The sequence below is a fragment of the Burkholderia guangdongensis genome, from assembly GCF_013403875.1.
GTDB lineage: Bacteria > Pseudomonadota > Gammaproteobacteria > Burkholderiales > Burkholderiaceae > Burkholderia > Burkholderia guangdongensis.
Genome location: NZ_JACBNX010000012.1, coordinates 1 through 54,402, shown reverse-complemented (window position 1 = coordinate 54,402; position 54,402 = coordinate 1). Strand labels below are relative to the sequence as shown.

Here is a 54,402-nt window from a genome sequence, read left to right as displayed (position 1 = left end):
GTGGATCTGCTTCGTGACAAGCCGCGGCCGGCGCAGCAGCGGGAAGAATTCGAGCACGAGGCGGAGGAACATCCGCGCGCCGTAGCCGGTGCGCTCGAGGCCGCCGATGACGAAACGTCCGATCGAGCTGATCATGCGCGCCCTCCGCCGAGCCCGAAATCCGTCGCGAGCGGCGGACTCGAATAATGAAATTTGAACGGGCCGTCCGGCGCGCCGTCGATGAACTGGCGCACGCTCGGATCGGTCGACGCGCGCAGCTCGTCGGGCGTGCCCTGCGCGAGCACGCCGCCGTTGGCGAGGAAGTACACGTAGTCGGCGATCGCGAACGATTCCGGCACGTCGTGCGTGACGAGGATCGACGTCGCGCCGAGCGCCTGGTTCAGCGTGCGGATCAGGTTCGCGGTGATGCCGAGCGAAATCGGATCGAGGCCCGCGAAAGGCTCGTCGTACATGATCAGCTGCGGATCGAGCGCGATCGCGCGCGCGAGCGCGATGCGCCGCGCCATCCCGCCCGATACCTCGGACGGCATCAGGTCGCGCGCGCCGCGCAGGCCGACCGCGTTCAGCTTCATCAGCACGAGATCGCGGATCAGGTCTTCGGGCAGATCGGTGTGCTCGCGCAGCGCGAACGCGACGTTCTCGAACACCGACATGTCGGTGAACAGCGCGCCGAACTGGAACAGCATCCCCATCTTGCGGCGCAGCGCGTACAGGCCGTCGCGCGTCTGCGCGCCAACGTCGGCGCCGTCGAACAGCACCTGGCCGCGGCGCGCGCGCACGAGCCCGCCGATCAGGCGCAGCACGGTCGTCTTGCCGCAGCCCGAGCCGCCCATGACCGCGATCACCTGGCCGCGACCGAAGCGCAGGTTCAGGTTGGACAGCACGAGACGATCGCCGTAGCCGAAGTCGACGTCGCGAAGTTCCAGCAGGGTGTCGGAGGAAGATGAGCTCACGGAGCTGACAATCCTGTAACGCAGAACGCCGAATTATAGGGCCTGCATCGGAATGATGTCGTGAAGCCGCCCAGGCCGTTCCGTCAGTGATCGTCGGATTATCCGGGAAAAGCTCGCTGCAGCGCGGCAAGCGCGGCCCGGTAGTCGGCCGCGCCGGTCACCGCGCTGACCACCGCGACGCTGCCGACGCCGGTCGCGAGCACCGCCGGCAGCGTGTCGGCGCCGATTCCGCCGATCGCGACGAGCGGCGCCTGCGCGAGCGCGAAACGCGCGTAGCGGGCGATCCGCTCGAGACCCTGTGGCGGCGCGGCGACAGCTTTCGTCGCGGTCGCGAACACCGGGCCGAGCGCCAGATAGCTCGGCCGCACGGCGAGCGCGCGCAGTATCTCGTAGTAGCCGTGGCTCGACAGGCCGAGCCGCAGCCCCGCGCGCGCGATCGCCGCGAGATCGGCGGTCTCGAGATCTTCCTGACCCAGATGGACGCCGTACGCGCCGGCATCTGCGGCGATCTGCCAGTGATCGTTGATGAACACGCGCGCATCCGGATAGCGGCGCCCCGCCGCGACCGCGCGCACGACTTCGGCGCGCAGCCGCTCCGGCGCCGCATCCTTCACGCGCAGCTGCACGGTGCGCACGCCCGCGTCGAGCACGCGCTCGACCCACTCGGCGCTCGGCACGACCGGATACAGCCCGAGACGCGCCGGACACGGCGCGAACGGCGGCTGCGGCGCGGGCGGCAGATCCGCGATCCGGGGAAAGCGCGCGGCATCGCACGGCCACGCGTCGGCGGCACGCGCGTCGTCGCCGTCGCGCCACGCGAGCGCGAGCACGAGCGCATCGAGCGGCGCGAAACCGCAGTCGAGGAACGCGGCGAGCGCGGCGATCCAGTCCTCCGCGAGCGGCTCGGCCGCGTCGAGCGCGTGCCGCGCGCCCGCGCGATGCAGCACCGCGCGGCGCGCGCCGAACTCGATCACCGTGACGTCGGGCGCGGCCGGCCGCGACGCGGCCGACGCGATCGCGCGCGCCGCATGGTCGCCGTTAGACACGACGATCACATCGCCGTCGGACGGCGTGTCCGGCAGCGCGACGCACACGCGCCATGGCGCCGCGCCACGCGGCCACGTGCCGAGCCGCGCGCGAATCCGCCCGGCCGCGTCGGCCAGCTCATCGGCCGGCGGCCAGAACAGATCGGCGAAGTGCGCGCTCACGCGCAGCCCCCGTCCTGGTGCCAGAACGGCATCCCGACGACCGGCGTGCTCGCGTGCGCGGTCTCGCGCGCGTCCATCGGGCCGGCCAGATAGGCGGCGCGGCCCGCTTCGACGCCCAGCGCGAACGCGCGCGCCATGATCTCCGGATGCGTCGCCTGCGACACCGCGGTGTTCAGCAGCACGCCGTCGAAGCCCCACTCGATCACCTGGCACGCGTGCGACGGCACGCCGAGCCCCGCGTCGACGATCAGCGGCACGTCCGGCAGCCGCTCGCGCAGCACGCGCAGCCCGTACGGATTGAGCACGCCCTTGCCGGTGCCGATCGGCGCGCCCCACGGCATCAGCGCCTCGCAGCCGACGTCGAGCAGGCGCCGGCCGATCACGAGATCCTCGGTGCAGTACGGCAGCACCTTGAAGCCGTCCTTGATCAGCTGCGCGGCCGCGTCGATCAGGCCGACCGGGTCGGGCTGCAGCGTGTAGTCGTCGCCGATCAGCTCGAGCTTGATCCAGTCGGTCTCGAACACCTCGCGCGCCATGTGCGCGGTCGTCACGGCCTCGGCGACCGTCTGGCAGCCGGCCGTGTTCGGCAGCAGCGGCACCGCATGGCGCTTCAGCAGATCGAAGAAGCCGGCCTCGGCCGAGCCGCCCGTCATCTGGCGGCGCAGCGCGACCGTCACCATGCCGGGCCGCGCGGCGGCGATCGAGTCGGACAGCGACTGCAGCGACGGATAGCGCGACGTGCCGAGCAGCACACGGCTTGCGAAGGTTTCGCCGTACAGCGTCAGTGCGTCGGCGGGAGGAAGGGACGTCATGTCGGAATGCCTCGAATAACAATGGGCCGGCACGATGGCCGGCATTCAGCCGCCCGCGACCGGATGCACGACGTCGAGCCTGTCGCCCGACGCCAGCGCGCGCGCCGCGTGCTGCGTACGCGCGACGAAATTGCCGTTCAGCGCGACCGCGTACGGCGGGCGCGCGCCGAACGCGGCAAGCGCGTCGGCGACCGTCGCGCCGTCGGGCAGCGTCAGCATCTGTTGGTTGATCTGGATATCCATGAGAGCCTGGTCGGATTCGGGGACGGCGCGCGTCAGGCGGGCTGGCGCGCGTCGTTGCGGTGATGAAGGAGCGTCGGCCAGCGCGCCGCGTCGCGCCATGCGGCGAAGCCGTCCGCGTCGCGCAGCGCGCCGGTGAGCGCCGCCTCGGCGAGCGCGACCGCGCTGCGCGCGACTTCGGGCGCGATCATGAAGCCGTGCCGGTACAGGCCGTTGACCGCGAGCGTCGACGCGCCATCCCAGATCACCGCCGGGCGGTGATCTGGCAGCGTCGGCCGGCAATGGGCGTTCAGCTCGAGGATGCGCGCCTCGCCGAACGCCGGATGCACGGAGAACGCGGCGCTCAGGAGCTCGAGCGCGGAGCGCACGGTGACGGGCGACATGTCCTCGCCTTCGACCTCGGTCGCGCCGATCACGTAGCGGTCGTGCTCCTTCGGCGCGATGTACAGCGGATAGCGCGGATGCAGCAGCCGCACCGGCCGCGTGAGCCCGATGCCCGGCGCATGCACGCGCGCGACCTCCCCGCGGATCCCGCGCAGCGCGGGCAGCGCCGGCTTCGCGCCGAGCCCGCGGCAGTCGATCGTGAAGTGCGCGTCGGGCAGGTTGCGTTCGTCGACCGCGACGTGCCAGTGCGTGTCGACGCGGCGCTCGGCGAGCCCGGCGGCGAGCGCGGCGAGCGCCTGGCGGTTGTCGAGCTGGCCTTCGCGCGGCAGCAGCAGCCCGCGCGCGAAACGGCCCGCGAGCGCCGGCTCGGCGGCGTCGACCTGCGCGCCCGCGAGCGTCACGAAACCGCCTTCGACCAGCTCGCGCGGCGCGTTCGCGCGCACGCGGCGCTCGAACAGCGGCGCTTCCGCGCGATCCGCGTGGTGCCAGACGACGAGCGTGCCGTTGTGCTGGAAGAACACGGGCTCGGGCAGCTCGGCGAGCCACTGCGGCCACAGCGCGAGCGACGCGGCGCCGAGCTCGGTGATCAGCAGCTCCGCGCTCGCGGCCTCGGCAAGCGGCGCGAGCATCGCGGCGGCGATCCACGCGGCGGCGCCGGAGCCGTCGGCGGCGCCCCGCTCGTACAGCGCGACGCGGTGTCCGTCGCCGGCGAGCCGCCACGCGATCAGGCGGCCGACGAGGCCGCCGCCGAGCACCGCGAAATCCGGCCGGCTAACGTGCGCGTTCATCGGCATACCTCCGGCGACGACGCACGGCGATGCGCACGCGGCAACGGTTTCGCGAGCCCGCGCGGGACGAGACAAAAAACTGAAGATTGATCGGCCATCGTATCCTTCCGTAACGCGCGAACGCGCGCACCCAAAAGGACGAAACCGGCAGCAAAGGCCGGCCGGGCGGATCGTGGCGCTGACAATGGGGACGTGAGCCAGCGCGGCCCGGCGGGAAACGGAAACTTCCCGCGCCGGTATTATCCGGATCGGGTGCGAAGGGTCTCTCTCAGCCTCGCCGCACCGCCCGGACTCGTCGTCCACGGCACGCGAAGCACCCCTGTTTCGTCGACGGACATTAGACCATAAAAGCGGAAACGCCGGCAAACGGTCCGGCGTCGGGGATTTCGCGAATCGGCGCGCGCGGGTCTGGCACAATGTCCAATAGCCGGCCGGTGGCGGACGTCGTCGCCGCGCGGCGCCCGGCGTGCGCGCCGGCCACGCCCGGACTCATTTCAAGAAGCTCATGACCCAACCCACCCTCATCGCCCCCTCCGCTCCCGTTACGCCGCCGGACGACGAGCGCCCGGTCTCCGCGTGGCGTCTCATCAAGCCCTATTGGGTATCGTCCGAATGGAAGATCGCGTGGGGGCTGCTCGTCGCGATCGTCGCGATGAACCTGTGCGTCGTCTGGATCAACGTTCAGTTGAACCAGTGGAACGCGCAGTTCTACAACGCGCTGCAGTCGAAGAACGTCCACGACTTCCCGCACCTGCTGATGCAGTTCACGGTGCTCGCGTTCGCGTTCATCATCCTCGCGGTGTACGGACGCTATCTGCGCCAGATGCTCGGCTTCCGCTGGCGGCAGTGGCTCACCGACCGCTTCCTCGGCGAGTGGCTCGGCGACCGCGCGTTCTACCGGATCGAGCGCGACCGCCTCGCCGACAACCCCGACCAGCGGATCACCGACGACCTGCAGTCGTTCGCGACGACGACGCTCGCGCTGTCGCTCGATCTGCTGTCGACCGTCGTCACGCTCGTGTCGTTCATCACGATCCTGTGGTCGCTCGCCGGCGCGCTGACGTTCTCGCTCGGCGGTTCGCCGATCCAGATTCCCGGCTACATGGTCTGGGCCGCGGCGCTGTACGCGGTCGGCGGCTCGCTCGTGATCCAGAAGGTCGGCCATCCGCTCGTGTCGATCAACTATCAGCAGCAGCGCGTCGAGGCGGACTTCCGCTTCGGGCTGATCCGCGTGCGCGAGAACGCCGAGCAGATCGCGTTCTACGACGGCGAGCCGACCGAGAACGGCAACGCGCGCAACCTGTTCCAGCGCATCCGCGACAACTGGTGGCTCGTGATGAAGTACACGAAGCGGCTCACGTTCGTGCTGAGCTTCTACGGGCAGATCGCGATCATCTTCCCGCTCGTCGTCGCGGCGCCGCGCTATTTCGCGGGCGCGTTCTCGTTCGGCGTGCTGATGCAGATTTCGTCCGCGTTCGGCACCGTCAGCGATTCGTTCTCGTGGTTCATCAACAGTTACAGCACCCTCGTCGAGTGGCGCGCAACCGTGAACCGTCTGCGCGAATTCGCGCGCGTGATCCGCGCGTCGCACCTGAAGGAGAGCGTGTCGCCGGCGACCGAGCACGGCGGGATCAACCTCCACTATGTCGACGCGCCGCGGCTCACGACGTCGTCGCTGAAGCTCGCGCTGCCGAACGGTAACGCGCTCGCCGACATCGGCAGCGTGACGATCGAGCCCGGCTCGCGCTGGCTCGTGCGCGGCAAGTCCGGCTCCGGCAAGAGCACGTTCATGCGCGCGCTCGCGGGCCTGTGGCCGTTCGGCGACGGCGCGATCGACGCGCCGGTCGGCGCGCGGATGATGTTCGTCCCGCAAACGAGCTACCTGCCGATCGGCACGCTGAAGGCCGCGCTCACGTATCCGTCGCCGGCCGATGCGTTCACCGACGACGCATGCCGGGACGCGCTGCGCGCGTGCCATCTCGCCAGCTACGCGGCCCGGCTCGCCGAGACCGCTCACTGGACGCGCGTGCTGTCGCCGGGCGAGCAGCAACGTCTCGCCGGCGCGCGCGTGCTGCTGCACGCGCCGGATTTCCTGTTCCTCGACGAGGCGACGAGCGCGCTCGATTCGGATAACGAAGCGCGTCTCTATCACCTGTTCAACGAGCGACTGCCGAAGACCGCGATCGTCAGCATCGCGCACCGGGAATCGCTCGAAGCGTTCCACGGCCACACGCTCGACGTGCGGCGCGTGATCGATAGCGACAAGGTGGCGGCGTGAAACGCCCCCCACGCTCACTGCGTTCGCTGCCCCCCGAGGGGGCGGCTGCCATCCACGGCCGGCTCTGCAGAGCCGGCCGGCTACGCAGGCGCGGAGCAGTGCTCCGCGAATTCCCTGCTACGCCCCTTGGGGCGGCCCGGCGGGAGGCAGCTTGAACTCACGGATCGCGCTGATCACCGGCGACCTCGCGGAACCGGGCGTCGCCGCGCTCGCGCTCTGACGCGCGCGAGCGCCCTTCGGCACCGAGACGGATACCGGAATCCCGCATGCACATTCTCGTCCTCGGCGCCGGCGTGATCGGCGTCACCACCGCGTACCACCTGCGCGAAGCCGGCTGCGACGTGACCGTCGTCGAGCGCGAGGCCGACGTCGCGCAGGCGACGAGCCTCGGCAACGCGGGCGTGATCGCGCCCGGCTACGTAACGCCGTGGGCCGCGCCCGGGATGCCGGGCAAGATCCTCAAGTACCTGTTCAGGCCCGCGTCGCCGCTGATCTTCCGGCCGACGCTCGACGCCGAGCAGTGGCGCTGGATCGCGCGCTGGCTCGGCGAATGCGAGCTCGCGCGGTTTCGCGTGAACAAGCAGCGGATGCAGCGCGTCGCGTACTACAGCCGCGCGTGCCTGCACGCGTTTCGCGACCGGCATCCGTTCGACTACGGCGCGAGCCAGGGCTATCTGCAGCTGCTGCGCAGCGCGTTCGACGTCAGGATGGCGCAGCCGGCGCTCGCGGTGCTGCGCGACGCGGGCATCGCGTATCGCGAGCTCGACGCGGCCGGCTGCGAAGCGGTCGAGCCCGGGCTGCGCTGGGCGCGGCACGCGCCCGTCGGCGGCATCTACCTGCCCGACGACGAAGCCGGCGACTGCGCGCGCTTCACGCGCGAGCTGCGCACGCTGTGCGAAGCGAACGGCGTCGCGTTCCGCTTCGGCGTCGACGTGAAGGGGATCGCGGTCGCCGGCAACAAGGCGGTCGGCGTGCAGGTCGGCCTCACGTCGACGAACGGATCGAAGCGGCGCGAGGCGCTGATCGAAGCGGACGCGATCGTCGTCGCACTCGGCGTCGACAGCGCGGCGCTGCTGCGGCCGTACCGGATCGACGTGCCGCTCTATCCGGTGAAGGGTTACTCGGCGACGCTCGACGTCGTCGACGACGAGAAGGCGCCGCGCGCCGCGCTGATGGACGAATCGCTGAAGACCGCGATCACGCGCTTCGGTCCGACGCTGCGCGTCGCGGGCACCGCGGAGCTCGGCGATCGCCGCGCGACGCTGCGCAAGCAGGCGCTCGACACGTTGATGAAGGTGCTCGACGACTGGTTCCCGCATGCGGCGGACCGCGCGTCGGCGCGGTTCTGGGTCGGGCGCCGGCCGATGACGCCGGATGGCCCGCCGCTCCTCGGCGCGAGCGGCATCGACCGGCTGTGGCTGAACGTCGGGCACGGGTCGACCGGCTGGGCGATGTCGATGGGTTCGGGGAAGGTGCTCGCGGATCTCGTCACCGGGCGCGAGCCGGAGATCGATCTCGACGGGCTCACGCTCGCGCGGTATCGCGGGGGTTAGCGGAAAGTCAGCCGCAGTTAGCGGCGCCCGCCGCCGGGTCGTCGAGCATCGCGACCGGCACCGACACGATCGGCCGATGCTGCGCGCCCTGGTGCGACAGCAGGCTTTCGAACAGCGTGATCATGTCGCAGCGCAGCGCGGGCGGCGCGCGCAGCATCCCGCCATGAGCCGGCTGGCCGACCGCGTCGCGCGGCAGCCGCGCGAGCGTCACGTGCGGGCGGAACGGCCGGCGATCGACCGGCAGGCCGATGTCGACGAGCGTCTGCGTGAGCGCGTCGTTCAGCGCCGCGAGCGCCGGTTCGGCCGCGAGTTCGGCGACGATCAGCCGCGCGCGCGGCATGCTCGGCCACCACGCGAGCCGCTCGACGCGCTGCGGCGGCAGCGCGACCGCCAGCCCGGCGAGCCGCGCGGCGAGCAGATCGCACTTGTCGCGATCGACCGCGCCGAGGAACGCGAGCGTCACGTGCAGTTGCGCGACCTGCGTGCGCCGCGCGCCGTGCGCGACCGGCAGCGCGTGCAGCGCGTCGCGCGACGCGTCGTCGGGCATCAGTGCGACGAATGCGCGGAGCTGGTTGCCGTTCATGTGGGTTCGTTCCGTTGAATCGCGGCGGGCGCGGACTTTTTCAGGTTAGGCGATCCGTCGACGTGAAACGGCCCGGCGGCAGCGGTCGACGTAAAAAAACCGGGGACCTCGCGGACACCCGGCGCTTCCGTCACGAAGTAATAGCTTGCGAAATTCTCAATTTTCCAAATCGAGCCCCCCAATTCAGGATATTCGATTGCGCCCCCTCTTCCGAGGCATATAGCGATTTGCACCCGCGCGCATGAGAATTTCTAATTATTTCGCCACCCGAAACCATCAAACCGATCTTAATCGCACGGGACAATTATGCTTGCGTCACTGCAATTTCAGATGCAAACAACTCCCATTTACACTAGAATCCAACACGCTGGCCTGTTCGAAACGAGCATAAATCATGACATTCCAGCGGCTGCCTATCGGTGCACGCCTTTCACTTTACGCCGCTGACTTATTCAGCCTCTGAATTGAATAAGGCAATGCAAGATTGGCTTGATTCACAACATAATCTTTCGAGAGGTAATACTCAATGCAATGCAACTCGGGGATCTCGATTATCGGTGACAGTCTCAGAGAACTGAGCGCGGCAGAAATCCTGCTGGTCGGTGGTGGTTACAACCCGGACGGCCCTGCTATTCCGGGTGTTCGGAGCCATTGGTGGGCAAGTGTTAGCCGGGGGTTCAACAGTGCACTGGACGGTGCTGGCCGTGGCGCGCTGATCGGAGGCACTTTGGGCGCGGCACTGGGTGGTCCGCCAACAGCCGCGCTGGGCGCTGCCGCTGGTGCTGTATACGGCGCCGGCATGGTTATCCTGGTGCAATAACTGCGGCGTGCCATATCGACTGATGTCCCAGCCGACCAATACCATGAAGCGAGTCGTGAGCGCTGTCGTACACAACTGCATTGGATTCTTCGGTAGTGCAGTATTTTTTGCATGCGGACTGCTGGTATCGTTCGGCCGGCTCGCCGAACAACCGTCAATTCCGAGTCGAATCGGAGGCGGAGTGCTCGCCGCTCTATTCTTATGGGTAGCGCTGTGGTACGGCGCACGCCTAAAGAATTGTTGGCGAAGTCGTTTATAACATGAGCGGAAAGTTTGCCGGCCCACGTCGGCCTGTATTCCGAACCGGCATCTAAACGCCAACGAAAAAAAACCGAAGGCTGGATCTCGATCCAGCCTTCGGGGCTCATTTCACACGAGCGGATATTCACCTCCGCCCGCCGCCGCCCAACCTCAGCGCGGCAGTTCCGAGCTGCCCATCAGATACGCATCGACCGACCGCGCACACTGGCGGCCTTCGCGGATCGCCCAGACGACGAGCGACTGGCCGCGGCGCATGTCGCCCGCCGCGAACACCTTGTCGACCGACGTGTAGTACGCGCGATCGCCTTCGGTCGACGCGCGCACGTTGCCGCGCGCGTCCTTGTCGACGCCGAATGCCTCGAGCACCGGCGCGACCGGCTGCGTGAAGCCCATCGCGAGCAGCACGAGATCCGCCTTGATCTCGAATTCGGAGTTCGGCACTTCCTGCATCTTGCCGTCCTTCCACTCGACGCGCGCGGCGACGAGCTTCTCGATCTTGCCGTTCTTGCCTTCGAAGCGCTTCGTCGCGACCGCCCAGTCACGCTCGCAGCCTTCCTCGTGCGACGACGACGTACGCAGCTTGATCGGCCAGTACGGCCACACGAGCGGCTTGTTCTCCTCTTCCGGCGGCTGCGGCAGCAGCTCGAACTGCGTGACCTGCTTCGCGCCGTGACGGTTCGACGTGCCGACGCAGTCCGAACCGGTGTCGCCGCCGCCGATCACGACGACGTGCTTGCCCTTCGCAAGCAGCTGGTCCGGCAGCTTGTCGCCGGCGTTGACCTTGTTCTGCTGCGGCAGGAAATCCATCGCGAAGTGGATGCCCGCGAGCTCGCGGCCCGGCGCCGGCAGGTCGCGCGGCGTCTCGGAGCCGCCAGCGATCACGACCGCGTCGAACTCGTCCTTCAGCACGTCCGGCGAAATCGTCTCCTTCGCGGTGCTGCCGATCGACTCCGGCAGCGGATCGCGGCCGATGAACACGCTCGTCTTGAACGTCACGCCTTCCGCTTCCATCTGGCGCATCCGGCGATCGATCAGCCACTTCTCGAGCTTGAAGTCGGGGATCCCGTAGCGGAGCAGCCCGCCGACCCGGTCGTTCTTCTCGAACACCGTCACGTCGTGGCCCGCGCGCGCGAGCTGCTGCGCGGCCGCGAGGCCCGCGGGGCCCGAGCCGACGACCGCGACCTTCTTGCCCGTCTTGTGCGCGGCCGGCTTCGGGTGCACCCAGCCTTCGGCCCACGCCTTGTCGATGATCGCGTGCTCGATCGACTTGATGCCGACCGGATCGTCGTTGATCCCAAGCGTGCACGCGGCTTCGCACGGCGCCGGGCAGATGCGGCCCGTGAACTCGGGGAAGTTGTTCGTCGAATGCAGCACCTCGATCGCGCTACGCCAGTCCTGGCGATAAACGAGATCGTTGAAGTCCGGGATCACGTTGTTCACCGGACAACCGTTGTTGCAGAACGGGATGCCGCAATCCATGCAGCGCGCGCCCTGGACCTTCGCGTCGTCGTCGGCCAGCGCCGCGACGAACTCCTTGTAATGCTTCACGCGCGTGAGCGGTGCTTCGTACGCCTCGTGGCGGCGTTCGAACTCCAGAAAACCGGTTGCCTTGCCCATAAGGTTCTCGTCTGAATCTAGTATTCGGGTGGGGAGCCGCGCGCCGGTTCGTCACCGGCGCGCGGCGTTCACGTCATGTCTCGTCGTCGCGTCAGGCTGCGATCGCTTCCTTCGCCGCCTTCTTCGCGCCGATCTCGCCGAGCGCGCGCTTGTATTCGTGCGGGAACACCTTCACGAACTGGCGGCGCGCCGCGTCCCAGTTTTCCAGCAGCGACTTCGCGCGCGGCGAGCCGGTGAACTGGAAGTGACGCTCGATGAGACCCTTGAGCAGCGCTTCGTCCGTCGTGCCCGCGTGCCAGAGCGCGCGGTCGACCGTGCGTTCCTGCTCGGCCTGCTGCAGCACCGGATCGAGCGCGACCATCGACTTGTTGCACTTCGCGGCGAACATGCCTTCCGGGTCGTACACGTACGCGATGCCGCCCGACATGCCGGCCGCGAAGTTGCGACCCGTTTCGCCGAGCACGACGACCGTGCCGCCCGTCATGTATTCGCAGCCGTGGTCGCCGGTGCCCTCGACGACCGCCGTCGCGCCCGAGTTGCGCACGCAGAAGCGCTCGCCCGCGACGCCACGGAAGAACGCCTCGCCTTCGAGCGCGCCGTACATCACCGTGTTGCCGCAGATGATGTTCTCTTCGGACTTGCCTCGGAAGTCGTTGGTCGGACGGATAATGATCCGGCCGCCCGACAGCCCCTTGCCGACGTAGTCGTTGCCGTCGCCGACGAGATCGAGCGTCACGCCCTTCGCGAGGAACGCGCCGAAGCTCTGGCCCGCCGTGCCCTTCAGCTGGATGTGGATCGCGTCGTCCGCGAGGCCGTCGTGACCGTGCTTCTTCGCGATCACACCGGACAGCATCGCGCCGACCGTGCGGTTCACGTTGCGCACCGGCTGGATGAACGACACGTGCTCGCCCTTGTCGATCGCGGCGCGCGCCTTGTCGATCAGCGTATGGTCGAGCGCGCGCTCGAGACCGTGATCCTGCGTCTCGACGTGGCGCGGCGCGACGTCCTCGCAGCCTTCAGGCTGATGGAACACGTTCGTGAAGTCGAGGCCCTTCGCCTTCCAGTGCTCGATGCCACGACGCATGTCGAGCAGATCCGCGCGGCCGACGAGATCGTCGAACTTCGCGATGCCGAGCTGCGCCATGATCTCGCGCACTTCCTCCGCGATGAAGAAGAAGAAGTTCACGACGTGTTCGGGCTGGCCCGAGAACTTCGCGCGCAGCACCGGATCCTGCGTCGCGACGCCGACCGGGCACGTGTTCAGATGGCACTTGCGCATCATGATGCAGCCTTCGACGACGAGCGGCGCCGTCGCGAAGCCGAACTCGTCCGCGCCGAGCAGCGCGCCGATCACGACGTCGCGGCCGGTCTTCATCTGGCCGTCGGCCTGCACGCGGATGCGGCCGCGCAGGCGGTTCAGCACGAGCGTCTGCTGGGTTTCGGCGAGGCCGAGCTCCCAAGGCGTACCCGCATGCTTGACCGACGACAGCGGCGACGCGCCGGTGCCGCCGTCATGGCCGGCGATCACGACGTGATCGGCCTTCGCCTTCGCAACGCCCGCCGCGACCGTGCCGACGCCGACTTCCGACACGAGCTTCACCGAGATGCTCGACACCGGGTTCACGTTCTTCAGGTCGTGGATCAGCTGCGCGAGATCCTCGATCGAGTAGATGTCGTGGTGCGGCGGCGGCGAAATCAGCCCCACGCCCGGCACCGAGTAGCGCAGCTTGCCGATGTAGTCGGACACCTTGTGGCCCGGCAGCTGGCCGCCTTCGCCCGGCTTCGCGCCCTGCGCCATCTTGATCTGGATCTGGTCGGCCGACGCCAGATACTCGGCCGTCACGCCGAAGCGGCCCGACGCGACCTGCTTGATCTTCGAGCGCAGCGAATCGCCGTCCTTCAACGGAATGTCCGCGACGACCTCTTCGCCGATCACCGACTTCAGCGTCTCGCCGGCCTTGATCGGAATGCCGCGCAGCTCGTTGCGATAACGCGCTTCGTCCTCACCGCCTTCGCCGGTGTTCGACTTGCCGCCGATCCGGTTCATCGCGATCGCGAGCGTCGCGTGCGCCTCGGTGCTGATCGAGCCGAGCGACATCGCGCCCGTCGCGAAGCGCTTCACGATATCCTTCGCCGACTCGACGCTCTCGATCGGAATCGCCTTCGTCGGCTCGACCCTGAACTCGAACAGGCCGCGGAACGTCATGTGGCGCTTCGTCTGATCGTTGATCAGGTTCGCGTATTCCTTGTACGTCTGGTACGAGTTGCTGCGCGTCGAATGCTGCAGCTTCGCGATCGTGTCCGGCGTCCACATGTGGTCTTCGCCACGGATCCGGTACGCGTACTCGCCGCCCGCATCGAGCATGTCGGCGAGCACCGGGTTGTCGCCGAACGCGTCATGGTGCAGGCGGATCGCTTCCTCGGCCACCTCGAACAGGCCGATGCCGCCGACCTTCGACGCGGTGCCCTTGAAGTACTTGTCGACGAGCTCGCTCGCGAGGCCGAGCGCTTCGAAGATCTGCGCGCCCGTATACGACATGTACGTCGAGATGCCCATCTTCGACATCACCTTCTGCAGGCCCTTGCCGACCGCCTTCGTGAAGTTGTAGATCGCCTTGTCCGCCGACAGGTCGCCCGGCAGGCCATCGGCCATCTTCGCGAGCGTTTCCATCGCGAGGTACGGATGCACGGCTTCCGCGCCGTAGCCGGCGAGCAGCGCGAAGTGATGCGTCTCGCGCGCGGAGCCCGTCTCGACGACGAGGCCCGTGCTCGTGCGCAGCCCATGCTCGACGAGGTGCGAGTGGATCGCGGACGTCGCGAGCAGCGCCGGAATCGCGACGTGTTCGGCGTCGGTCTTGCGATCCGACACGATCAGGATGTTGTAGCCGGACTTCACCGCGTCGACGACTTCCGCGCACAGCGACGCGAGGCGCGCCTCGATGCCGGCCTTGCCCCACGCGACCGGATAGCAGATGTTCAGCTCGTACGACGCGAACTTGCCGCCCGTGTACTGGTCGATCGCGCGGATCTTCGCGATGTCCTTGAAGTCGAGCACCGGCTGCGACACTTCGAGACGCATCGGCGGGTTGATGTTGTTCGTATCGAGCAGGTTCGGCTTCGGGCCGATGAACGACACGAGCGACATCACCATGTTCTCGCGGATCGGGTCGATCGGCGGGTTCGTGACCTGCGCGAACAGCTGCTTGAAGTAGTGATAGAGCGTCTTGTTCTTGTTCGACATCACCGCGAGCGGCGAGTCGTTGCCCATCGAGCCGACCGCCTCCTCGCCCTGCTGCGCCATCGGCGCCATCAGGAACTTCAGGTCTTCCTGCGTATAGCCGAACGCCTGCTGGCGGTCGAGCAGCGCGGCGCCGTCGGTGCGCCCGGCGGCGACGTCCTCGGCCTTCGGCTCGATCTCGTCGAGCTTGATCCGGACCGCGTCGATCCAGCTCTTGTACGGCTTCGCGTTCGCGAGGTTGTCCTTGAGCTCCTTGTCGTCGATGATGCGGCCGTGCTCCATGTCGATCAGGAACATCTTGCCCGGCTGCAGGCGCCACTTCTTCACGATCTTCGACTCGGGGATCGGCAGCGTGCCCGCTTCCGACGCCATGATCACGAGATCGTCGTCGGTCACGATGTAGCGCGCCGGACGCAGGCCGTTACGGTCGAGCGTCGCGCCGATCTGGCGGCCGTCGGTGAACGCGATCGCGGCGGGGCCGTCCCACGGCTCCATCATCGCGGCGTGGTATTCGTAGAACGCGCGGCGGTTCTCGTCCATCAGCGTATGCTGCTCCCACGCTTCCGGAATCATCATCATCACCGCGTGCACGAGCGGATAGCCCGCCATCACGAGCAGTTCGAGACAGTTGTCGAACGATGCGGTGTCGGACTGGCCCGGATAGATCAGCGGCCAGAGCTTCGGCAGGTCGTCGCCGAGCACGTGCGACGCGATCGCGCCGGTGCGCGCGTTCAGCCAGTTCACGTTGCCCTTCACCGTGTTGATCTCGCCGTTGTGCGCGATCATCCGGTACGGGTGCGCGAGTTCCCACGCGGGGAACGTGTTCGTCGAGAAGCGCTGGTGCACGAGCGCGAGCGCGGACACGGTGCGCGGGTCCTGCAGGTCGCGGTAGTAGACGCCGACCTGGCCGGCGAGCAGCAGGCCCTTGTAGACGATCGTGCGCGCGGACATCGACGGCACGAAGTATTCCTTGCCGTGCTTGAGCTTCAGCGCCTGGATGCGGTGGCTCGCGGTCTTGCGGATCACGTAGAGCTTACGCTCGAGCGCGTCGGTGACCATGATGTCCTTGCCACGGCCGATGAAGATCTGGCGGATCACCGGCTCAGTCGCCTTCACGTTCGGCGAGATCGGCATCGCGTGGTCGACCGGCACGTCGCGCCAGCCGAGCACGACCTGGCCCTCGGCCTTCACGGTGCGCTCGAGTTCCTGCTCGCACGCGATCCGCGACGCGTTTTCCTTCGGCAGGAAGATCATCCCGACGCCGTACTCGCCGGCCGGCGGCAGCGTCACGCCCTGCTTGCTCATATCCTCGCGATAGAACGCGTCCGGAATCTGGATCAGGATACCCGCGCCGTCGCCCATCAGCGGATCGGCGCCGACCGCGCCCCGGTGATCGAGATTCTCGAGGATCTTCAGACCCTGCTCGATGATCTCGTGGCTCTTCTTGCCCTTGATGTGAGCGACGAAGCCGACGCCACAGGCGTCGTGCTCGTTTTGCGGATCGTACAGACCTTGCGCGGCGGGAACCGCTGCGTGCGGCTGGTGGTCGTTCATGGGGACACCGTCTTAAAGGGGCCTCTGGGGCCGTTGAACCAGATTCTTGTTGCCGCCGGTCCCGCTCCGTGCAGGAGGCGGCGCGGCCGACAGTGGGTGGACGAATTTCGCCCGAAACCACCGGAATTCGGAATATACGCGACGAATCAAAGGAATAGCAATAAAAACCTGATGGTAAGACCCCAATTAAACAGATGCGTTGATCCGGTGCAATTTTATTAGGGCTGCATCAACGTGGTGCAAAAAGAAACGGCGCCGTGGCGCCGTTTCTCGATCCACCGACCCGCCGCGCGCTACTGCTGCACGGGCGGATTGGGATTGCTCTCGCGCACCTTGCGGGGCCGGCCGCGCGGCAGCGGCGACACGCGCCGGTTCGCGGTGCGCGCCGCCCATTCGCGATAGGTGTCGCCGCCGAGCACCCAGCCTTTCAGCGTCGCCTGCTGGAGCTGGTCGGCCTGCCGTTCGTCGAGCGGCTGCTCGCAGAGCTCCTTGTACGCGCGCTGACGCTCGAACGGCGTGTTGCCGAGCGCCCAGTACAGCGGGTGATCGGTGATCAGGCTGTCGACGGTCAGGCCGATGTGGTGCCGGTAGCTGGACCAGCGATACGCGTCCGCGGCTGCGACGAGCTGCGCGCGCACCGGGCTCAGCTCGACGACGCGGCTCGCGAGCAGGAAATACCGCTCGCCCTCGATGACGGTTGCGCGATAGCGGCCTTCCCACAGCGTGCCGCGTCTCGAATAACGCCGGTTGAAATGGGCGACGTAGCGCCGGCCGACCGCCTGCATCGCCTTCGGCAGGCTCGCTTCGTCGCTCGGCGTCACGAGCAGTTGCACCTGGCGCGGCAGCAGCACGTACGCGTGCACCGCGAGGTGATGGTCACGCGCCGCGGCCTTCAGACAATCGATGAAAAGCTCGTAGTCCTGGTCGTCGACGAACGCGGGTTGCTGATCCAGGCCGCGCAGAATCACGTGCTGCGGCTGATCGGGTACGTAAAGTCGTGCTAGCCGTGCCATGCTGAATGTCCGTTTGATCGCGTGGGGAAAACCCGAAGGTCCGGTTGCCCGCCGTCGCGCAAAACCCGCGCGGCGTGGCGGATATCGACCATGCGGCGCCTAGGGAGAAAACTCTAGCCTGCGGCCTTGTTCGGTTTTAAACGCAGTCGTCATAATGAGCAGCCTTTTCTGGAGGAGACAAAGGAATGAAACAAAAACTGGCCATTACGGGGGCCGCCGCACTCGCATTCGCGTTCGCGGCGGGCTCGGCACACGCGCAATCCGCGGGCAGCCTTTACTTGAGCACCGGCTGGTTCCACCTGGCGCCGCAGGACAGCAGCGACCCGCTGACCGTCGAAAGCGTCGGCGGAAGCCCGGTGAACCAATCGATTCCGAACACCGGCGCGGGCATCAGCGATGCCGACACCTTTGGCCTCACGGCCGGCTATTTCGTCACCGACCACATCGCTACCGAGTTGGTCTTCGGCATTCCGCCAAAGTTCGACCTGACCGGCAAGGGCCAGTTCGAACCGTTCGGCAAGATCGGCCAGGCCTACCAGTGGAGCCCCGCGCTGCTCGTCAAGTACTACTTCAACGACGCAAACGCGAAGTTCCGGCCCTATCTCGGGATCGGCGCCACCTATATCTGGTTTACCGGCACGAAGATCACGAATTCGGCATTCGAACAAAACGTCCTCCAGGGTCCGACCAGCGCGACGGCCAGCAACCAGTGGGCGCCCGTTTTCAACGGCGGCTTCACCTACAACTTCACCGACCACTGGTTCGGCGGCCTGTCGATCTCGTACATCCCCGTCAGCGCCACCGCGACGCTGACGACGGCCCGCGCGACACCCGTCGGCACCCTCACCCAGGTGTCGAAGGCCAAGATCAACCTGAATCCGATCGTGACTTACCTGAACGTCGGCTACCGTTTCTAAGCGTAGTCGAATATTTGGGGAATGGTTAATCCCGCTGCAATTTGTAGCGGATTTTTCCTCAAGTAACGGGTTCGTGATATGAAACGTCCCGGGCGGGGCGACCAGGGATGTCGTTTGTTGCGCGTTCAGGCCCTCGCGGGAAAGCCGCCGACGCTCAGACGATTGCGTCGAGCGCGTGCGGACCGATCGTGTCGATCCGGTCCGTGCAGACCGCGTCGACGCCCCAGCCAACGAGCGTCCTCGCGCGCTCGGGGTCGTTCACCGTATAGACGAGGATCCGCAATCCCGCCGCCTTGATGCGGCGCACCAGTGCCTCGTCGAGCCGCGCTTGGTTCGCGTGCAGCGACACGCAGCCGAGCGCGCGCGTCTGTTCCGGCCAGTCGGCCGGCACCGCGTCGTAGAGCATCCCGCGCGGCAGGTCCGGCGCGGCGTCACGCGCCGCCCGCAGCGCGTCGAACGAGAACGACGACAGCAGCGGCGGCACCGCCGCGCCGCGCCAGTACGCAGCCGCGTCGAGCGCGACGCGCCGCCCGGTCTCGCGCTCGCGGCCCGGGCACGGCTTGATCTCGACGTTCGCCGCGAGCCCGAGCGCGAGGCAGCGCGCGGCGGCCGCGGCGAGCGTCGGCATCCGCTCGCCCGCGAAGCGCGCGTCGCGCCACGCGCCCGCGTCGAGCGCCGCGATCGTCGCGTAGTTCATTTGCGCGGCCGCCCCATGGCCGTTCGACGTCCGGTCGACCGTGTCGTCGTGCAGCAGGAACGTCACGTCGTCCGCCGACAGCTTCGCGTCGAACTCGACCATCGCATGACCGCGCCGCGCGCCTTCGTCGAGGCCCGCGAGCGTGTTCTCCGGCGCGAGCGTGCCGCCGCCGCGATGCGCGACCACGCGCGGATAGGGCCAGGCATTCATGCGTGCACCTCGCTCGTGAAGGCGGTTCAGCCGGCGCGCCGGCCGGTCTCGGGATCGAGGAAATGACCGCTCATGACACTCAGTTGTCGTCGATGACGAACAGGCGCTGATACTCCTTCAGTGCGAAGCGATCGGTCATGCCGGCGATGTAGTGTGCGACGAGACGCGGCTGCAGCGCCGCGTCGTCGGTCTGGTACGCGGGCGGCAACAGGCGCGCGTCGCCGGTGAACGCGTCGAACAGGCCCGTCACGACGCGCTGCGCCTTGTTCGCCATCCGCATCACCTTGTAATGGCGATACAGGTTCCCGAACAGGAAACGCTTGAGTGCCGCCGCCTGCGCGGCGACGGCTTCGCTGTGCGCGACGAGCGGCGGCGCCGCCCGCACGTCGTCGAGCGACGCGGGCGCGACGCGCGCGAGGTTGCGCGTCGTCTGCTCGATCAGATCGACGATCAGCGTGTTGATGATCCGGCGCACGGTCTCGTGCACGATGCGGCGGCCCTCGAGACGCGGAAACTCGGCGAGCGCGGCTTCGTAATGCCGCTGCCAGAGCTCGACGTCGGCGAGCTGACCGATCGTGATGAGGCCGGATCGCAGGCCGTCGTCGACGTCGTGGTTGTTGTACGCGATCTCGTCGGCGATGTTCGCGAGCTGCGCCTCGAGCGACGGCTGACGCCCGTGCAGGAAGCGCTCGCCGAGTTCGCCGAGCTTGCGCGCGTTCTCGCGCGAGCAGTGCTTCAGAATCCCTTCGCGCGTTTCGAAGCAGAGGTTGAGGCCGTTGAACGCGCCGTAATGCTCTTCGAGCTCGTCGACGACCGCGAGGCTCTGCAGGTTGTGCTCGAAGCCGCCGTGCTCGCGCATGCACGCGTTCAGCGCATCCTGGCCCGCATGGCCGAACGGCGTGTGGCCGAGATCGTGCGCGAGCGAGATCGCTTCGACGAGATCCTCGTTCAGCCGCAGGTTGCGTGCGACCGAGCGCGCGATCTGCGCGACTTCGAGGCTGTGCGTGAGGCGCGTGCGAAACAGGTCGCCTTCGTGGTTCACGAACACCTGCGTCTTGTATTCGAGGCGGCGGAAGGCGGTGGAGTGAACGATGCGGTCGCGATCGCGCTGGAACTCGGTGCGTGCTGCGGGCGGCGGTTCCGGATGGCGGCGGCCGCGCGAGTGCGACGCATGCGCCGCATACGGGGCGAGGAGATGCGCTTCCAGCGCCGCGAGCGTCGGCGGCGCGGCCACCGGCGCGGCATCGGACACGGGTTCACGAACGGATTCGCGCCGGGGCTCGCGTGCCGACTGGCTGGATGTCTCGCTCACCATCTCCTCCACGTCAAGGGTTCAAGGGTGTCGGGCTATCCGACTGCCACCGTGCGCCGCGGTTCCCCGACGCACCGGCGCGTGGCGGCGCCGCAATGCGTCAGCCGACCGTCGCCGCCAGCGTCGCGAACACCGCTTCGTCCGGCGCGGGCGTGATCAGCGTCTCGCCGAAGCGCTTGAGCAGGATGAACTTGATCGCGCCGGCCTCGGCCTTCTTGTCGACGCGCATCAGGTCCATATAGCGCGCGTCGCCGAGCGCGGGCCCGCGCGTCGGCAGATGCGCGGCCGCGATCACCGCGTTCAGGCGCTGCCGCGACGCGTCGTCGAAGAGGCCGAGCCGCACCGACAGATCGCCCGCCATCACCATCCCGCAGCCGACCGCCTCGCCGTGCAGCCATTCGCCATAGCCGAGCCCGGCCTCGATCGCGTGGCCGAACGTATGCCCGAAGTTCAGGATCGCGCGCAAGCCGCCCTCGCGCTCGTCGGCCGCGACGACGCTCGCCTTGATCTCGCACGAACGCTTCACCGCATGCACGAGCGCGTCCGGCTCGCGGCGGTTCAGCGCGCCGACGTTCGCCTCGATCCAGTCGAAGAATCCGGCGTCGGCGATCGCGCCCGTCTTGATCACCTCGGCGATGCCGGCCGCGAGCTCGCGCTCGGGCAGCGTGTTCAGCGCGCCGATATCCGCGATCACGGCCTGCGGCTGATAGAACGCGCCGATCATGTTCTTGCCGAGCGGATGATTGATCCCGGTCTTGCCGCCGACCGACGAATCGACCTGCGACAGCAGCGTCGTCGGCACCTGGATGAACGGCACGCCGCGCATGTAACACGCGGCCGCGAAGCCCGTCATGTCGCCGATCACGCCGCCGCCGAGCGCGACGAGCGTCGTCTTGCGGTCCGCGCGCCCGGTCAGCAAGCCGTCGAAGATCAGGTTCAGCGTTTCCCAGTTCTTGTACGCTTCGCCGTCGGGCAGCACGACCGTCGACACCTGCTTGCCGAGCGGCGCGAGCGCGGCGCGCAGCGCGTCGCCGTAAAGCGGATCGACCGTCGTGTTCGTGACGATCGTGACGGACGAGCCCTTGATGTGGGGAGCGAACAGTTCGGTGCGGCCGATCAGGCCGGCGCCAATGTGAATCGGGTAGGCGCGGTCGCCCAGATCGACGTTGACAGTAATCATGCTTGTAGCGGCTTGGTGGCGATGCCCGCCAGTTCGAGTTGCATCAGCACCGTGTTGACGAGCCCGTTCACGGACGGACGGCCAGTCTCGATGATGAAGTCCGCGCATTCGCGGTAAAGAGGGTCGCGCACCTCGTAGAGCGCTTCGAGACGCGCCTTCGGATCGCTGGTCTGCAACAGCGGACGATTCTTGTCCTTGCGCGTGCGCAACCAAAGATCGTGCGGATTGGCGCGCAGATAAATGACGATGCCGCGCGCTTTCAGACATTCGCGATTTTCCGGACGCAGCACCGCGCCGCCGCCCGTCGCGAGCACGATGTTCTCGCGCTGCGTGAGCTCGGCGATCACCTGCGTCTCGCGATCGCGAAAGCCGGCTTCGCCCTCGAGCTCGAAGATGACGGGAATCCGCGCGCCGGTGCGCGCCTCGATCTCGTGGTCGGAATCGAAGAACGGCCTGTCGAGCCGGCGCGAGATCGCCCGGCCCACGGTGGTCTTACCCGCTCCCATGAGGCCGACGAAAAATACGTTTGCGTGTGGGTCCCGCGCTTGCAACGGCTTCCTCTGCTTCAATCTTGCTGGTGTGTGGCGCAGCTTACTGGCAAAGCGGCTGCCTTGTCGAGCCTGGGCCGGCGGCATCCGGGCCGGTTACGGCTTTGGTGTCACCCGTGCCCGCGCCCGCCGCGCCGCGTTCGCCACCGCCCGCGCCGACGACGGTCGGCGTGATGAACACGACGAGCTCGCTGCGCTGCTCGCGCCGCGCCCGGTGCCGGAAAAGCGCGCCCAAAACCGGTATTTTGCCCAAGACCGGCACGCGCGTCACATCATGCCTGTCCAGTTGCTCGTAGATGCCGCCTATCGCGACCGTGCCACCGTCCTCGACCTCGACGCGGGTCTGCACGTGCTTCGTATGGATCGCCGGGCCGGCCGACGTCTGCTCGCCGATGCTGTCCTTCGCGACGTTCAGATCGAGCACGACCCGGCCGTCCGGCGTGATCTGCGGCTCGACCTCGAGCTTCAGCGTCGCCCGGCGGAACTGCACGCCGCTCACGCCGTTGCCGACCTTCGCCTGATACGGCACCTCGGCGCCCTGCTCGACGATCGCCTTCGCCCGGTCGGCGGTCACGACGCGTGGTCGCGACACGATCTGGCCCCGCCCGTCGGCCTCGAGCGCGCTCAACTCGACGTCGAGCAGGCGGCTCAGCGGCGCGGCGAACAGCGTGAGCCCCGCGGTCGCGGCGTCGAAGCCGCCGAGCGGCCGCGCACCCAGATCGAGCGTGTTGCGCCGGTCCGCCGGGCTGCCGGCAGTTTGCCCGGCGTCGCCGTCGGTGGACGGCCGGAGATCCCGCACGCGCATCGCGAGCCGCACGCCCAGGTTCCGCGAGAAACCCTGCTCGCCCTCGACGATGCGCGCCTCGATCCGAACCTGCCGCGACGGCCGGTCGATCGCGTCGATCAGCTCGGCGATCTGCGCGATGCGCGGCGCGAGATCGGTCACGAACAGCAGGTTCGTCCGCGCATCGGCCGCCGCCGCGCCGCGCTTCGACAGCACGCGTTGCCCTGCGGCACCTGTCAGTAGCCGCTGCACGTCTTGCGCCCGTGGGTAGTGCAGCGCGAACGTATGGCTCGCGAGCGGTTCGAGGTCGGCGGCCCGCGCATGCGCGTCGAAGCGTTCGCGCTCGCGTGCGGCGAGATCGGCGGCCGGCGTCACCCAGATTACGTTGTCGCGTCGCGCCATCACGAGGCCGTGCGCATCGAGCAGCGTGTCGAACGCGTGCCGCCAGCGGACGTCGTTCAAGCGCAGTGAGACCGTGCCTTTCACGCGCTCGCTGACGATGACGTTCAGGCCCGTGAAGCGCGCGAACGCGTCGAATGCGGCGGCGAGGCTCACGCTGCTGAGGTTCAGCGAGATGCGCCGGTCGTCGTCCGCGTCACCGGGCCGGTGCGCGGATGCGTCGCTCAACCTCGCCGGCGGCGGCAGCGGCACCGGAGGCCCTTCGAGCGCGGACGAAGAGGGTGCGGCAGCGACGGGCGGCGGCGCGGGTGGCGGTGCGGGTGGTGACGATTCAGCAAACGGCGCGCCGTCGTCTGCCGGCGACGGCGACGGCAGCGGCACATCGGGCGAATCCGCGTACTGCCGGGTCGGTGAGCCATCCGGCGATAGCGGCGGGAGAGGTGGCAGCGGCGGCAGCGCCGCGACCGCCCCGTTCGCATGCAACCCGATGCATGCCGCCGCCAGCCACGCATATCTCGTCATGACGGGCTCCCCTCATCCAGATCGATTCTGCGCGGACCGCCCGGCGTCGCGAGCACCACGCCATCCGGCGCGACGCGCAGCAAACGCGCGTGGCCGAGCGCTTCCCCGGTCGAAATCGCGGTAATCGAGCCGGTGCCGTCGTCGAACAGTGCAAGGCCGCCCCGACCGTCGCGCAGCACGCCCGCGAGACGCGCCGACGCGGCATCGGTCTCGCCCGGGTCGTCCACGCCTCGGCCGAACGGATCCCCTGCGTCCGCGAACGCGTCGATCTGGTCGCCGGCCGATGCCGCGCCATCGACCGGCAACGCCGGAAATACGTCGAGCGTCATCTCGATCCGTAGCGCCGCCGCGCCGCGCTCGACGCGCGTCGTCATTGGCACCGCGAGCGCGGGCAGCGCCGCCAGCCCGCCGACCGTCCGGCGCAGCGCCGGAAAATCGCCGCGCGCGACGATCCGCACCGCGCGACGAGCGCCCGGCTGCGCCTGCTGCTCCCGCGGCTCCTGCTGCTCCTGCTGCGCGGGTTGTGCGGGTTGTGCGGGTTGCGGTTCGAGCACATCGAGTCGCAGCCCGCTCGATGCGGCGAGCTCAGCGAGCTTCAGCGCGAGCGTCGCCCAATCGGGCGCGCGCCCGGCATCCGTCGATGCCGCGGCGCTCACGTCCGGCTTGCGCCGCGCCGCTTCCGCCAGCACGCGATCGGCGGCTGCAGCGCGTGCCGCGGCCGCGTCGAGCGCCGCGCGGCTCTGCGCGAGACCGCTCCAGTCGGCCTGATCCGCGAGAGACGCGCCCCCAGCGAACACCGCGCCGAACGCGACCGCGTATCCCGCCGCCCGCCCGACAACACACCGCGCACCCCGCCATCGCACGCCAACCAGCCACGCCCAGTCTGCCGTCATCGCCGTCATGTCCGCCCCTCCGTCACGGTCCGGCGGCGCACTGCGTCGTCAGGCGGCACCGGCCAGCGCACCTGTACGGAAAACCGCAGCGGCATCCGCGCGATACTCGCCGGCTCCGCTGCCGCGGCCGGCGTCGTCGCGGGCTTCAGCGCATCGATGTCGAACGCCCACGCCTGCCGCTCCCGGGCGATGCGCGCGAGCCACCGCGCCGCCGCCGGATAGTCGACGGCCCGTGCATCGAGCACCGCGCCGTCCGGTGTGATGCGCAGCCCGTCGAGCCGCACGCCGTCGTCGCGAAAGCGCGCGAGCAGCACCAGCAATTCCGCGGTGGATCGGTAAGGCGCCGCAAGCCGCGCAGCCTGCCGCCGGCGCTGGTCCGCCGCCTCCAGCAGCCGCAGCGTGCGCTGCGCTTCGCCGAGCTGCGCGTGCCGCTGCCGCATCCGTGCTTCGAGCGCCACGCGCTCGGCATCGACGCGCGCGCGCGTCCACGTCGCCCCGGCCACCCACATGCCTGCGCCGAGTGCGCCGAGCAGCATCGCTACGCCATACAGCGCCACCACCCGGCGGCGCATCGCGCGCGCGTCGCGCTCGCGGTGCGGCAGCAGGTTGAAACCGCCGAGCCAGGCCCGCCAGGCCTGCGGCGTATGCGGCGACGCCGCGCCGATCGGCCGCGCGCTCATGCCCACACGCCCTTCAGCGCCAACCCGAACGCGACCGCGAACGACGGCGAATGCAGATCCGCGTGCGCGGCCGCCCGCGCGTCGCCGGCCCAATGCACACTCTCGAAAGGCAGCGCGACCGCGCCGAGCAGGTCGCCGACGTCGGCGAGCGACACGCCGAAGCGCGCGAGGCAGCGCACGTCGCCGGCGACGAACGCGCAGCCCGCCGGACGTTGCGCAAAGGTGCGCAGCGCATCCGCGAGCGCCGCATGCGCGCGGTCCGGGAAGTCGAATTGCAAACTGGCCTGTGAAGCGGCCTGCGAATGGGCCTGAAAAGCGGCCTGAAAAGCCGCCTGCGAACCGGCCGGTGAACCGCCCGCGCCATGCTCGAGCCACCAGCCTCTCACGCCCTCGTCACCGAACCAGATCGCGAAATACGGTTCGTCCGCGTCGAGTTCGTGCAGCGCCGCATAGCGCAGCGCGCGCAACGCGGCGATCGACTCACCGTCAACCGCCGTCAGGTCGACACCGGCCAGCGCGGCCGCATCGATCCGTCGCTGCAAATGGCGCTGCGATGCCACCGCGATCGCAACCTCGCCCGGCCGCCCGCCACGGCACCCATCATGCCCGTCGTGCCGCCAGTCGAACGCGAGCGCATCGGGCGCCAGCCCCGACACGCGCTCCGCCGCCTGTCGCGCCGCCTCCGCGACGTCGTCGCGCCCCGCGAGATCGAGCCGCGCGGTCCGCAATTCGTCGTCGCCGAGCCCCATCACGCCGCGCGCGTCGCACCGCACGCCGCGCGCCGCCAGCCGCGACGCGGCCGCCGCCAGCGCCGGCCCGACCGCGTCCCAGCGCCCGCCTTCGCGCCCGTTCGTGTCGCCGAGCGGCTCGATCTCGAGCCCGTCGAGCCGCACGTCCGCGCGGCGCCCGACCCGGCTCAGCACCACCACCCTCACCTCGCCCGCACCGACGTCGATCCCCGTCGCCGTGCGCCTGCCCCGCGCAAATTGCACACATTGCACGAATTGCGCCGCCCATCGTCCGGTCATCCTCGCCTCCCTCTGCCGACGCGGCCCCATGCCGCGTGCCCTTATCCGCATTCTGCGAATCGGCGCCCGCGCCCGGCAGTCGGCCGAACGGCCAACGTCCCCGCCTGGTCCGCGATTCCCGCCCGCGGCCGCGCTATTCTGGCGACACGACGACCCGGGCTCGTGCCCGGAAAGCCGCCCGCGGCGGGCCGGTCATACCGGCCGGCTATAATTGCGGGACTGTAATCTGGTGTGCCTATGCAATCCACGACTCCCGCGTCCCCGCCTCCCGCCCCGGCGCCGCGCAAGCGCCCCTGGTGGCTGAGCGCACTGCTCGGCCTCGCCGCGCTGTTCGTGACGCTCGCCGTCTGCGGCGGCCTCGTGCTCGGCTACGCATACGTTGTCGCGTCGCGAAACATGCCGTCGCTCGACGCGTTGACCGACTATCGGCCGAAGGTGCCGCTGCGCATCTACACGGCCGACCACGTGCTGATCGGCGAATTCGGCGAGGAGCGGCGCGACATCGTCCGTTTCAAGGACGTCCCCGATTCGCTGAAGAAGGCGATCCTCGCGATCGAGGACGCGCGCTTCTACGACCACGGCGGCGTCGATCTGATGGGCATTCTGCGCGCCGGCATCGTCGCGCTGACGAACGGGCACGCGACGCAAGGCGCGAGCACGATCACGATGCAGGTCGCGCGCAACTTCTTCCTGTCGAGCGAAAAGACGTACACGCGCAAGATCTACGAGATGATGCTTTCGTACCGGATCGAGCAGGCGCTGACGAAAGATCAGATTCTCGAGGTCTACATGAATCAGATCTATCTCGGCCAGCGCGCGTACGGCTTCGCGGCTGCCGCGCGGCAGTACTTCGACAAGGACCTGAAGGACATCACGCTCGCCGAGGCCGCGATGCTCGCGGGGTTGCCGAAGGCGCCGTCCGCGTACAACCCGGTCGTCAATCCGAAGCGCGCGAAGGTACGTCAGCAATACATCCTGCAGCGGATGCTCGAGCTCGGCTTCATCACGCGCGACCAGTACGACCAGGCGATCGCGCAGCCGCTCGTCGTCAAGAGCCCGAACCGCGAATACAGCGTGCACGCCGAATACATCGCGGAAATGGTCAGACAGATGATGTACGCGCAGTATCACGAGGAAACGTATACGCGCGGCTTCAACGTCGTCACGACGATCGATTCCGCCGACCAGGAACTCGCGTATCGCGCGCTGCGCCGCGGGATCATGGATTACGAACGGCGCCACGGCTATCGCGGGCCCGAAGGCTTCGTCGCGTTGCCCGACAACGAGGACGACCGCGAGCAGGCGATCGACGATGCGCTCGTCGACCACCCGGACAACGGCGAACTGATTTCGGCCGTCGTCACCGTGGCGAGCCCGCGGCAGGTGACGGTCAAGTTCGTCGACGGCTCCGACGCGACGGTCGACGGCGACAACCTGCGCTTCGCCGCCGGCGCGCTGTCAGCCGCCACGCCGCAGAACCACCGCATCCGCCCGGGCTCGATCGTGCGCGTCGTGCGCAACGACAACGGCACGTGGGCGATCACGCAGCTTCCGCAGGTCGAGGGCGCATTCATCTCGATCGTCCCGCAGGACGGCGCGATCCGCTCGCTCGTCGGCGGCTTCGATTACAACAAGAACAAGTTCAACCACGTGACGCAGGCGTGGCGGCAGCCGGGCTCGTCGTTCAAGCCGTTCATCTATTCGGCGTCGCTCGAAAAGGGCCTCGGGCCCGCGACGGTCATCAACGACGCGCCGCTCTACTTCAGCGCTGCGGAAACGGGCGGTCAGGCGTGGGAGCCGAAGAACTACGGCGGCGGCTACGATGGCCCGATGACGATGCGCACCGCGCTGCAGAAGTCGAAGAACCTCGTGTCGATCCGAATCCTCAGCCACATCGGTCCGAAGTACGCGCAGCAGTACATCACGCGTTTCGGCTTCGACGCCGATCGCCATCCGGCCTATCTGCCGATGGCGCTCGGCGCGGGGCTCGTCACGCCGCTGCAGATGGCGGGCGCGTACTCGGTGTTCGCGAACGGCGGCTATCGGGTCAATCCGTACCTGATCGCCGAGGTGACGGATCCGGACGGCGCCATCGTCACGCGCGCGCAGCCGCTCGTCGCCGACGCGAACGCGCCGCGCGCGATCGACGCGCGCAATGCGTACGTGATGAACAGCCTGCTGCAGAGTGTCGCGCAACGCGGCACCGGCGCCCGGACCAACGTGCTCGGCCGCGCCGACCTCGCGGGCAAGACCGGCACGACGAACGATTCGCGCGACGCATGGTTCGCCGGCTACCAGCGCACGCTCGCCGCGATCGCATGGATCGGCTACGACAATCCGCGCAGCCTCGGCGACAAGGAAACCGGCGGCGGGCTCGCGGTGCCGGTCTGGATCGAGTACATGGGCGCCGCGCTGAAAGGCGTGCCCGAGTACAAGCCGACGATGCCGGACGGCGTCGAGACGCTCGGCGGCGAGCTCTACTTCGCCGATTTCACGCCGGGGCACGGCTTCGTGTCGACGGTCGGCGTCCCGCGGGCGCCGCAGGTGCAGACGGTCGAGGATGCCGTGCCTCACGTCGACGAGCAGGAAAAGCAGGACATCATGGATATGTTCAGCCACCACTGATCGGCCGCGCAGCGTTCTGCCATGAGAAAGGCGGCCCACGTGGGCCGCCTTTCTTTTACATGCATGCGCGCGGCCGGCGCGCCGGCGCACCGGCACGCCTCGCGCCGTCAGGCGCTCAGCACCACCGGCATGCCGGCCTGCTGCGTCGCGTATTCGGTGAGCGCCGCGAAGAATTCGCCACCGGTGCGCGTGTCGCGCCATGCGCCGTCGACATAACGGTAATGGAAGCCCCCCGCCTTCGCGGCGATCCACACTTCCTTCATCGGCGGCTGCAGGTTCACGATGATCTTCGAGCCGTTCTCGAACGTCAGCGTGAGCACACTGCCGTTGCGCTCGAGATCGATGTCGGCGTCGCCGTCGTTCGCGGCGTCGACGGAACGCTCGACGGCCGCCAGCACGGCTTCGGCACGGGTCAGGTAATCAGTATCGGGCATGCTAAACTCTGTCGGTTCAATTGTTCAGGGACGATCATGCGAGTCGTTTTCCGGATGAGCGCGATTGTAGCGGCTTTGGCGATTCTTGCAGGCTGCGGTCAACGCGGTCCGCTCTATATGCCGTCCGTGCCGCCGCTGCCGCCGAAACCGGCCGTGCAAACGGCGCCACCGTCGTCGGACGTCACGCCGGCCGACGATTCCGCGGCCGACAGCACGCCCGACACCACCGGCACGCCGCTGATGCTGACGCCCGACCTGCCGGCGAGCGGCGCCGCGCCGGCTTCCGATCCCGCGCAATAACGCTTCCGGCCGGCGACACCCGGCCTCGGGCGCCCCCAAAAAAAAGCGATGACAAAAGAAAACCGCCGGGCACGCAGTGCGCCGGCGGTTTTCTTTTGTCGAACGAGCGTGGAGACGCTTACAGCTTGCCGTAGCTGTGCAGGCCCGACAGGAACATGTTGACGCCGAGGAACGCGAACGTCGTGACGAGCAGGCCGGTGAGCGCCCACCACGCCGCAACCGTGCCACGCAGCCCTTTCATCAGACGCATGTGCAGCCACGCCGCATAGTTCAGCCAGACGATCAGCGCCCAGGTTTCCTTCGGATCCCAGCTCCAGTAGCCGCCCCATGCTTCGGCCGCCCACAGCGCGCCGAGGATCGTCGCGATCGTGAAGAACGCGAAGCCGACCGCGATCGACTTGTACATCACGTCGTCGAGCACCTCGAATTCGGGCAGGCGATCGGCGAGCACGCCGCGCTCCTTCATCAGGTACGCCACGGCGACCATCGCCGACAGCGCGAAACTGCCGTAGCCGATGAAGTTCGCCGGCACGTGGATCTTCATCCACCAGCTCTGCAGCGCGGGCACGAGCGGCTGGATCTGCTGCGCGTCGCGCGCGACCGAGTACCACATCAGGAACCCGACGGCCGCGCTGATCACGAGCAGCACGAACGCGCCGAGCGCGCGCGTGCCGTAATGGCCTTCGTAGTACAGATAGAGCAGCGCGGTGATCAGGCTGAACAGCACGAACACTTCATAGAGGTTCGAAACCGGAATATGACCGATGTCGGCGCCGATCAGGTACGACTCGTACCAGCGCACCATCATCCCGGTGAAGCCCATCAGCACCGCGGCCCACGTCAGCGTGTGGCCGATCGCGCCGCCGGTCGCGGAGCGCGACAGCATGCCGATCCAGTAGAACAGCGTCGCGAGCACGAACAGCGCGCTCATCCACAGGATCGCCGACTGGCTCGACAGGAAATACTTGAGGAAGAACGTCGAATCGGCGCGGGACAGGTCGCCCTGATAGATCTGGATCGACAGCAGCGACATCACCGCGATCGCGGCCATCAGCAGCCGCGCGGGCTTCCAGCGCCAGCCGAGCGTGATGAGCGCCGGCGTCGCGCCGACGAGCACGAGCTTGTCGTAGTAGCCCATGTGCTCGTTGTAGTGCCCGAGCGCGAAGCCGGCGCCCGCGACGAGCGCGAGCGCGAACAGCCAGTCGATCAGCGACAGGCGCCGCAGGAACGGACGCTCGTCGAACAGCGGCGACGACACGGCGGCAGCCGCATGCGGCGCGCGGGAAGGGGAAGTTTGCGTGAGATCCATGATGTTACCGGGGCGAATCCTCAGAACCGACGCCAACCGGCGCGCGGGGTGCCGACGCCGGGGCGGCGTCGCGGGGCACGGCGCGCAGGGCGGCGCCTGCCGCGTCGCGCGTCTGCACGAACTCCTTCTCGAAGTCGAAGGTCTTGCGGGCAGTCGACATCGCCATGACGACGTCGGTGCCCGAGCCGGGAACGTCCTTGAGCCAGAACCAGAGGCGCCGCTCGCGCACGTAGAACATCGAAAAGATGCCGACGACCAGAAGCAGGCTGCCAAGATACACCAGATTCTTGCCCGGTGCGCGCGTCAACTGAAATACCGAAGCTTGCACCTGCTTGAATGAGTCGAGCTTCAGATAGACCGGCGCGCCGTACAGGAAACTGTCCGACAACGCGTTGATCGCGTTCTGCACGAAGCGGACCGTATCGGCGCTCTGCTGCGCGGCCGGCTCGCCGGCGCGGGTGCGCGCGATCTGCCAGACCTCCCACATCGAGCCTTCCAGCATCCGCAGCAGCAGGCCCGCCGCCTTCTGCTGCTCGGCCTTCGGCACCGAGCGGTCGATGAACGCCGCGACCGCCTGGAAGCCGCCGATCGGCTGGCCGTTCGCCGCGCGGCCGATACTGTCGTCGCCGCCGGCAAAGAGCGTCAGCACCTTCGATGCACTGTCCTGCAGCCGGCCGCGCAATGCCACGTCGGCCGACGGCAGCGAGCGCTGCGCGAAGCTGGCTGCCGCCTGCGCGCGCACGGCCGGATCCGCGAGCGCCGCGCGCAGCTGCATCCATTCGCCGATCGAATCCTGGCTGTCGGCCGGGATCCGCATGTAGCGGAACGGATCGTTCGGCGTGTCGCGCACGCCCGCGAGGAATACGCGGTCGCCGCCCATGTCGACGGGCAGCATGTAGTTGTTGAACTCGCGCGCCTGGCCGTCCTTGCCGCGCACCTTGTACTGGACCGACGGGCCGATGTTGTGCAGTTGCATCGGCTTCGCGCTCTTCGCGCCGGAACCGAGCCGCTCGTCGAGCGCCTGCTCGAGCGTGTGCGTGGTCGCAACGCCGCGCACGTCGGGCCGGCCATTCGCGTCGGCCATGTTCTCGACGTTGATCGCGCGGAAATCGGCGAACTCGATCGTGTCGCCGCCGGCGCCCGGCAGCGGCACCGCGTTGCCGATCGCGCCCTGGATCGGGAACGTCTTCGTGCCGACGCCCGTCATCGGATACGCGGTCATCTGCATCAGCGAGCCGCCGTCCTGGAAGCTCGACTGATAGATCGACACGCCGTCGTACGTGAACGGCTTGTTGACCTCGACGCGGGCCGGAACCCGCTTGCCGGTCGCGCGGTCGATCACGACGATATCGCTCGCGAACAGCTTCGGCATCCCGGTCGAGTAGTAGTCGACGATGAACTTGTTCAGCTGGATCGAGAACGGCAGATCCTGGATCAGCGAGCCGTTCGGCTGGTTCAGGATCGCGGTCGACGCATACTGCCCCTCGGGCACAAACACGTAGCCGCGGAACGTCGGGTTCGATGCCGACAGCCGGTGCTCGGGCGAGATTGCGCTGATCGTCGCACTCGTGTTCACCGGCGTCTTGCCGAACAGCCACATCTGGAATTTGATCGGCAGATTGCTGTCGAGCAGGCCGCCGAGGCAGATCACGACGATCGCGAGGTGCGCGAAGATGTAGCCGATCTTCGTCATCGCGCCGCGCTTCGCGGCAATCAGCGTCGCGCCCTCGGTCTCGCGCACGACGTGCTTGTAGCCGGCCTTCGCGACGAACGCGGACAGCGACGCGGTCGCCGCCGCGCGCGAGCTGCCCGCCGAGAACTCCGCCTTGTGATGGAACGCGCGCAGGCTGCCTTCGCGGACCTTGTCCTTCCAGCTCTTCATGTCCGCAACCATCTTCGGCCCGTTGCGGATCACGCACAGCGAGATCGAGATCACGAGGAAGATCAGGATCATCATGAACCACCACGCGCTGTACACGGTGTAGAGACTCAGCGCGCGGAAGATATCGGCCCAGAACGGGCCGAACTGGTTCACGTAGTTCGGGTACGGATCGTCCTGGGTCAGGACCGTGCCGATGATGCTCGCGATCGACAGCACCACCAGCAACGCGATCGCGAAACGCATCGAGCTCAGGAGCTCGATTGCGCGCCGTGCGGCGCGCGGGCCCGACTTCGACTGCAACCCAGACGTGGTAACGCTCATTCCAACTCCAACTGACAACAAAAAAGGGCAAGGCGGCCGCGACGGCGGCGCCCCACCCTTTTCTTGTTCTGACACCGGCTACCCTCCGGGCGGCCGGTCAATTTCCTGCTCGCGCGGCGATCAATGCAGGCCGGCGATGTAATCCGCCACCGCCTTGATCTCGCCGTTCGACAGCCGCGACGCGATCTGATGCATCGGCTCGCTGTTGTTGCGCGCGCCGGCACCCTGCTGGAACGCGTTCAACTGCGCGACCGTGTAGTCGGCCCACTGCCCGGACAGCCGCGGATACTGCACCGGCAGCCCCTGGCCGGTCGGCCCGTGGCAGGCCGCGCACGCGGGCACCGCTTTCTCCGCGATGCCGCCACGGTAAATCTTCTGCCCGAGCGGCACGGTCGCCGCATCGCGCGCGACGCCCGGCTTCGGCGTCTGCGACGCAAAATACGCGGCCACGTTCTGCATGTCCTGATCCTTCAGCGCGCTCGCGAAGCCGACCATCACCGAATTGACCCGCGCCGGCTTCTTCGCGCCCGGCTGGACCTTGAAGTCATGCAACTGCTTGACCAGATACTCCGGATGCTGGCCAGCCAGCTTCGGGAAATTGCCCGTCGCGCTGTTGCCGTCGGCGCCGTGACACGCCGCGCACACCTGCGTCGCAATCGCCTTGCCACGGTCCAGATCCGGTTTGGCCGCATCCGCCGCATCCGCCTGTGCTACGAAACCTACGAGTCCTGCTGCAAACTGAAGCACCATCAGAGACTTGCACAGTCGATTCATTCGCACACCCTGTTTCGTCTTGTGGGAATTTGAGGTTCTGCAATAAACGACGGCGCTCAGTCTACCGCAGAAGCGCGCCAGACGGGCGCCGGTGCCTTCGGTAAAACCGTCGTATTGTACAATATCGTGCTGAAAGCCCCAGCGCCTATCGGGGCTACCCCGCCTCCACCCCGCGGCTCGCGCCGCCCCGTCGCCCCCCCGGTTCCCATGGCCTTTCTGCTCCACCAAGCCCGCTTCTACACGACCGTCAACCACCTGCGCGACCTGCCGCCGACCGTGCAGCCGGAGATCGCGTTCGCGGGCCGCTCGAATGCCGGCAAGTCCACGGCGATCAACGTGCTGTGCAACCAGAAGCGGCTCGCGTTCGCGTCGAAGACGCCCGGCCGCACGCAGCACATCAACTATTTCTCGGTCGGGCCGGCCGCCGAGCCCGTCGCGAACCTCGTCGACCTGCCCGGCTACGGCTACGCGGAAGTGCCCGGCGCCGCGAAGGCGCACTGGGAAATGCTGCTGTCGTCCTATCTCGCGACCCGCTCGCAGCTCTGCGGCCTGATCCTGATGATGGATTCGCGCCGCCCGCTGACCGACCTCGACCGCCGGATGATCGAGTGGTTCGCGCCGACCGGCAAGCCGATCCACACGCTGCTGACCAAATGCGACAAATTGACGCGGCAGGAAAGCATCAATGCGTTGCGCACGACGCAAAAGGGGCTCGATGCGTATCGCGACTCGGGCGTCAAAGGCGCGCTGACGGTGCAGCTTTTCTCGGCGCTCAAGCGCACGGGGCTCGACGACGCGCACACGCTGATCGAGAGCTGGTTGCGGCCGGCGGCGGCGGACGAAGATGGCGGTGCTGTAGCACAATAGCCGGACGACGCGTTTCGGCGCGTGTCCTGGACGGGGGTCGTCGATTCGGCCGGCTCATAAAAAAACCCGCCGTTAAACGGCGGGTCAAACAGCCTAATCGAATAACGACAGGCACCCGCTCAGGGAGGAGAAGCGGGGAGCGACGCATAATGCGCGGCGCTCGATCGCTATCATATACCAACGTTTCAGAAAATTACCGAGGGTTGCGCAAGCGCCCTTGCTGCCCTGATTTCGCCCAACGCCATGAGCTTCCATCCGCTTCATCGTCCGCGCCGGATGCGCCGCGACGACTTCTCCCGCCGCCTGATGCGCGAAAACCGCCTGACTACCGACGACCTGATCTACCCGGTGTTCGTCGTCGAAGGCACGAACGAGCGACAGCCGGTGCCGTCGATGCCCGGCGTCGAGCGCGTGTCGGTCGACTTGCTGATGCACGTCGCCGAGCAGTGCGTCGAGCTCGGCGTGCCGGTGCTGTCGCTGTTTCCGGCCATCGAGCCGGCGCTGAAAACGCCCGACGGCCGCGAGGCGACCAATCCGAAAGGCCTGATCCCGCGCGCGGTGCGCGAGCTGAAGAAGCGCTTCCCCGAGCTCGGCGTGCTGACCGACGTCGCGCTCGATCCGTACACGAGCCACGGCCAGGACGGCGTACTCGACGAACATGGCTACGTGATCAACGACGATACGATCGAGATCCTGGTCGATCAGGCGCGCGCGCAGGCCGAAGCCGGCGTCGACATCGTCGCGCCGTCGGACATGATGGACGGCCGGATCGGCGCGATCCGCGAGATGCTCGAGAGCGACGGCCATATCCACACGAAGATCATGGCCTATTCGGCGAAGTACGCGTCGGCGTTCTACGGCCCGTTCCGCGACGCGGTCGGCTCCGCGTCGAACCTCGGCAAGGGCAACAAGATGACGTACCAGATGGATCCGGCCAACAGCGACGAGGCGCTGCGCGAAGTGCGCCTCGACATCGAGGAAGGCGCGGACATGGTGATGGTCAAGCCCGGGATGCCGTACCTCGACATCGTGCGCCGCGTGAAGGACGAGTTCCGCTTCCCGACCTACGTGTACCAGGTGAGCGGCGAGTACGCGATGCTGAAGGCCGCCGCGCAGAACGGCTGGCTCGATCACGACAAGGTCGTGCTCGAATCGCTGCTCGCGTTCAAGCGCGCGGGCGCCGACGGCGTGCTGACCTACTTCGCGCTCGACGCGGCGCGGCTGCTGCGCGGCGCCTGAACACGCGCGGCGCTTACACCGGCCGCGCGCCGCTTATACCGACGGCACGGCCGCGTGATCGAGGCTGCGCAGGAAAGTCTCGGCGGCCTGATAGCCGACCACGCGCGCGATTTCCTTGCCGTCGTGGTCGAAGAAGATGATCCCGGGCGGGCCGAACAGGTTGAAACGCTTCAGCAGCGCCTGGTCGTCCGCGTTGTTCGCGGTAACGTCCGCGCGCACCAGATGGAGCTGTGCAAGCCGCGCCTCGACGCGCGGGTCGCTGAACGTCAGGTGCTCCATTTCCTTGCAGCTCACGCACCAGTCCGCGTAGAAATCGAGCATCACCGGCTGCGCGGACGTCTTCAGCAGCGTGTCGAGCTGCGCATTCGAGCCGACCGACGCGAACGCCGGCCCTTCCTGCGCGGCGGATGCCGCGCCGGCGGTCGTGCGTCCGGCGAGCACCGCGAGCGGCTTCACCGGATCGGTCGACCCGGCCGCGAGGCCGACGAGCAGCGCGGCCGCCCAGATCGCGAGCGCGGCGCCGAGTCCACGCCCGAGGCGCCGCCAGATCAACGCGCGCGCCGCTTCCCCGTGGGACGGCGCGCCCGCGTGCGGCGTGAACAGGCCGAGCGCCGCGGCGGCGGCGAGCAACCACAGCGCCGCGAGCATCATCCGGAACGCGCCGCCGAGCGCCGGCCATACGATCCACAGCGCGGCCGCGAGCAGCACGATCCCGAAGAACACTTTCACGCCGTCCATCCACGCACCCGCGCGCGGCAGCAGCGCGCCCGCGCCGACGCCGACGATCAACAGCGGCACGCCGAGGCCGAGGCCCATCGCGAACAGCGCCGCACCACCGAGCAGCGCGTTGCCGGTATGCGCGATGAACGCGAGAACAGCGAACAGCGGCGCGGTCATGCACGCGCCGACGACGAGCGCCGACAGCGCGCCCATCGCCGCGACGGCCGCGAAGTGGCCGCCCTGCCGGCCGGCCGACGCGTGCGCGGCGCCGCTCTGCCAGCGCTGCGGCAGCGCGATGTCGACGCCCGAGATCAGCGACGCCGCGAACGCGGCCAGCAGCACGCCGAACGCACCGAGCACCCACGGATTCTGGAGCCACGCGCCGAGGCTCTGGCCGACGAGCGCGGCCGCGATGCCGAGCGCGGTATAGACGAGCGCCATCCCGATCACGTAGGTCAGCGACAGCGCGAAGCCGCGCGCATGCGTCGCGCGCGTACCCTGGCCGATGATGATCGCCGACACGATCGGAATCATCGGATACGAGCACGGCAGCAGGCTCAATACCATCCCGGCGACGAAATACAGCGCGACGACCGTGAAGAAGCCCCGCCCTTCGAGCAGCGACTGCGCGTAATCGGCGCTCGTCACGCGATCGAGCCAGCTGCCGCCGGCGACGTCCGCCCCACCGGCGATGGCAGCCGTGGCACCGGTGGCGCCGGACGGCGCCGCCGCGTTCAGCGCATCGCCGTCTACCTTCACGACGTGCTGCGCGGGCGGATAGCAGATCCCCTCGTCCGCGCAGCCCTGCGACGTGACCGCGAGCTCGAACGGCCCCGCCGCCTGCTTGACCGGCACGTGGATCGTCAGGTCGCCGCGATAGGTTTCGACGTTCTTGCCGAAGGTCTGATCGAACTTCACGTGGCCGCCGGGCATCTGCGGCTCGCCGAGCGTCGCCTGCCCGCTCTTGACCGCGAACGCGAATCGCTCGCGATACAGGTAATAGCCGTCGGCGATCTTGAAATGGACGTCGACCTGCCCGGGCGACTCGCTCGAGCTGAACTTGAACGCGACCGCCGGATCGAGGAAATCGTCGGCGGCCCGGGCCGGCCGAACGCCGCCCGACAATGCGATGCCCAGCGCGCACGCGAGCGTCAGCAGGAACATGAACAGCGCACGCGCGCGCACGCCGGAAGCGATACCGTTAAACATGAAATAGACGTTGAGTTTCGCGGGTCACCCACTCGCCGTACCCGGCCGACGCGGTCGTCTGCCACGAGACGATCTCCGGCGTCTGGTACGGATGGCGTGCTTGAATAAATCGTTCCAGTTCAAGCGCGCGCACCGGGCTCGTCTTGAACAGCAACTGAATCTCGTCGGCGGTCTCGACCTTGCCCTGCCAGTGATAGCGCGACCGGATCGCACCGAGTTCGGACACGCACGCGGCGAGCCGCGCGGCCAGCGCGCCGTCGGCGAGCGCCCGCGCGGCGGCCGCATCCGGCACGGTCGTCAGCATCAGCACCACCACCATACGCCCCTCCGAATCGTTCGACCGCGTGTGTGCGGTATCGTAGCGCAGCCGGCGCGCCGCTGCCGTGCCGCGCTGCGGCAATTCGCCACACGCCGGCCCGCCAAAACAAAAAGGGCCAAGCAATCGCTTAGCCCTTTCTGCACGGTGCCGAGACGCTTATTCAGCTTCTTGGACGTTTTCCGCTTCGACCGGTTCCGGACGATCGAGCAGCTCGACCAGCGCCATCGGCGCGTTGTCGCCGACGCGGAAGCCGAACTTCAGGATGCGCAGGTAGCCGCCCGGACGGTTCGCGAAACGCGGACCGAGCACGTCGAACAGCTTCGCGACCGAATCGCGATCGCGCAGGCGGTTGAACGCCAGGCGACGGTTCGCGAGCGACGGCGACTTGCCGAGCGTGATCAGCGGCTCGACGACTTTACGGAGTTCCTTCGCCTTCGGCAGCGTCGTCTTGATGACTTCGTGCTCGATCAGCGAGTTGGACATGTTACGGAGCATAGCCAAACGGTGGCTGCTCGTGCGGTTCAGTTTCCGCAGACCATGACGATGGCGCATTTCAGTTTCCTTGATTCGAAGTTTTGATCCAGCTCTTCTATCGCATCCAGCGGATGCACGGGCCGGTCATGAAAATGGCAAGAGGCGGATTCTAAAGGAAAATCCGCCTCTTTGCCAGGGACGGTAACGACGGGCTTACTTGTCGAGACCGGCCGGCGGCCAGTTCTCGAGCTTCATGCCCAGCGTGAGACCGCGCGAAGCGAGCACTTCCTTGATCTCGTTCAGCGACTTGCGGCCGAGGTTCGGCGTCTTCAGCAGCTCGTTTTCGGTGCGCTGGATCAGATCGCCGATGTAATAGATGTTCTCGGCCTTCAGGCAGTTCGCCGAACGGACGGTCAGCTCGAGGTCGTCGACCGGACGCAGCAGGATCGGATCGATCTGCGGTGCGCGCGACGGCGCTTCCGCGGCCGTTTCCGTGCCTTCCAGCGCCGCGAACACCGACAGCTGATCGACGAGGATGCGCGCCGACTGGCGGATCGCTTCTTCCGGCGTGATCACGCCACTCGTTTCGATGTTCATCACGAGCTTGTCGAGGTCGGTACGCTGCTCGACACGCGCGCTTTCAACTGCGTAGCTGACGCGGCGAACCGGCGAGAACGACGCGTCGAGCACGATGCGGCCGATGATCTTCGCGGTGTCTTCGCCATAACGGCGGACGTTGCCCGGCACATAGCCGCGGCCCTTCTCGACCTTGATCTGCACGTCGAGCTTGCCGCCCTTCGACAGGTGCGCGACCACGTGATCCGGGTTGATGACTTCGCAGTCGTGCGCGAGCTCGATATCACCGGCCGTCACGACGCCTTCGCCTTCCTTGCGCAGCGTCACCGTCACTTCGTCGCGGTTGTGCAGCTTGAACACCACGCCCTTCAGGTTCAGCAGCAGGTTGACGACGTCCTCTTGCACACCATCGAGCGTCGAATACTCATGCACGACGCCCGCGATCGTCACTTCGGTCGGCGCATAGCCGAGCATCGACGACAGCAGAACGCGACGAAGCGCGTTGCCCAAGGTGTGGCCGTAGCCGCGTTCAAACGGCTCCATCACCACTTTCGCGTGGTTCTCGCCCAGCGATTCCACGGCGATGATCTTGGGTTTCAGCAAACTGGTTTGCATAGGTTTTCCTTTTCAATACCCTCGGCTCGTTACACCGATAAGGCTGACCGGTAACAACCAGAAAATAAACAGCCGAGGCTCCACCTTGCGGAACGCAATCGGAGTACCTCGGCCGTCAATTGGCTTAGCGCGAATACAATTCGACGATCAGGCTTTCGTTGATGTCGCCGGCGATGTCGGCGCGCTCCGGCATTTGCTTGAACGTGCCTTCGAACTTCTTCGCGTCGACTGCAACCCAGCTCGGCATGCCGCCTTGCTCGGCCAGCGACAGCGATTCGACGATACGCGCCTGCTTCTTCGACTTTTCGCGGATCGCGACCACGTCGCCAGCCTTCACTTGCTGCGACGGAACGTTCGCGACGACGCCGTTCACCGTGATCGCCTTGTGGCTCACGAGCTGGCGCGCTTCGGCGCGGGTCGAGCCGAAGCCCATGCGATAGACGACGTTGTCGAGGCGCGACTCGAGCAGTTGCAGCAGGTTTTCACCCGTGTTGCCCTTGCGGCGGTCGGCGTCGGCGAAGTAGCGGCGGAACTGACGTTCGAGGACGCCGTAGATGCGCTTGACCTTCTGCTTCTCGCGCAGCTGCGTGCCGTAGTCGGACGTACGGGCGCCCGACGTGCGGCCGTGCTGGCCCGGCTTGCTGTCGAGCTTGCACTTGTCGGCGAGCGAGCGGCGTGCGCTCTTCAGGAACAGGTCGGTGCCTTCACGGCGGGACAGCTTGGCCTTGGGGCCGATATAACGTGCCACGTTGAATTCCTTTATCAATCAGTCACGCGGACGAGAATCCGCGCTAGTTCGCGCCCTTTGGGGCGAACGGTGGGCTTAGTCAATAAAAAAAGCATAGCCCGTCGACGCTACGCGGCGACAGGCAATACGCCGACCACATCGTTAGATGCGGCGACGCTTCGGCGGACGGCAGCCGTTGTGCGGAATCGGGGTGACGTCCGAAATCGCGGTGATCTTGATGCCGAGGCCATGCAGTGCGCGCACTGCCGACTCGCGACCCGGACCCGGGCCCTTGATCCGCACTTCCAGATTCTTCACGCCGTATTCCATCGCGACGCGACCGGCCGACTCGGCAGCGACCTGAGCAGCGAACGGCGTCGACTTCCGCGAGCCCTTGAAGCCCTGGCCGCCCGACGTCGCCCACGCCAGCGCGTTGCCTTGGCGATCGGTGATCGTGATGATCGTGTTGTTGAACGACGCGTGAACGTGGACCACACCTTCAGCGACGTTCTTCTTGACCTTTTTGCGTACGCGTTGCGCCGCGGTGTTCGAAGCCTTAGCCATTACGTTTTCCTGTAACTGTCAGTTCCGCTTACTTCTTCAGCGCTTGCGCTGCACGACGCGGCCCCTTGCGGGTACGTGCGTTCGTACGCGTACGCTGACCGCGCATGGGCAGACCCTTACGGTGACGCACACCACGGTAGCAACCCAGATCCATCAGGCGCTTGATGTTCATCGTCACTTCACGGCGAAGATCGCCCTCGACGACAAACTTGCCCACTTCTTCACGCAGCTTTTCGAGGTCTGCGTCGGTCAGATCCTTGACCTTCTTCGAGAATTCGACGCCGGATGCGACGCAGATGCTGCGTGCGCGCGTGCGGCCGACACCGAAAATCGCCGTCAGGCCGATCTCGGTATGCTGGTGATTCGGGATGTTAACCCCTGCGATACGAGCCATTGTTTTTCCTCAAACAAAAAGCGCAAAGAAACGCGCAATCAGCCTTGACGCTGCTTGTGACGCGGATCCGAACTGCAGATCACGCGAACGACGCCTTTGCGCTTGATGATCTTGCAATTGCGGCAAATGCGCTTAACCGAAGCCATCACTTTCATGATATTACCCTTTTTTCAAATCACTTCGCCCGGAACACGATCCGCGCACGCGACAGATCGTAAGGCGTCAACTCAACCGTCACCTTGTCGCCGGGAAGGATACGGATGTAGTGCATCCGCATCTTTCCGGAGATATGCCCCAACACGACATGGCCGTTTTCCAGCTTCACGCGGAAGGTCGCATTCGGAAGGTTTTCGATCACCTCGCCCTGCATCTGGATTACATCGTCTTTGGCCATAGGTCCTTTCAACGCATTGGGACGTTGCTGCCCTTGAAGTTGGCCTTCTTGAGCAGCGACTCATACTGTTGCGACATAACGTACGACTGCACCTGCGCCATGAAGTCCATCGTGACGACGACAATGATCAGCAGCGACGTTCCACCAAAATAAAACGGCACGTTCCAGCGCAGCACCAGGAATTCCGGCAGCAGACACACGAAGACGATGTAGATCGCACCGGCCAGCGTCAGACGCGTGAGGATGCGGTCGATATATCGCGCGGTCTGCTCGCCCGGACGAATGCCCGGCACGAACGCACCGCTCTTCTTCAGGTTGTCCGCGGTTTCCCTGCTGTTGAACACCAGTGCGGTGTAGAAGAAGCAGAAAAATACGATCGCCAGCGTGTACAGCAGCACGTACACCGGCTGGCCCGGCTTCAGCGCTTCCGCCACGTTGTGCAGCGTGTCGGAGAACCAGCTCTTGCTCGAACCCGAGCTGAACCAGCCCAGGATCGTCGCCGGGAACAGGATGATCGACGATGCGAAGATCGGCGGAATCACGCCCGACATGTTCAGCTTCAGCGGCAGGTGGGACGACTGCCCGCCGTAAATCTTGTTGCCGACCTGGCGCTTCGCGTAGTTCACGAGGATCTTGCGCTGACCGCGCTCGATGAACACGACCACGTAAGTCACCGCACCGATCAGGAACACGACGATGATCGCCGAGATGATGCTCATCGAACCCGTGCGCACCAGCTCGAACAAACCACCGACCGCATTCGGGAACCCTGCCGCGATCCCGCCGAAGATGATCAGCGAAATGCCGTTGCCGAGGCCCCGTTCGGTGATCTGCTCGCCGAGCCACATCAGGAACATCGTGCCCGTCACCAGCGTGACGACCGTCGTCAGGCGGAACAGCATGCCCGGATCGATCACGAGCCCCGGCTGGTTCTCGAGCGCGGCCGAAATGCCGAATGCCTGGAACGTCGCGAGCACCACGGTGAAATACCGCGTGTACTGCGTGATCTTCCGTTGCCCCGCCTGGCCTTCCTTCTTCAGCGCCTCGAGCTGCGGCGAGACGATCGCCAGCAACTGCATGATGATCGACGCCGAGATGTACGGCATGATCCCCAGCGCGAAGATCGTGAAGCGGGAAAGCGCGCCACCCGAGAACATGTTGAACATGCCCAGGATGCCGCCCGCCTGGCTCTGGAACAGCTTCGCCAGTTGATCCGGATCGATGCCCGGCACCGGAATATGCGCGCCGATGCGGTAGACGATCAGCGCCAGCAGCAGGAACACTGCACGCTTGCGCAGATCGCCGAACTTCGCCGTGCTTCGACCGGGTTTTGCAAGACTCGGGCTGTTAGCCACGTACCTTCTCCGATGCAAATGCCAGTGACGATGCGTGACTCACGTCACTCGGCAAACGAACCGCCTGCCGCTTCGATCGCCGCACGCGCACCCTTGGTGGCGCCGAGACCCTTCACGACGATCTTGCGCTTGATCTCGCCGGTGGCGATGATCTTCGCGCTCTTCGTCAGCTCGCCGACCAGGCCGGCTTGCTTCAGGGCGAGCAGATCGACTTCGTCGACCGGCAGCTTCTCGAGGTCGGAGAGGCGCACTTCACCGACGAATTCCTTCGTCAGCGACGTGAAGCCGCGCTTCGGCAGACGACGCTGCAGCGGCATCTGACCGCCTTCGAAGCCGACCTTGTGGAAGCCGCCCGAACGCGATTTCTGACCCTTGTGACCACGGCCAGCCGTCTTGCCGAGGCCCGAACCGATGCCGCGGCCGACGCGACGCTTCGCGTGCTTCGCACCTTCTGCCGGCTTCAGGTTATTCAATTCCATATCAACTCCTTGATCCGTAGTCGGCCGCTTAGCCGATGACCTTAACAAGGTACGAAACCTTGTTGATCATCCCGCGCACCGCCGGCGTGTCCTGCAGCTCGCTGACCGAGTTGAGTCGGCGCAGGCCCAGGCCACGCACCGTCGCGCGGTGCGTTTCACGGGTGCCGATCAGGCTCTTGACGAGCTGAACCTTGACAGTTTTTTCAGACATGGTGTCCACCCTTAGCCCAAGATTTCTTCGACGGACTTGCCGCGCTTCGCCGCGATGTCGCCGGGGGTCGACTGCTTGCGCAGGCCGTCCAGCGTCGCACGGACGAGGTTGTACGGGTTCGTCGAACCGTGGCTCTTCGCCACCACGTTCTGCACGCCCATCACGTCGAACACGGCGCGCATCGGGCCGCCAGCGATCACGCCGGTACCGTCCTTCGCCGGAGCGAGGAGGACCTTCGATGCGCCGTGCTGGCCGTGCACTTCGTGCTGCAGCGTGCCGCTCTTCAGCGGCACCTTGAACATGTTGCGGCGGGCTTGCTCCATCGCCTTCTGGACGGCGACCGGCACTTCCTTCGCCTTGCCCTTGCCCATCCCGATACGGCCATCACCGTCGCCGACCACGGTCAGTGCGGCGAAGCCGAGAATCCGGCCACCCTTCACGACCTTGGTCACGCGGTTGACCGAAATCATCTTTTCGCGAAGGCCGTCGTCGCGTTCGTCAGCCTGAACTTTCGCTTGCATCTTTGCCATGACGAATTCCTTCCCTTAGAACTTGAGCCCGGCTTCACGCGCGGCCTCGGCCAGCGCCTTCACGCGGCCGTGGTAGCGGAAGCCCGAGCGGTCGAAGGCGACGGATTCGATGCCGGCGGCCTTTGCTTTCTCGGCGATACGTTTGCCGATCAGCGTCGCGGCGGCGACGTTGCCACCCTTGCCCGACTTGTCGGCGAGTTCGGCGCGCACTTCCGCTTCGAGCGTCGACGCGCTGGCGAGCACCTTGGTGCCGCACGGCGAGAACACTTGAGCGTAGATGTGCGTGTTCGTGCGATGCACGGCCAGACGCGCGACCTGCAGCTCAGCGATCTTGATACGCGTCTGTTTAGCGCGGCGCAGGCGAGATTGAGTCTTATCCATGATTGCGCACCCTTACTTCTTCTTCGTTTCTTTGAGGATCACAACCTCGTCGGAATAGCGCACGCCCTTGCCCTTGTACGGCTCGGGCGGACGGTAGCCGCGGACTTCCGCTGCCACTTGGCCGACTTGTTGCTTGTTGATCCCCTTGATCACGATTTCGGTTTGCGTCGGGGTTTCAGCCTTCACGCCTTCCGGCATCTGGTGCACCACCGGGTGCGAGAAACCCAGCGACAGGTTCAGCTTGTCGCCTTGCGCTTGTGCACGGTAGCCAACGCCAACCAGCGTCAGCTTGCGCTCGAAACCCTTGGTCACGCCTTGCACGGCATTCGCGATGATCGCGCGCATCGTGCCCGACAGTGCATTCGCTTCGCGGCTTTCGTCGACCGGCGACAGATTCAGCGTGCCGTCGTTGTTCGCCACGTTCACGAGCGGATTGACCGCTTGCGTGATGGTGCCGAGCGGGCCCTTGACGGTGATTGCACCGTCGGCCAGCTTGACTTCCGCGCCTTGCAGCGCGATCGGGCTCTTACCTACTCGAGACATGTTTCTCTCTCCTTTCGGTTAAGCGACGTAGCAGATGACTTCGCCGCCGACGCCCGTAGCGCGCGCCTTGCGGTCGGTCATCACGCCCTTCGGCGTCGACACGATTGCCACACCGAGGCCATTCATGACCTGCGGAATCTCGTTGCGGCCGCGGTACACGCGCAGACCCGGCTTCGACACGCGCTCGAGGCGTTCGATGACCGGACGGCCAGCGTAGTACTTCAGCGCAATGTTCAGCTCGGACTTCGCGCCTTCGCTCTTCACCGCGAAATCGTCGATATAGCCTTCGTCTTTCAGGACTTGTGCGATCGCAACCTTGACCTTCGACGACGGCATTGCCACCGATACCTTCTCGACCATCTGCGCGTTGCGGATGCGAGTCAGCATATCGGCGATAGGATCACTCATGCTCATTTACGTTTCTCCTATTACCAGCTCGCCTTGGTCAGGCCAGGAATCTCGCCACGGAATGCGATTTCACGAATCTTGTTACGCGCGAGGCCGAATTTACGGAACGTGCCACGCGGGCGGCCCGTGATCGCGCAGCGATTGCGCTGACGCGTCGGGTTTGCGTTGCGGGGCAGTTGTTGCAGCTCAAGGCGTGCTTCGTAGCGCTCTTCTTCCGACTTGCTTTGGTCTTCGATGGTCGCCTTCAGCGCTTCGCGCTTCGCTGCGAACTTCGCGACCAGACGGGCGCGCTTCTTTTCACGTTCGATCAGTGCCAGTTTAGCCACGGTAACCTCAGTTTCTGAACGGGAACTTGAAGCTGGCGAGCAGTGCCTTCGCTTCGTCGTCGGTCTTCGCGGTGGTCGTGATGCTGATGTTCAGCCCACGCAGCGCGTCGATCTTGTCGTAATCGATTTCGGGGAAAATGATCTGCTCTTTCACACCGATGTTGTAGTTGCCGCGGCCATCGAATGCACGGCCCGACACGCCGCGGAAATCGCGAACGCGCGGCAGCGCAACGGTCACCAGACGATCGAGGAATTCGTACATCGCCTGGCCACGCAGCGTCACCATCGCGCCGATCGGGTAGCCCTGGCGGATCTTGAAACCTGCGATTGCCTTGCGAGCCTTCGTCACGACCGGCTTCTGGCCTGCGATCTTCGTCAGGTCGCCAACGGCGTTGTCGATGATCTTCTTGTCAGCGACCGCTTCGCCAAGACCCATGTTCAGCGTGATCTTGGTGATGCGCGGCACTTCCATGACCGACTTGTACCCAAACTTCTCGATGAGGCCGGGCACAACCTTTTCTTTGTAAAACTCTTGAAAACGAGCCATTTTTATACTCCGCTGCGTCAGGCGCTCAGCACGGCACCGGTCGTCTTCAGGAAGCGAACCTTCTTGCCTTCCTCGACCTTGATGCCAACCCGCGAAGCCTTGCCGTTCGCGTCGACCAGTGCGACGTTCGAAATATGCAGCGGCATCGTCTTCGCTTCCACGCCGCCCGTCGTACCCTTCATCGGGTTCGGCTTCACATGCTTCTTGACGAGGTTGATACCCTCGATCGTCACATGCTCCGCGCCGACGGCCAGCACCACACCGCGCTTGCCCTTGTCCTTACCGGCGATGACGAGGACTTCGTCACCCTTGCGAATCTTGTTCATCGCGACTCCTTACAGCACTTCCGGCGCCAGCGACACGATCTTCATGAATCGTTCGCTACGCAGCTCACGCGTGACCGGCCCGAAAATACGGGTGCCGATCGGCTCGAGCTTGTTGTTCAAAAGCACAGCGGCGTTGCCGTCGAACTTGATCAGCGAGCCGTCCTGACGGCGAACGCCCTTGGCGGTGCGAACCACCACGGCGTTGTAGATTTCGCCTTTCTTCACGCGCCCACGCGGCGTTGCTTCCTTGACGCTCACCTTGATGATGTCGCCAATGCTGGCATAACGACGCTTCGAGCCGCCGAGCACCTTGATGCACATGACTTCACGCGCACCCGTGTTGTCGGCTACTTCAAGCCGAGATTCGGTCTGGATCATGGTTTGTCTTTCCCAACTTAATCCGGATGCACCACCATGATGCACACGGTCAGTCTTGGTCCCGTCAGCCAATCGGCTGCTTGGGTCTGAACAGCAGCGACGGCAAACGAAACCCGCCATCGCAATTCGGTGATTCTTTCGGCCAGGCTGGCGCCTGCCCGCTTCCCCCACCATCACTTCGCCCGCGACGGGGCTCCCACAAAGAGGGAAGACCGAGATTATACAAGATAATCTCGGTCACGCAAGCAAAAACTTTGCGTTTTCAAGCACTTCAACTAGAAGTGCCTGTTACTGCCTGTTCCCGCTCAGATCACGCGGGCTGCCTCGACAAGACGCGACACCGCCCAGGCCTTCGTCTTCGAAACAGGACGGGTTTCCTGGATTTCGACGAGATCGCCTTCGTTGTAGGTGTTCGCTTCGTCATGCGCGTGGTACTTCTTCGAACGCACGACGTACTTGCCGTAGATCGGGTGCTTCACGCGGTGCTCGACCAGCACGGTGACGGTCTTGTCCATCTTGTTGCTGACGACCCGACCGACGAGCGTCCGCTTCAGCGAGGTTTTTACGCTATCGTTCATTTCTGGTTCGCCTTCTGAGTCAGGACGGTCCGCACGCGTGCGATGTCGCGACGAACCTTCTTCAGCTGGCTCGTGTTCGTGAGCTGCTGGGTCGCGAGTTGCATGCGCAGGCCGAATTGCGCCTTCAACAGGTCCGACAGCTCCTTGTTGAGCGCGGCCTGGTCTTTCTGGAGAAGTTCGGAAGCCTTCATGTTTTCTCCTTAGGCGCCGAGCTGACGCACGATGAACGCCGTCTTCAGCGGCAGCTTCGCTGCAGCCAGACGGAACGCTTCACGCGCCAGTTCTTCGGATACGCCGTCCATTTCATACAGCATCTTGCCCGGTTGGATCTCGGCGACGTAGTACTCCGGGTTACCCTTACCGTTACCCATACGCACTTCAGCCGGCTTTTGCGAAATCGGCTTGTCCGGGAAAATGCGGATCCAGATGCGGCCACCACGCTTGATGTGACGCGTCATTGCACGACGCGCCGCCTCAATCTGACGCGCGGTCAGACGGCCGCGACCGAGCGCCTTCAGGCCGAAGTCACCGAACGACACTGCGTTGCCGCGCGTCGCGATACCGGTGTTACGACCCTTCTGCTCTTTGCGATACTTCCTGCGTTTCGGTTGCAGCATCGTTATTCTCCAGTCTTGCCGTCTTCCGGCTTGCCGGTGCCACGGCGCGGACCGCCACGGCGAGCACCCGGAGCACCGCCTTCGCCGTCACGGCGCGGACGACGGTCGCCCGGACGCGCGTTGCGACGCGGACGCTTGTCTTCGGTCACTTCTTCCACGACCGGCGCATCGTTGCGGCCGAGCGTGTCGCCCTTGTACACCCACACCTTGACGCCGATCACGCCGTACGTCGTCTTCGCTTCCGAAGTCGCGTAGTCGATGTCCGCACGCAGCGTGTGAAGGGGCACGCGGCCTTCGCGGTACCACTCGGTACGCGCGATTTCGATGCCGTTCAGACGGCCGGCGCTCATGATCTTGATGCCCTGGGCACCCAGACGCATCGCGTTCTGCATCGCACGCTTCATCGCGCGGCGGAACATGATCCGGCGCTCGAGCTGTTGCGTGATCGAATCGGCGATCAGTTGCGCATCGGTTTCCGGCTTGCGGATCTCTTCGATGTTGACGTGAACCGGCACGCCCATGCGGCGTTGCAGTTCCGTCTTCAGCAGTTCGATATCCTCGCCCTTCTTGCCGATGACGACACCCGGACGCGAGCTGAAAATCGTGATGCGCGCGTTCTTCGCCGGACGCTCGATGATGACGCGGCCAACCGAAGCGTTCTTCAGCTTCTTCTTCAGATACTCACGGACGCCGATGTCTTCCTTCAGCATCGCCGCGAAATTGTTGTTGTTCGCGTACCAACGCGAAGCCCAATTGCGGCTGACAGCCAGGCGGAAGCCAGTCGGATGAATTTTCTGTCCCATCGTATGGCTCCTTAATTCCCGACCGTCACGGTGATGTGACAGGATTGCTTCTCAATGCGGTTACCGCGGCCCTTGGCGCGCGCGGTGAAACGCTTGAGCGATGCCGCCTTGTCGACGTAGATGCTCTTGATCTTGAGCTCGTCGATATCGGCGCCTTCGTTGTGCTCCGCATTCGCGATCGCCGACAGCACGACCTTCTTCACGATGCCAGCCGCCTTCTTCGGCGAGAACGTCAGAACGTTCAGCGCCTTGTCGACCGGCAAACCGCGGATCTGGTCAGCCACAAGGCGCGTCTTCTGCGCCGAGATGCGGGCACCGCGATGAATTGCTTTCACTTCCATCTTGATAGCCCCTTATTTCTTGGCCTTCTTGTCGGCCGCGTGACCCTTGAACGTACGGGTCAGTGCGAACTCGCCAAGCTTGTGGCCGACCATGTTTTCCGAGATGTACACCGGAACGTGTTGACGGCCGTTGTGAACGGCGATCGTCAGACCGATGAAATCCGGGAGGATCGTCGAACGACGCGACCAGGTCTTGATCGGTTTTTTGTCGCGCGAAGCTGCAGCCGCCTCAACTTTCTTCAGCAAATGGGCGTCGCAGAACGGACCTTTTTTAACAGAACGTGCCATTGCCTACTCCTTAACGCTTGTGACGGCGCTGGACGATCATCGTCGTCGTGCGCTTGTTGCGACGCGTGCGGAAGCCCTTCGTCGGCGTGCCCCACGGGCTCACCGGGTCGCGACCCGCTGCCGTCTTGCCTTCACCACCACCGTGCGGGTGATCGACCGGGTTCATTGCAACGCCACGCACCGTCGGACGGATACCGCGCCAGCGGTTCGCGCCTGCCTTGCCGATCTGGCGGAGGCTGTGCTCTTCGTTGCCGACTTCACCGATCGTCGCGCGGCACTCGATGTGCACGCGGCGGATTTCACCCGAACGCAGACGAACCTGTGCGTACAGGCCTTCGCGTGCGAGCAGCATCGCCGACGTACCAGCCGAACGCGCCATTTGCGCGCCCTTGCCCGGCAGCATTTCGATGCAGTGGATCGTCGTACCGACCGGGATGTTGCGGATCGGCAGCGTGTTACCTGCACGGATCGGCGCTTCCGAGCCCGACATCAGCTGCTGGCCCACCGTCACGCCCTTCGGCGCGATGATGTAGCGGCGCTCGCCGTCTGCGTACAGCACCAGCGCGATGTTCGCGCTGCGGTTCGGGTCGTACTCGAGACGCTCGACCTTCGCCGGGATGCCGTCCTTCGTGCGACGGAAATCGATCACGCGGTAGTGCTGCTTGTGACCGCCGCCCTGGTGGCGCGTCGTGATGCGACCATTGTTATTGCGACCGGCCTTCGAGCTCTGCGAGTCGAGCAGTGCCGCATGCGGCTTGCCCTTGTGCAGTTCCTTGTTGACGATCTTGACCATCGCGCGGCGACCCGGCGACGTCGGTTTGACTTTGACGATTGCCATGGTTAGTTGGCCTCCGCTTCAAAGTTGATTTCCTGGCCGGGCTTCAGGCACACGTATGCCTTCTTCACGTCCTTGCGACGGCCCATCGAACGGCCGAAACGCTTCTGCTTGCCCTTCTGGACGAGCACGTTGACGGATTCAACTTCAACCTTGAACAGCAGCTCGACTGCCGCCTTCACTTCCTGCTTCGTGGCATCCGGTGCGACTTCGAACACGACTTGCTCGTTCTTGTCGGCAACCAGCGTCGCCTTTTCCGAGATCACCGGTGCGAGCAGGACCTGCATCAAACGATGATCGTTTTTGCGAATCTCGCTCATGACAGCAACTCCTCGATCTGGGCGACCGCAGCCTTCGTGACCAGCACTTTCTTGAAGTAGATCAGCGACAGCGGGTCAGCGTAGCGCGGCTCGACAACTGCCACGTGCGGCAGGTTGCGCGACGCGAGGTACAGGTTTTCGTCGACCGTGTCGGTAATGATGAGCACGGAATCGAGACCCATGGCCTTGAACTTTTCGGCCAGCAGCTTGGTCTTCGGCGCTTCGAGGATGATGTCCTCGACGACCGACAGACGGCCTTCGCGGGCCAGCTGCGAGAAGATCGAGCAGAGGCCTGCGCGATGCATCTTCTTGTTGACCTTGTGCGAGAAGTTTTCTTCCGGCGAGTTCGGGAAAATCCGACCACCGCCACGCCACAACGGGCTCGACGACATACCGGCACGAGCGCGGCCCGTACCCTTCTGGCGCCACGGCTTCTTCGTCGTGTGCTTGACTTGCTCGCGGTCCTTCTGGGCGCGGTTGCCCTGGCGAGCGTTCGCCTGGTAAGCAACGACGACCTGGTGGATCAGCGCTTCGTTGTAGTCACGGCCGAACACGACGTCCGACGCGTTGACGACAGCACCTTCCTGACCATTTGCATTCAGGAGCTTGAGTTCCATTATTTCGCCCCCTTGGTCTTCACGGCCGGCGTCACGAAAACCTTGCCGCCCTTCGCGCCCGGCACTGCACCCTTGACGAGCAGCAGATTGCGCTCGGCGTCGATGCGAGCGATTTCGAGATTCTGAACCGTCACCGTCACGTCACCCATGTGACCGGTCATGCGCTTGCCCGGGAACACGCGACCCGGATCCTGCGCCATACCGATCGAACCCGGCACGTTGTGCGAGCGCGAGTTACCGTGCGATGCACGGCCGGATGCGAAGTTGTAACGCTTGATCGTGCCGGCGTAGCCCTTACCGATCGACACGCCTTGCACGTCGACCTTCTGGCCCACTTCGAACAGATCGGAACCGACGACGGCGCCGTTCGACAGCTCGGCCGCCTTCGATGCGTCGATGCGGAATTCCTTGAGGATTTCACCGGCTTGAACGCCGGCTTTGGCGAGATGACCTGCCAGCGGCTTCGTCACGCGCGAGGCGCGGCGGGAGCCGAATGCAACCTGAACGGCCGTATAGCCGTCGGTTTCAACAGTCTTGATCTGCGTCACGCGGTTGTCCGACACGTCCAGCACGGTCACGGGGATCGAGTCCCCTTCGGCCGTGAAAATACGGGTCATGCCAACCTTGCGACCTACGAGTCCAAGGCTCATCGTTTTCTCCATTCCCGACTGCGATTGGTCGGGGCTAATTTACAAAACGCCGGGCTCGCAACGGGTTGCGGGCACTCGGCCTTTTCCGCAAATACGCGAAAAGCCCAACATTATAGCTTGACTTTTCGTTTTTCGCAAGCAATCAAAGACTTAGCGCCAACCGGTGCACTGGGCGGCGCTGGAAGCCTTACTGCAGCTTGATTTCCACGTCGACGCCAGCCGGCAGATCGAGCTTCATCAGCGCGTCGACCGTCTTGTCGGTCGGATCGACGATGTCCATCAGGCGCTGGTGGGTGCGAATTTCGAGCTGATCGCGCGACGTCTTGTTGACGTGCGGCGAACGCAGGATGTCGAAACGCTGGATGCGGGTCGGCAGCGGCACCGGGCCACGGACGATCGCACCAGTCCGCTTTGCCGTGTCGACGATTTCGGCTGCCGATTGATCGATCAGACGGTAGTCGAAAGCCTTCAGGCGGATGCGGATTTTCTGTTGCTGCATGTCGATTCCTTGAAAAGAGCACGGCGATGTTGCATCGCCAGGTCATATAAAGAACGTGAGACCGAGTGCCTGCGGGGAGCGAGGCGCTTGGTCTCGGGCGGTACTTCTGCTGCTAAACAGTGGATTCTACACGAAATTTTGGGGTGGTGGTACGGTTTACCGTGGTCCGTTAGACCCGAACGATGGCGCTGCCCGTCATGGCCGCCCGTTGGCGCATTTGACAACAGCTTCATCTGTTGGCATATTCGCCAACATGAAAGCTCGATTGATCCATCGCGACCGGATGGCGTTCGATGACGGCGCAATCCTGGAAATGATCATTTGGGAGGTGCCGACACCGGTCGCGGGAAGTTCGCATCGCTATAAGTAGCGACTGTTTTATGGCTACGCCGGCAACCGTGTCGTCGGATACGACAACGAGCGGCCAAAGGGCGACCATCGGCACATCGACGGCGCGGAAGAACCATATCGATTCACGACCCCGGAGGACTTGATCCGGGACTTTATTGCGGCAGTCACGCGCAGGAGAGCGTCATGAAAACCGCCACCATTCGCATTCGACGCGACACGGCGACCGCGCTTGCAGAAATGGGCGAGCGCTTTGTCAAGGCGTGGCACGAAGGTCAGTCCGACACGCACACGTTCGAGTTTGCATCGCCCAAAGCATTGTTCTCGGTACTGACACCGAAGCGCTGGGAATTGATCGAACGTCTGCAGGCCCTTGGCGAAGTCAGCTTGCGCGCACTTGCGCGCAGCCTCGAGCGTGACGTGAAACGCGTTCACGAGGACGCCGCCGTGTTGCTCGACTGGGGGCTGATCGAGCGCACACCAAACGGCAAGCTCCACGTTCCCTACGACAAGATCCATACCGAGTTCGATCTGCTCGCAGCAGCCTGAGACCCCGGCGGGGATCGGAAAACACAAAACCGGGCGCCAGCCAACAGCTGGACGCCCGGTTCCGGACGGTACTACCAGGAAAAACGCGGACCCTGACCGGATCCGCGAATCACCGCTGTTACTCGATGATCTTGGCGACGACGCCGGCGCCGACGGTACGGCCACCTTCGCGGATCGCGAAGCGCAGACCTTCTTCCATCGCGATCGGCGCAATCAGCTTCACCGTGATCGACACGTTGTCGCCCGGCATCACCATTT

64 protein-coding genes and 1 riboswitch (1 of these 65 only partly in view) are annotated in these 54,402 nt (G+C 65.9%); of the genes, 10 read left to right on the top strand and 54 right to left on the bottom strand.

Features of this window, described 5'->3' with window-relative positions; genetic code table 11:
- The 6 genes from mlaE to HZI36_RS13075 form a co-directional block, all read right to left on the bottom strand.
- Positions 1–135, bottom strand: partial view of a lipid asymmetry maintenance ABC transporter permease subunit MlaE gene (gene mlaE / locus HZI36_RS13100; RefSeq protein ID WP_179403070.1) — the start only. It extends 633 nt beyond the left edge of the window; 135 of the gene's 768 nt are visible here — the first part of the coding sequence; it begins with the start codon at positions 133–135; its stop codon lies off the left edge, out of view.
- Positions 132–953, bottom strand: coding sequence for an ATP-binding cassette domain-containing protein (locus tag HZI36_RS13095; protein ID WP_179403069.1), 822 nt, complete (start codon positions 951–953; stop codon positions 132–134). Before HZI36_RS13095 ends, mlaE begins: the two co-directional genes overlap by 4 nt.
- Before the next feature lie 98 nt (positions 954–1,051).
- Positions 1,052–2,161: a thiamine phosphate synthase gene (thiE, locus tag HZI36_RS13090; RefSeq protein ID WP_179403068.1), complete on the bottom strand. Its 1,110-nt coding sequence runs from the start codon at positions 2,159–2,161 to the stop codon at positions 1,052–1,054.
- Positions 2,158–2,973, bottom strand: a complete 816-nt coding sequence (locus HZI36_RS13085) for a thiazole synthase (RefSeq protein ID WP_179403067.1) — start codon at positions 2,971–2,973, stop codon at positions 2,158–2,160. Before HZI36_RS13085 ends, thiE begins: the two co-directional genes overlap by 4 nt.
- A gap of 45 nt (positions 2,974–3,018) precedes the next feature.
- The gene (thiS, locus tag HZI36_RS13080; RefSeq protein ID WP_179403066.1) at positions 3,019–3,216 is read right to left on the bottom strand and encodes a sulfur carrier protein ThiS; all 198 of its coding nucleotides are present in this window, start codon (positions 3,214–3,216) and stop codon (positions 3,019–3,021) included.
- A gap of 32 nt (positions 3,217–3,248) precedes the next feature.
- A complete protein-coding gene (locus tag HZI36_RS13075; protein ID WP_179403065.1) occupies positions 3,249–4,385 on the bottom strand; it encodes an FAD-dependent oxidoreductase in 1,137 nt (378 codons plus the stop codon).
- A 208-nt stretch (positions 4,386–4,593) separates the two neighbouring features.
- Positions 4,594–4,716: riboswitch (TPP riboswitch) on the bottom strand.
- Between the two features lie 174 nt (positions 4,717–4,890).
- On the opposite strand from HZI36_RS13075, the gene HZI36_RS13070 reads away from it, so the two are divergent.
- Both HZI36_RS13070 and HZI36_RS13065 read left to right on the top strand, forming a co-directional pair.
- Positions 4,891–6,663 (top strand): ABC transporter ATP-binding protein/permease, encoded by a 1,773-nt coding sequence (locus tag HZI36_RS13070; protein WP_179403064.1) that lies wholly within the window; start codon positions 4,891–4,893, stop codon positions 6,661–6,663.
- 266 nt (positions 6,664–6,929) lie between these two features.
- Positions 6,930–8,216 carry a D-amino acid dehydrogenase gene (locus HZI36_RS13065; protein WP_179403063.1) on the top strand — a complete coding sequence of 429 codons (1,287 nt, stop codon included), beginning with the start codon at positions 6,930–6,932 and terminating at the stop codon, positions 8,214–8,216.
- Positions 8,217–8,223: 7 nt separating this feature from the next.
- Here the strand turns inward: HZI36_RS13065 and thpR are convergent, their stop codons facing one another.
- Complete coding sequence (gene thpR, locus HZI36_RS13060) at positions 8,224–8,799, bottom strand: RNA 2',3'-cyclic phosphodiesterase (RefSeq protein WP_179403062.1); 576 nt, start codon at positions 8,797–8,799, stop codon at positions 8,224–8,226.
- Positions 8,800–9,325: 526 nt separating this feature from the next.
- On the opposite strand from thpR, the gene HZI36_RS13055 reads away from it, so the two are divergent.
- Positions 9,326–9,619, top strand: a complete 294-nt coding sequence (locus tag HZI36_RS13055; protein ID WP_179403061.1) for a hypothetical protein — start codon at positions 9,326–9,328, stop codon at positions 9,617–9,619.
- Between the two features lie 411 nt (positions 9,620–10,030).
- Here HZI36_RS13055 and HZI36_RS13050 read toward each other — a convergent pair whose 3' ends face one another.
- The 3 genes from HZI36_RS13050 to HZI36_RS13040 all read right to left on the bottom strand — a co-directional run bounded on the left by HZI36_RS13050 (position 10,031) and on the right by HZI36_RS13040 (position 17,302).
- Positions 10,031–11,497, bottom strand: coding sequence for a glutamate synthase subunit beta (locus HZI36_RS13050; protein WP_179403060.1), 1,467 nt, complete (start codon positions 11,495–11,497; stop codon positions 10,031–10,033).
- A gap of 91 nt (positions 11,498–11,588) precedes the next feature.
- Positions 11,589–16,289 carry a glutamate synthase-related protein gene (locus tag HZI36_RS13045; protein WP_179403059.1) on the bottom strand — a complete coding sequence of 1,567 codons (4,701 nt, stop codon included), beginning with the start codon at positions 16,287–16,289 and terminating at the stop codon, positions 11,589–11,591.
- 293 nt (positions 16,290–16,582) lie between these two features.
- Positions 16,583–17,302 (bottom strand): transposase, encoded by a 720-nt coding sequence (locus HZI36_RS13040; protein ID WP_179403058.1) that lies wholly within the window; start codon positions 17,300–17,302, stop codon positions 16,583–16,585.
- Positions 17,303–17,487: 185 nt separating this feature from the next.
- Here HZI36_RS13040 and HZI36_RS13035 point away from each other — a divergent pair, with 185 nt between their 5' ends.
- Entirely contained in the window at positions 17,488–18,219 is a 732-nt protein-coding gene (locus HZI36_RS13035) for an OmpW/AlkL family protein (RefSeq protein WP_179403057.1), read from the top strand.
- Positions 18,220–18,373: 154 nt separating this feature from the next.
- Here HZI36_RS13035 and ugpQ read toward each other — a convergent pair whose 3' ends face one another.
- The 8 genes from ugpQ to HZI36_RS12995 all read right to left on the bottom strand — a co-directional run bounded on the left by ugpQ (position 18,374) and on the right by HZI36_RS12995 (position 26,472).
- Positions 18,374–19,126, bottom strand: a complete 753-nt coding sequence (gene ugpQ, locus HZI36_RS13030; RefSeq protein ID WP_179403056.1) for a glycerophosphodiester phosphodiesterase — start codon at positions 19,124–19,126, stop codon at positions 18,374–18,376.
- Between the two features lie 79 nt (positions 19,127–19,205).
- On the bottom strand, positions 19,206–20,438 hold the full coding sequence (locus HZI36_RS13025; protein ID WP_425485238.1) for a deoxyguanosinetriphosphate triphosphohydrolase: 1,233 nt from the start codon (positions 20,436–20,438) through the stop codon (positions 19,206–19,208).
- A gap of 100 nt (positions 20,439–20,538) precedes the next feature.
- Positions 20,539–21,618, bottom strand: coding sequence for a 3-dehydroquinate synthase (gene aroB, locus HZI36_RS13020; RefSeq protein ID WP_179403055.1), 1,080 nt, complete (start codon positions 21,616–21,618; stop codon positions 20,539–20,541).
- Positions 21,615–22,169 carry a shikimate kinase AroK gene (gene aroK, locus HZI36_RS13015; RefSeq protein ID WP_179403179.1) on the bottom strand — a complete coding sequence of 185 codons (555 nt, stop codon included), beginning with the start codon at positions 22,167–22,169 and terminating at the stop codon, positions 21,615–21,617. Before aroK ends, aroB begins: the two co-directional genes overlap by 4 nt.
- Before the next feature lie 40 nt (positions 22,170–22,209).
- Entirely contained in the window at positions 22,210–23,871 is a 1,662-nt protein-coding gene (locus HZI36_RS13010) for a type IV pilus secretin PilQ (RefSeq protein ID WP_179403054.1), read from the bottom strand.
- Complete coding sequence (locus HZI36_RS13005; protein WP_246327069.1) at positions 23,868–24,773, bottom strand: pilus assembly protein; 906 nt, start codon at positions 24,771–24,773, stop codon at positions 23,868–23,870. The genes HZI36_RS13010 and HZI36_RS13005 overlap by 4 nt, the downstream gene beginning before the upstream one ends.
- The gene (locus HZI36_RS13000; RefSeq protein WP_179403053.1) at positions 24,770–25,444 is read right to left on the bottom strand and encodes a fimbrial protein; all 675 of its coding nucleotides are present in this window, start codon (positions 25,442–25,444) and stop codon (positions 24,770–24,772) included. The genes HZI36_RS13005 and HZI36_RS13000 overlap by 4 nt, the downstream gene beginning before the upstream one ends.
- Complete coding sequence (locus tag HZI36_RS12995; protein WP_179403052.1) at positions 25,441–26,472, bottom strand: competence protein ComA; 1,032 nt, start codon at positions 26,470–26,472, stop codon at positions 25,441–25,443. Before HZI36_RS12995 ends, HZI36_RS13000 begins: the two co-directional genes overlap by 4 nt.
- 237 nt (positions 26,473–26,709) lie before the next feature.
- Here HZI36_RS12995 and HZI36_RS12990 point away from each other — a divergent pair, with 237 nt between their 5' ends.
- Positions 26,710–29,097 carry a penicillin-binding protein 1A gene (locus HZI36_RS12990; RefSeq protein WP_179403051.1) on the top strand — a complete coding sequence of 796 codons (2,388 nt, stop codon included), beginning with the start codon at positions 26,710–26,712 and terminating at the stop codon, positions 29,095–29,097.
- Between the two features lie 107 nt (positions 29,098–29,204).
- On the opposite strand, the gene cyaY is transcribed toward HZI36_RS12990, so the two are convergent.
- Positions 29,205–29,531: an iron donor protein CyaY gene (gene cyaY, locus HZI36_RS12985; protein ID WP_179403050.1), complete on the bottom strand. Its 327-nt coding sequence runs from the start codon at positions 29,529–29,531 to the stop codon at positions 29,205–29,207.
- 36 nt (positions 29,532–29,567) lie between these two features.
- Between cyaY and lptM the strand changes: the two genes are divergently transcribed.
- The gene (lptM, locus tag HZI36_RS12980; RefSeq protein ID WP_179403049.1) at positions 29,568–29,831 is read left to right on the top strand and encodes an LPS translocon maturation chaperone LptM; all 264 of its coding nucleotides are present in this window, start codon (positions 29,568–29,570) and stop codon (positions 29,829–29,831) included.
- A 118-nt stretch (positions 29,832–29,949) separates the two neighbouring features.
- Here lptM and ccsB read toward each other — a convergent pair whose 3' ends face one another.
- From ccsB to HZI36_RS12965, 3 genes are all read right to left on the bottom strand, one after another.
- The gene (gene ccsB / locus HZI36_RS12975; RefSeq protein WP_179403048.1) at positions 29,950–31,140 is read right to left on the bottom strand and encodes a c-type cytochrome biogenesis protein CcsB; all 1,191 of its coding nucleotides are present in this window, start codon (positions 31,138–31,140) and stop codon (positions 29,950–29,952) included.
- 4 nt (positions 31,141–31,144) lie between these two features.
- Entirely contained in the window at positions 31,145–33,343 is a 2,199-nt protein-coding gene (locus HZI36_RS12970; protein ID WP_179403047.1) for a cytochrome c biogenesis protein ResB, read from the bottom strand.
- Between the two features lie 120 nt (positions 33,344–33,463).
- Complete coding sequence (locus HZI36_RS12965; protein ID WP_179403177.1) at positions 33,464–34,117, bottom strand: c-type cytochrome; 654 nt, start codon at positions 34,115–34,117, stop codon at positions 33,464–33,466.
- A gap of 207 nt (positions 34,118–34,324) precedes the next feature.
- Between HZI36_RS12965 and yihA the strand changes: the two genes are divergently transcribed.
- Positions 34,325–34,984, top strand: coding sequence for a ribosome biogenesis GTP-binding protein YihA/YsxC (yihA, locus tag HZI36_RS12960; RefSeq protein ID WP_179403046.1), 660 nt, complete (start codon positions 34,325–34,327; stop codon positions 34,982–34,984).
- Positions 34,985–35,227: 243 nt separating this feature from the next.
- Positions 35,228–36,223, top strand: coding sequence for a porphobilinogen synthase (gene hemB / locus HZI36_RS12955; protein ID WP_179403045.1), 996 nt, complete (start codon positions 35,228–35,230; stop codon positions 36,221–36,223).
- Positions 36,224–36,256: 33 nt separating this feature from the next.
- Here hemB and dsbD read toward each other — a convergent pair whose 3' ends face one another.
- From dsbD to rpsJ, 31 genes are all read right to left on the bottom strand, one after another.
- Complete coding sequence (gene dsbD / locus HZI36_RS12950) at positions 36,257–38,152, bottom strand: protein-disulfide reductase DsbD (protein ID WP_179403044.1); 1,896 nt, start codon at positions 38,150–38,152, stop codon at positions 36,257–36,259.
- Complete coding sequence (gene cutA, locus HZI36_RS12945; RefSeq protein ID WP_179403043.1) at positions 38,145–38,471, bottom strand: divalent-cation tolerance protein CutA; 327 nt, start codon at positions 38,469–38,471, stop codon at positions 38,145–38,147. The genes dsbD and cutA overlap by 8 nt, the downstream gene beginning before the upstream one ends.
- Before the next feature lie 156 nt (positions 38,472–38,627).
- Complete coding sequence (gene rplQ, locus HZI36_RS12940) at positions 38,628–39,023, bottom strand: 50S ribosomal protein L17 (protein WP_179403042.1); 396 nt, start codon at positions 39,021–39,023, stop codon at positions 38,628–38,630.
- A 135-nt stretch (positions 39,024–39,158) separates the two neighbouring features.
- On the bottom strand, positions 39,159–40,136 hold the full coding sequence (locus tag HZI36_RS12935) for a DNA-directed RNA polymerase subunit alpha (RefSeq protein WP_179403041.1): 978 nt from the start codon (positions 40,134–40,136) through the stop codon (positions 39,159–39,161).
- 124 nt (positions 40,137–40,260) lie between these two features.
- Positions 40,261–40,884 carry a 30S ribosomal protein S4 gene (gene rpsD / locus HZI36_RS12930; RefSeq protein WP_179403040.1) on the bottom strand — a complete coding sequence of 208 codons (624 nt, stop codon included), beginning with the start codon at positions 40,882–40,884 and terminating at the stop codon, positions 40,261–40,263.
- Positions 40,885–41,025: 141 nt separating this feature from the next.
- Positions 41,026–41,427, bottom strand: coding sequence for a 30S ribosomal protein S11 (gene rpsK, locus HZI36_RS12925; protein WP_004197937.1), 402 nt, complete (start codon positions 41,425–41,427; stop codon positions 41,026–41,028).
- 28 nt (positions 41,428–41,455) lie between these two features.
- Entirely contained in the window at positions 41,456–41,821 is a 366-nt protein-coding gene (gene rpsM, locus HZI36_RS12920) for a 30S ribosomal protein S13 (RefSeq protein ID WP_038714973.1), read from the bottom strand.
- 38 nt (positions 41,822–41,859) lie between these two features.
- Positions 41,860–41,976 carry a 50S ribosomal protein L36 gene (rpmJ, locus tag HZI36_RS12915; RefSeq protein WP_004199844.1) on the bottom strand — a complete coding sequence of 39 codons (117 nt, stop codon included), beginning with the start codon at positions 41,974–41,976 and terminating at the stop codon, positions 41,860–41,862.
- Positions 41,977–41,996: 20 nt separating this feature from the next.
- Positions 41,997–42,215: a translation initiation factor IF-1 gene (infA, locus tag HZI36_RS12910; RefSeq protein WP_004521905.1), complete on the bottom strand. Its 219-nt coding sequence runs from the start codon at positions 42,213–42,215 to the stop codon at positions 41,997–41,999.
- A gap of 8 nt (positions 42,216–42,223) precedes the next feature.
- Entirely contained in the window at positions 42,224–43,570 is a 1,347-nt protein-coding gene (gene secY / locus HZI36_RS12905) for a preprotein translocase subunit SecY (RefSeq protein ID WP_179403039.1), read from the bottom strand.
- A 44-nt stretch (positions 43,571–43,614) separates the two neighbouring features.
- Positions 43,615–44,049: a 50S ribosomal protein L15 gene (gene rplO, locus HZI36_RS12900; protein WP_179403038.1), complete on the bottom strand. Its 435-nt coding sequence runs from the start codon at positions 44,047–44,049 to the stop codon at positions 43,615–43,617.
- A 28-nt stretch (positions 44,050–44,077) separates the two neighbouring features.
- Complete coding sequence (rpmD, locus tag HZI36_RS12895) at positions 44,078–44,260, bottom strand: 50S ribosomal protein L30 (protein ID WP_010106952.1); 183 nt, start codon at positions 44,258–44,260, stop codon at positions 44,078–44,080.
- Positions 44,261–44,271: 11 nt separating this feature from the next.
- A complete protein-coding gene (gene rpsE / locus HZI36_RS12890; RefSeq protein ID WP_179403037.1) occupies positions 44,272–44,790 on the bottom strand; it encodes a 30S ribosomal protein S5 in 519 nt (172 codons plus the stop codon).
- 15 nt (positions 44,791–44,805) lie between these two features.
- Positions 44,806–45,171, bottom strand: coding sequence for a 50S ribosomal protein L18 (gene rplR, locus HZI36_RS12885; protein WP_179403036.1), 366 nt, complete (start codon positions 45,169–45,171; stop codon positions 44,806–44,808).
- A 12-nt stretch (positions 45,172–45,183) separates the two neighbouring features.
- Positions 45,184–45,714 carry a 50S ribosomal protein L6 gene (gene rplF / locus HZI36_RS12880; RefSeq protein WP_179403035.1) on the bottom strand — a complete coding sequence of 177 codons (531 nt, stop codon included), beginning with the start codon at positions 45,712–45,714 and terminating at the stop codon, positions 45,184–45,186.
- 18 nt (positions 45,715–45,732) lie between these two features.
- On the bottom strand, positions 45,733–46,128 hold the full coding sequence (gene rpsH / locus HZI36_RS12875; RefSeq protein WP_179403034.1) for a 30S ribosomal protein S8: 396 nt from the start codon (positions 46,126–46,128) through the stop codon (positions 45,733–45,735).
- A 14-nt stretch (positions 46,129–46,142) separates the two neighbouring features.
- Positions 46,143–46,448, bottom strand: coding sequence for a 30S ribosomal protein S14 (gene rpsN, locus HZI36_RS12870; RefSeq protein WP_179403033.1), 306 nt, complete (start codon positions 46,446–46,448; stop codon positions 46,143–46,145).
- A 7-nt stretch (positions 46,449–46,455) separates the two neighbouring features.
- Positions 46,456–46,995, bottom strand: coding sequence for a 50S ribosomal protein L5 (rplE, locus tag HZI36_RS12865; RefSeq protein WP_179403032.1), 540 nt, complete (start codon positions 46,993–46,995; stop codon positions 46,456–46,458).
- A gap of 17 nt (positions 46,996–47,012) precedes the next feature.
- The gene (gene rplX, locus HZI36_RS12860) at positions 47,013–47,321 is read right to left on the bottom strand and encodes a 50S ribosomal protein L24 (RefSeq protein ID WP_179403031.1); all 309 of its coding nucleotides are present in this window, start codon (positions 47,319–47,321) and stop codon (positions 47,013–47,015) included.
- Between the two features lie 9 nt (positions 47,322–47,330).
- On the bottom strand, positions 47,331–47,699 hold the full coding sequence (rplN, locus tag HZI36_RS12855) for a 50S ribosomal protein L14 (protein ID WP_004197951.1): 369 nt from the start codon (positions 47,697–47,699) through the stop codon (positions 47,331–47,333).
- A gap of 305 nt (positions 47,700–48,004) precedes the next feature.
- Positions 48,005–48,277 (bottom strand): 30S ribosomal protein S17, encoded by a 273-nt coding sequence (rpsQ, locus tag HZI36_RS12850; RefSeq protein WP_059558289.1) that lies wholly within the window; start codon positions 48,275–48,277, stop codon positions 48,005–48,007.
- Complete coding sequence (rpmC, locus tag HZI36_RS12845) at positions 48,274–48,468, bottom strand: 50S ribosomal protein L29 (protein WP_004199856.1); 195 nt, start codon at positions 48,466–48,468, stop codon at positions 48,274–48,276. Before rpmC ends, rpsQ begins: the two co-directional genes overlap by 4 nt.
- Positions 48,469–48,477: 9 nt before the next feature.
- Positions 48,478–48,894 carry a 50S ribosomal protein L16 gene (gene rplP, locus HZI36_RS12840; RefSeq protein WP_179403030.1) on the bottom strand — a complete coding sequence of 139 codons (417 nt, stop codon included), beginning with the start codon at positions 48,892–48,894 and terminating at the stop codon, positions 48,478–48,480.
- A 2-nt stretch (positions 48,895–48,896) separates the two neighbouring features.
- The gene (rpsC, locus tag HZI36_RS12835; RefSeq protein WP_179403029.1) at positions 48,897–49,697 is read right to left on the bottom strand and encodes a 30S ribosomal protein S3; all 801 of its coding nucleotides are present in this window, start codon (positions 49,695–49,697) and stop codon (positions 48,897–48,899) included.
- An 11-nt stretch (positions 49,698–49,708) separates the two neighbouring features.
- Positions 49,709–50,038: a 50S ribosomal protein L22 gene (gene rplV, locus HZI36_RS12830; protein WP_004199272.1), complete on the bottom strand. Its 330-nt coding sequence runs from the start codon at positions 50,036–50,038 to the stop codon at positions 49,709–49,711.
- A gap of 12 nt (positions 50,039–50,050) precedes the next feature.
- Complete coding sequence (rpsS, locus tag HZI36_RS12825) at positions 50,051–50,326, bottom strand: 30S ribosomal protein S19 (RefSeq protein WP_004199273.1); 276 nt, start codon at positions 50,324–50,326, stop codon at positions 50,051–50,053.
- Positions 50,327–50,336: 10 nt separating this feature from the next.
- Positions 50,337–51,164 carry a 50S ribosomal protein L2 gene (gene rplB, locus HZI36_RS12820; RefSeq protein WP_179403028.1) on the bottom strand — a complete coding sequence of 276 codons (828 nt, stop codon included), beginning with the start codon at positions 51,162–51,164 and terminating at the stop codon, positions 50,337–50,339.
- A 2-nt stretch (positions 51,165–51,166) separates the two neighbouring features.
- Positions 51,167–51,481 (bottom strand): 50S ribosomal protein L23, encoded by a 315-nt coding sequence (rplW, locus tag HZI36_RS12815; protein ID WP_179403027.1) that lies wholly within the window; start codon positions 51,479–51,481, stop codon positions 51,167–51,169.
- Entirely contained in the window at positions 51,478–52,098 is a 621-nt protein-coding gene (rplD, locus tag HZI36_RS12810; protein WP_179403026.1) for a 50S ribosomal protein L4, read from the bottom strand. The genes rplW and rplD overlap by 4 nt, the downstream gene beginning before the upstream one ends.
- Complete coding sequence (gene rplC, locus HZI36_RS12805) at positions 52,098–52,748, bottom strand: 50S ribosomal protein L3 (protein WP_179403025.1); 651 nt, start codon at positions 52,746–52,748, stop codon at positions 52,098–52,100. Before rplC ends, rplD begins: the two co-directional genes overlap by 1 nt.
- A 187-nt stretch (positions 52,749–52,935) precedes the next feature.
- Positions 52,936–53,247 (bottom strand): 30S ribosomal protein S10, encoded by a 312-nt coding sequence (rpsJ, locus tag HZI36_RS12800; RefSeq protein WP_004199280.1) that lies wholly within the window; start codon positions 53,245–53,247, stop codon positions 52,936–52,938.
- A gap of 373 nt (positions 53,248–53,620) precedes the next feature.
- Here rpsJ and HZI36_RS27000 point away from each other — a divergent pair, with 373 nt between their 5' ends.
- Positions 53,621–53,785, top strand: a complete 165-nt coding sequence (locus HZI36_RS27000; RefSeq protein ID WP_246327072.1) for a toxin-antitoxin system TumE family protein — start codon at positions 53,621–53,623, stop codon at positions 53,783–53,785.
- Entirely contained in the window at positions 53,782–54,144 is a 363-nt protein-coding gene (locus tag HZI36_RS12795) for an HVO_A0114 family putative DNA-binding protein (protein ID WP_179403024.1), read from the top strand. The genes HZI36_RS27000 and HZI36_RS12795 overlap by 4 nt, the downstream gene beginning before the upstream one ends.
- Before the next feature lie 118 nt (positions 54,145–54,262).
- Here the strand turns inward: HZI36_RS12795 and HZI36_RS12790 are convergent.
- Positions 54,263–54,402, bottom strand: a 140-nt coding sequence (locus HZI36_RS12790) for an EF-Tu C-terminal domain-related protein (RefSeq protein WP_080312955.1), incomplete at its 5' end; no start/stop codon positions are given.

Coding starts and splice junctions, on each gene's coding strand:
- rpmC (WP_004199856.1), bottom strand. CDS start 48,468: ATGAAGGCTTCCGAACTTCTCCAGAAAGACCAGGCCGCGCTCAACAAG.
- rpsC (WP_179403029.1), bottom strand. CDS start 49,697: ATGGGACAGAAAATTCATCCGACTGGCTTCCGCCTGGCTGTCAGCCGC.
- rplR (WP_179403036.1), bottom strand. CDS start 45,171: ATGGATAAGACTCAATCTCGCCTGCGCCGCGCTAAACAGACGCGTATC.
- cutA (WP_179403043.1), bottom strand. CDS start 38,471: ATGGTGGTGGTGCTGATGCTGACGACCGTGCCGGATGCGGCCGCCGCG.
- HZI36_RS13045 (WP_179403059.1), bottom strand. CDS start 16,289: ATGAACGACCACCAGCCGCACGCAGCGGTTCCCGCCGCGCAAGGTCTG.
- rplB (WP_179403028.1), bottom strand. CDS start 51,164: ATGGCAATCGTCAAAGTCAAACCGACGTCGCCGGGTCGCCGCGCGATG.
- HZI36_RS12970 (WP_179403047.1), bottom strand. CDS start 33,343: ATGAGCGTTACCACGTCTGGGTTGCAGTCGAAGTCGGGCCCGCGCGCC.
- HZI36_RS13070 (WP_179403064.1), top strand. CDS start 4,891: ATGACCCAACCCACCCTCATCGCCCCCTCCGCTCCCGTTACGCCGCCG.
- rplF (WP_179403035.1), bottom strand. CDS start 45,714: ATGTCTCGAGTAGGTAAGAGCCCGATCGCGCTGCAAGGCGCGGAAGTC.
- rpsM (WP_038714973.1), bottom strand. CDS start 41,821: ATGGCTCGTATCGCAGGGGTTAACATCCCGAATCACCAGCATACCGAG.
- rplO (WP_179403038.1), bottom strand. CDS start 44,049: ATGGAATTGAATAACCTGAAGCCGGCAGAAGGTGCGAAGCACGCGAAG.
- rplW (WP_179403027.1), bottom strand. CDS start 51,481: ATGAGCGAGATTCGCAAAAACGATCATCGTTTGATGCAGGTCCTGCTC.
- HZI36_RS12995 (WP_179403052.1), bottom strand. CDS start 26,472: ATGACCGGACGATGGGCGGCGCAATTCGTGCAATGTGTGCAATTTGCG.
- HZI36_RS12965 (WP_179403177.1), bottom strand. CDS start 34,117: ATGAATCGACTGTGCAAGTCTCTGATGGTGCTTCAGTTTGCAGCAGGA.
- cyaY (WP_179403050.1), bottom strand. CDS start 29,531: ATGCCCGATACTGATTACCTGACCCGTGCCGAAGCCGTGCTGGCGGCC.
- HZI36_RS13065 (WP_179403063.1), top strand. CDS start 6,930: ATGCACATTCTCGTCCTCGGCGCCGGCGTGATCGGCGTCACCACCGCG.
- HZI36_RS13005 (WP_246327069.1), bottom strand. CDS start 24,773: ATGACGGCGATGACGGCAGACTGGGCGTGGCTGGTTGGCGTGCGATGG.
- rplC (WP_179403025.1), bottom strand. CDS start 52,748: ATGAGCCTTGGACTCGTAGGTCGCAAGGTTGGCATGACCCGTATTTTC.
- rplQ (WP_179403042.1), bottom strand. CDS start 39,023: ATGCGCCATCGTCATGGTCTGCGGAAACTGAACCGCACGAGCAGCCAC.
- rpsE (WP_179403037.1), bottom strand. CDS start 44,790: ATGGCAAAGATGCAAGCGAAAGTTCAGGCTGACGAACGCGACGACGGC.
- rpsQ (WP_059558289.1), bottom strand. CDS start 48,277: ATGAACGATAGCGTAAAAACCTCGCTGAAGCGGACGCTCGTCGGTCGG.
- HZI36_RS13085 (WP_179403067.1), bottom strand. CDS start 2,973: ATGACGTCCCTTCCTCCCGCCGACGCACTGACGCTGTACGGCGAAACC.
- HZI36_RS13075 (WP_179403065.1), bottom strand. CDS start 4,385: ATGAACGCGCACGTTAGCCGGCCGGATTTCGCGGTGCTCGGCGGCGGC.
- rplE (WP_179403032.1), bottom strand. CDS start 46,995: ATGGCTCGTTTTCAAGAGTTTTACAAAGAAAAGGTTGTGCCCGGCCTC.
- HZI36_RS13055 (WP_179403061.1), top strand. CDS start 9,326: ATGCAATGCAACTCGGGGATCTCGATTATCGGTGACAGTCTCAGAGAA.
- rplX (WP_179403031.1), bottom strand. CDS start 47,321: ATGAACAAGATTCGCAAGGGTGACGAAGTCCTCGTCATCGCCGGTAAG.
- rpsH (WP_179403034.1), bottom strand. CDS start 46,128: ATGAGCATGAGTGATCCTATCGCCGATATGCTGACTCGCATCCGCAAC.
- HZI36_RS12935 (WP_179403041.1), bottom strand. CDS start 40,136: ATGCAAACCAGTTTGCTGAAACCCAAGATCATCGCCGTGGAATCGCTG.
- HZI36_RS12795 (WP_179403024.1), top strand. CDS start 53,782: ATGAAAACCGCCACCATTCGCATTCGACGCGACACGGCGACCGCGCTT.
- rpmD (WP_010106952.1), bottom strand. CDS start 44,260: ATGTCTGAAAAAACTGTCAAGGTTCAGCTCGTCAAGAGCCTGATCGGC.
- rpmJ (WP_004199844.1), bottom strand. CDS start 41,976: ATGAAAGTGATGGCTTCGGTTAAGCGCATTTGCCGCAATTGCAAGATC.
- rplP (WP_179403030.1), bottom strand. CDS start 48,894: ATGCTGCAACCGAAACGCAGGAAGTATCGCAAAGAGCAGAAGGGTCGT.
- HZI36_RS13035 (WP_179403057.1), top strand. CDS start 17,488: ATGAAACAAAAACTGGCCATTACGGGGGCCGCCGCACTCGCATTCGCG.
- rplD (WP_179403026.1), bottom strand. CDS start 52,098: ATGGAACTCAAGCTCCTGAATGCAAATGGTCAGGAAGGTGCTGTCGTC.
- thpR (WP_179403062.1), bottom strand. CDS start 8,799: ATGAACGGCAACCAGCTCCGCGCATTCGTCGCACTGATGCCCGACGAC.
- HZI36_RS12990 (WP_179403051.1), top strand. CDS start 26,710: ATGCAATCCACGACTCCCGCGTCCCCGCCTCCCGCCCCGGCGCCGCGC.
- HZI36_RS13040 (WP_179403058.1), bottom strand. CDS start 17,302: ATGGCACGGCTAGCACGACTTTACGTACCCGATCAGCCGCAGCACGTG.
- yihA (WP_179403046.1), top strand. CDS start 34,325: ATGGCCTTTCTGCTCCACCAAGCCCGCTTCTACACGACCGTCAACCAC.
- rpsJ (WP_004199280.1), bottom strand. CDS start 53,247: ATGCAGCAACAGAAAATCCGCATCCGCCTGAAGGCTTTCGACTACCGT.
- rpsS (WP_004199273.1), bottom strand. CDS start 50,326: ATGGCACGTTCTGTTAAAAAAGGTCCGTTCTGCGACGCCCATTTGCTG.
- rpsK (WP_004197937.1), bottom strand. CDS start 41,427: ATGGCTAAGGCTTCGAACACCGCGGCGCAACGCGTACGCAAAAAGGTC.
- lptM (WP_179403049.1), top strand. CDS start 29,568: ATGCGAGTCGTTTTCCGGATGAGCGCGATTGTAGCGGCTTTGGCGATT.
- rplN (WP_004197951.1), bottom strand. CDS start 47,699: ATGATCCAGACCGAATCTCGGCTTGAAGTAGCCGACAACACGGGTGCG.
- thiS (WP_179403066.1), bottom strand. CDS start 3,216: ATGGATATCCAGATCAACCAACAGATGCTGACGCTGCCCGACGGCGCG.
- aroB (WP_179403055.1), bottom strand. CDS start 21,618: ATGATTACTGTCAACGTCGATCTGGGCGACCGCGCCTACCCGATTCAC.
- HZI36_RS13010 (WP_179403054.1), bottom strand. CDS start 23,871: ATGACGAGATATGCGTGGCTGGCGGCGGCATGCATCGGGTTGCATGCG.
- rplV (WP_004199272.1), bottom strand. CDS start 50,038: ATGGAAGTGAAAGCAATTCATCGCGGTGCCCGCATCTCGGCGCAGAAG.
- ccsB (WP_179403048.1), bottom strand. CDS start 31,140: ATGGATCTCACGCAAACTTCCCCTTCCCGCGCGCCGCATGCGGCTGCC.
- HZI36_RS13050 (WP_179403060.1), bottom strand. CDS start 11,497: ATGGGCAAGGCAACCGGTTTTCTGGAGTTCGAACGCCGCCACGAGGCG.
- infA (WP_004521905.1), bottom strand. CDS start 42,215: ATGGCCAAAGACGATGTAATCCAGATGCAGGGCGAGGTGATCGAAAAC.
- dsbD (WP_179403044.1), bottom strand. CDS start 38,152: ATGTTTAACGGTATCGCTTCCGGCGTGCGCGCGCGTGCGCTGTTCATG.
- ugpQ (WP_179403056.1), bottom strand. CDS start 19,126: ATGAATGCCTGGCCCTATCCGCGCGTGGTCGCGCATCGCGGCGGCGGC.
- HZI36_RS13000 (WP_179403053.1), bottom strand. CDS start 25,444: ATGAGCGCGCGGCCGATCGGCGCGGCGTCGCCGCATACGCCGCAGGCC.
- hemB (WP_179403045.1), top strand. CDS start 35,228: ATGAGCTTCCATCCGCTTCATCGTCCGCGCCGGATGCGCCGCGACGAC.